The organism is Nocardia carnea, assembly GCF_029869215.1.
GTDB lineage: Bacteria > Actinomycetota > Actinomycetes > Mycobacteriales > Mycobacteriaceae > Nocardia > Nocardia carnea_B.
Map to the genome: position 1 here is coordinate 1 of NZ_JARWPM010000161.1, position 44054 is coordinate 44054.

General features: G+C 68.9%; 41 protein-coding genes. 28 read left to right on the forward strand and 13 right to left on the reverse strand.

Features of this window, described 5'->3' with window-relative positions; translation table 11 throughout:
* Positions 1–149 precede the first annotated feature (149 nt).
* On the reverse strand, positions 150–707 hold the full coding sequence (locus tag QH276_RS10635) for a DoxX family protein (protein ID WP_280400879.1): 558 nt from the start codon (positions 705–707) through the stop codon (positions 150–152).
* A 359-nt stretch (positions 708–1066) separates the two neighbouring features.
* Between QH276_RS10635 and QH276_RS10640 the strand changes: the two genes are divergently transcribed.
* On the forward strand, positions 1067–1561 hold the full coding sequence (locus tag QH276_RS10640; RefSeq protein WP_280400878.1) for a hypothetical protein: 495 nt from the start codon (positions 1067–1069) through the stop codon (positions 1559–1561).
* Positions 1562–1673: 112 nt separating this feature from the next.
* On the opposite strand, the gene QH276_RS10645 is transcribed toward QH276_RS10640, so the two are convergent.
* The 3 genes from QH276_RS10645 to QH276_RS10655 all read right to left on the reverse strand — a co-directional run bounded on the left by QH276_RS10645 (position 1674) and on the right by QH276_RS10655 (position 4620).
* Positions 1674–2189 (reverse strand): DUF4189 domain-containing protein, encoded by a 516-nt coding sequence (locus tag QH276_RS10645; RefSeq protein WP_280400877.1) that lies wholly within the window; start codon positions 2187–2189, stop codon positions 1674–1676.
* Positions 2190–2345: 156 nt separating this feature from the next.
* Complete coding sequence (locus QH276_RS10650; RefSeq protein WP_280400876.1) at positions 2346–3563, reverse strand: RtcB family protein; 1218 nt, start codon at positions 3561–3563, stop codon at positions 2346–2348.
* A 193-nt stretch (positions 3564–3756) separates the two neighbouring features.
* Complete coding sequence (locus QH276_RS10655) at positions 3757–4620, reverse strand: ribokinase (RefSeq protein WP_280400875.1); 864 nt, start codon at positions 4618–4620, stop codon at positions 3757–3759.
* Positions 4621–4684: 64 nt separating this feature from the next.
* Here QH276_RS10655 and QH276_RS10660 point away from each other — a divergent pair, with 64 nt between their 5' ends.
* Positions 4685–5950 carry a glutamate-5-semialdehyde dehydrogenase gene (locus tag QH276_RS10660; RefSeq protein WP_280400874.1) on the forward strand — a complete coding sequence of 422 codons (1266 nt, stop codon included), beginning with the start codon at positions 4685–4687 and terminating at the stop codon, positions 5948–5950.
* Positions 5951–6017: 67 nt separating this feature from the next.
* On the opposite strand, the gene QH276_RS10665 is transcribed toward QH276_RS10660, so the two are convergent.
* On the reverse strand, positions 6018–6332 hold the full coding sequence (locus QH276_RS10665) for a hypothetical protein (protein ID WP_280400873.1): 315 nt from the start codon (positions 6330–6332) through the stop codon (positions 6018–6020).
* 432 nt (positions 6333–6764) lie between these two features.
* Between QH276_RS10665 and QH276_RS10670 the strand changes: the two genes are divergently transcribed.
* The 12 genes from QH276_RS10670 (at position 6765) to QH276_RS10725 (ending at position 17546) form a co-directional block, all read left to right on the forward strand.
* Positions 6765–7505, forward strand: coding sequence for a DUF5919 domain-containing protein (locus QH276_RS10670; RefSeq protein ID WP_280400872.1), 741 nt, complete (start codon positions 6765–6767; stop codon positions 7503–7505).
* A gap of 7 nt (positions 7506–7512) precedes the next feature.
* Complete coding sequence (locus QH276_RS10675) at positions 7513–7980, forward strand: NUDIX hydrolase (RefSeq protein ID WP_280400881.1); 468 nt, start codon at positions 7513–7515, stop codon at positions 7978–7980.
* Positions 7981–8256: 276 nt separating this feature from the next.
* Positions 8257–9150, forward strand: a complete 894-nt coding sequence (locus QH276_RS10680) for an AAA family ATPase (protein ID WP_280400871.1) — start codon at positions 8257–8259, stop codon at positions 9148–9150.
* 2 nt (positions 9151–9152) lie between these two features.
* Positions 9153–10559 (forward strand): vWA domain-containing protein, encoded by a 1407-nt coding sequence (locus tag QH276_RS10685; RefSeq protein ID WP_280400870.1) that lies wholly within the window; start codon positions 9153–9155, stop codon positions 10557–10559.
* 39 nt (positions 10560–10598) lie between these two features.
* Positions 10599–11273: a nicotinate-nucleotide adenylyltransferase gene (gene nadD, locus QH276_RS10690; RefSeq protein ID WP_280400869.1), complete on the forward strand. Its 675-nt coding sequence runs from the start codon at positions 10599–10601 to the stop codon at positions 11271–11273.
* Positions 11270–11677 (forward strand): ribosome silencing factor, encoded by a 408-nt coding sequence (rsfS, locus tag QH276_RS10695; protein ID WP_280400868.1) that lies wholly within the window; start codon positions 11270–11272, stop codon positions 11675–11677. Before nadD ends, rsfS begins: the two co-directional genes overlap by 4 nt.
* Positions 11674–12333 carry a histidine phosphatase family protein gene (locus QH276_RS10700; RefSeq protein WP_280400867.1) on the forward strand — a complete coding sequence of 220 codons (660 nt, stop codon included), beginning with the start codon at positions 11674–11676 and terminating at the stop codon, positions 12331–12333. Before rsfS ends, QH276_RS10700 begins: the two co-directional genes overlap by 4 nt.
* On the forward strand, positions 12323–12490 hold the full coding sequence (locus QH276_RS10705; protein WP_280400866.1) for a hypothetical protein: 168 nt from the start codon (positions 12323–12325) through the stop codon (positions 12488–12490). Before QH276_RS10700 ends, QH276_RS10705 begins: the two co-directional genes overlap by 11 nt.
* 330 nt (positions 12491–12820) lie before the next feature.
* Positions 12821–13507 carry a diglucosylglycerate octanoyltransferase gene (gene octT, locus QH276_RS10710; protein WP_280406715.1) on the forward strand — a complete coding sequence of 229 codons (687 nt, stop codon included), beginning with the start codon at positions 12821–12823 and terminating at the stop codon, positions 13505–13507.
* 3 nt (positions 13508–13510) lie between these two features.
* Entirely contained in the window at positions 13511–14353 is an 843-nt protein-coding gene (locus tag QH276_RS10715) for a DegV family protein (RefSeq protein ID WP_280400865.1), read from the forward strand.
* A gap of 168 nt (positions 14354–14521) precedes the next feature.
* Positions 14522–15406, forward strand: a complete 885-nt coding sequence (locus QH276_RS10720; RefSeq protein WP_280397218.1) for a ComEA family DNA-binding protein — start codon at positions 14522–14524, stop codon at positions 15404–15406.
* 523 nt (positions 15407–15929) lie between these two features.
* Positions 15930–17546, forward strand: coding sequence for a ComEC/Rec2 family competence protein (locus QH276_RS10725; RefSeq protein ID WP_280397217.1), 1617 nt, complete (start codon positions 15930–15932; stop codon positions 17544–17546).
* A 72-nt stretch (positions 17547–17618) separates the two neighbouring features.
* On the opposite strand, the gene QH276_RS10730 is transcribed toward QH276_RS10725, so the two are convergent.
* Positions 17619–18278 (reverse strand): GAP family protein, encoded by a 660-nt coding sequence (locus QH276_RS10730; RefSeq protein WP_280397216.1) that lies wholly within the window; start codon positions 18276–18278, stop codon positions 17619–17621.
* Between the two features lie 299 nt (positions 18279–18577).
* Here QH276_RS10730 and holA point away from each other — a divergent pair, with 299 nt between their 5' ends.
* A complete protein-coding gene (gene holA, locus QH276_RS10735) occupies positions 18578–19549 on the forward strand; it encodes a DNA polymerase III subunit delta (RefSeq protein ID WP_280397215.1) in 972 nt (323 codons plus the stop codon).
* 54 nt (positions 19550–19603) lie between these two features.
* Here holA and QH276_RS10740 read toward each other — a convergent pair whose 3' ends face one another.
* Entirely contained in the window at positions 19604–19849 is a 246-nt protein-coding gene (locus QH276_RS10740) for a hypothetical protein (protein ID WP_280397214.1), read from the reverse strand.
* A gap of 224 nt (positions 19850–20073) precedes the next feature.
* Entirely contained in the window at positions 20074–20334 is a 261-nt protein-coding gene (gene rpsT, locus QH276_RS10745; protein ID WP_280397213.1) for a 30S ribosomal protein S20, read from the reverse strand.
* A gap of 387 nt (positions 20335–20721) precedes the next feature.
* Between rpsT and QH276_RS10750 the strand changes: the two genes are divergently transcribed.
* On the forward strand, positions 20722–21519 hold the full coding sequence (locus QH276_RS10750; protein ID WP_280397212.1) for an aquaporin: 798 nt from the start codon (positions 20722–20724) through the stop codon (positions 21517–21519).
* A 17-nt stretch (positions 21520–21536) separates the two neighbouring features.
* Here QH276_RS10750 and QH276_RS10755 read toward each other — a convergent pair whose 3' ends face one another.
* On the reverse strand, positions 21537–22109 hold the full coding sequence (locus QH276_RS10755) for a type II toxin-antitoxin system PemK/MazF family toxin (RefSeq protein ID WP_280397211.1): 573 nt from the start codon (positions 22107–22109) through the stop codon (positions 21537–21539).
* Positions 22110–22194: 85 nt separating this feature from the next.
* Here QH276_RS10755 and lepA point away from each other — a divergent pair, with 85 nt between their 5' ends.
* The 3 genes from lepA (at position 22195) to QH276_RS10770 (ending at position 28689) form a co-directional block, all read left to right on the forward strand.
* Complete coding sequence (lepA, locus tag QH276_RS10760; protein WP_280397210.1) at positions 22195–24099, forward strand: translation elongation factor 4; 1905 nt, start codon at positions 22195–22197, stop codon at positions 24097–24099.
* 215 nt (positions 24100–24314) lie between these two features.
* Positions 24315–26780, forward strand: a complete 2466-nt coding sequence (locus QH276_RS10765; protein ID WP_280397209.1) for a hypothetical protein — start codon at positions 24315–24317, stop codon at positions 26778–26780.
* A 103-nt stretch (positions 26781–26883) separates the two neighbouring features.
* On the forward strand, positions 26884–28689 hold the full coding sequence (locus tag QH276_RS10770) for a hypothetical protein (RefSeq protein ID WP_280397208.1): 1806 nt from the start codon (positions 26884–26886) through the stop codon (positions 28687–28689).
* Positions 28690–28970: 281 nt separating this feature from the next.
* On the opposite strand, the gene QH276_RS10775 is transcribed toward QH276_RS10770, so the two are convergent.
* Both QH276_RS10775 and QH276_RS10780 read right to left on the reverse strand, forming a co-directional pair.
* The gene (locus QH276_RS10775; RefSeq protein ID WP_280397222.1) at positions 28971–30953 is read right to left on the reverse strand and encodes a glycoside hydrolase family 15 protein; all 1983 of its coding nucleotides are present in this window, start codon (positions 30951–30953) and stop codon (positions 28971–28973) included.
* Between the two features lie 79 nt (positions 30954–31032).
* A complete protein-coding gene (locus tag QH276_RS10780; protein ID WP_280397207.1) occupies positions 31033–31695 on the reverse strand; it encodes a class I SAM-dependent methyltransferase in 663 nt (220 codons plus the stop codon).
* A 164-nt stretch (positions 31696–31859) separates the two neighbouring features.
* Here QH276_RS10780 and QH276_RS10785 point away from each other — a divergent pair, with 164 nt between their 5' ends.
* The 8 genes from QH276_RS10785 (at position 31860) to QH276_RS10820 (ending at position 40952) form a co-directional block, all read left to right on the forward strand.
* Positions 31860–32069, forward strand: coding sequence for a hypothetical protein (locus QH276_RS10785; RefSeq protein WP_280397206.1), 210 nt, complete (start codon positions 31860–31862; stop codon positions 32067–32069).
* Positions 32070–32208: 139 nt separating this feature from the next.
* On the forward strand, positions 32209–33237 hold the full coding sequence (locus tag QH276_RS10790) for a sulfate ABC transporter substrate-binding protein (RefSeq protein ID WP_280397205.1): 1029 nt from the start codon (positions 32209–32211) through the stop codon (positions 33235–33237).
* Positions 33238–33321: 84 nt separating this feature from the next.
* Positions 33322–34161 carry a sulfate ABC transporter permease subunit CysT gene (gene cysT, locus QH276_RS10795; protein WP_280397221.1) on the forward strand — a complete coding sequence of 280 codons (840 nt, stop codon included), beginning with the start codon at positions 33322–33324 and terminating at the stop codon, positions 34159–34161.
* The gene (gene cysW, locus QH276_RS10800) at positions 34158–34964 is read left to right on the forward strand and encodes a sulfate ABC transporter permease subunit CysW (RefSeq protein ID WP_280397204.1); all 807 of its coding nucleotides are present in this window, start codon (positions 34158–34160) and stop codon (positions 34962–34964) included. The genes cysT and cysW overlap by 4 nt, the downstream gene beginning before the upstream one ends.
* A gap of 19 nt (positions 34965–34983) precedes the next feature.
* Entirely contained in the window at positions 34984–35979 is a 996-nt protein-coding gene (locus QH276_RS10805; protein WP_280397203.1) for a sulfate/molybdate ABC transporter ATP-binding protein, read from the forward strand.
* A gap of 482 nt (positions 35980–36461) precedes the next feature.
* Positions 36462–37481, forward strand: coding sequence for an AurF N-oxygenase family protein (locus tag QH276_RS10810; protein ID WP_432278561.1), 1020 nt, complete (start codon positions 36462–36464; stop codon positions 37479–37481).
* A gap of 18 nt (positions 37482–37499) precedes the next feature.
* A complete protein-coding gene (locus QH276_RS10815; protein ID WP_280397201.1) occupies positions 37500–39089 on the forward strand; it encodes an FAD-dependent oxidoreductase in 1590 nt (529 codons plus the stop codon).
* Positions 39090–39572: 483 nt separating this feature from the next.
* Positions 39573–40952, forward strand: a complete 1380-nt coding sequence (locus QH276_RS10820; RefSeq protein WP_280401296.1) for a cytochrome P450 — start codon at positions 39573–39575, stop codon at positions 40950–40952.
* A 69-nt stretch (positions 40953–41021) separates the two neighbouring features.
* Here the strand turns inward: QH276_RS10820 and QH276_RS10825 are convergent, their stop codons facing one another.
* Complete coding sequence (locus QH276_RS10825; RefSeq protein ID WP_280401295.1) at positions 41022–41807, reverse strand: tyrosine-protein phosphatase; 786 nt, start codon at positions 41805–41807, stop codon at positions 41022–41024.
* Between the two features lie 172 nt (positions 41808–41979).
* On the opposite strand from QH276_RS10825, the gene QH276_RS10830 reads away from it, so the two are divergent.
* The gene (locus QH276_RS10830; protein WP_280401294.1) at positions 41980–42906 is read left to right on the forward strand and encodes a LysR family transcriptional regulator; all 927 of its coding nucleotides are present in this window, start codon (positions 41980–41982) and stop codon (positions 42904–42906) included.
* Between the two features lie 155 nt (positions 42907–43061).
* Here the strand turns inward: QH276_RS10830 and QH276_RS10835 are convergent, their stop codons facing one another.
* The gene (locus tag QH276_RS10835) at positions 43062–43919 is read right to left on the reverse strand and encodes a metallophosphoesterase family protein (protein ID WP_280401293.1); all 858 of its coding nucleotides are present in this window, start codon (positions 43917–43919) and stop codon (positions 43062–43064) included.
* Positions 43920–44054 lie beyond the last annotated feature (135 nt).

A 44054-nucleotide genomic window follows, 5' to 3' on the forward strand; every position in this document is an offset into this window, starting at 1 on the left:
GCGGGGGGGGGGGTGGGGGGGGGGGCGGGGGGGGGGGGGGAGTGGGGGGGGGCCCGGGGGGGGGGGCGTGGGGGGGGGGGTGCGGGCCGCGGGGCTCCTACACCCCCGGGGGTGGGGCCCCCCCGCACCGTTGTGGCGGCAGCGGGAGTTCAGCGGGCGCCCGGTTGTGCGGCGCGCTCGGTGCCGCCCAGACCTGCGACTGCGGGCGCGCCGGGTTGGACGCGACGGTCGCGAATCGCGTTCCGTACCTGCGCGACCCAGAGCGCGACAGCGACGTACACGATCTGCTCCGGAATCCGGAACCACAGCGGCGTGGGCGGTTCGCCGTTGAGCGGGATGTCCTCGACCGCGGCGTAGATATTCGCCGGGACCATCACGACCAGCAGTACGGCGAGTCCGAGCCCGGCCCAGCGGCGAGTGCCGGCGAAGAGCAGACCCGCGGCTCCGGCCAGCTCCAGTACGCCGGTCGCGTACACGGCGAAGGCCGGGAACGGGATGGCGGTGGGCACCATCGCGACCAGATCGCTGTGGCTGGGCATCACGGTCACCGAATCGGGCATGAAATGCGCCAGCCCGGTCATGGTGAACAAGAACGCCAGCCCGTGGGCGGCGGCGACGCGCCAGGTGGCGAAGCGGCGGACGCCGAAGGCACCGAGCAGGCGCAGGACGAGTGTGGGGGCGACGAAAAGCATCAGGGTGCCGAACATGGCGGTTCCTCGAAGGCTGGCGATCCGTCGGAGCAGAACTCTCGACGGATTGTGGTTATCGACTGATTACAAAAGATACGCATCGGATGATAACTAGTCAAGAGGTCGGTTAGGGGTGCTGCGCCGGAGAGTGGGCGCGATGGCGTGCGGTTCACCGGTGACCGCCCCGGTCGGAGTGCATGGGACGCAGGCGCGCCGGAGACCACGAGTTGGGTGACAATTCCGCCACGAGCGGTGGCGCGTTCGTGCCCTGGCGGGGCGAGGCCGCGAGCCTCGGTATGAAAAGGTTCGGTGCGGCCGTTCCGGCGGCATGACAAGGGCTGCGTGCGTGAGCGCCGAGCGTCCGGAGGGAGTCGTGGATGACCGATCTCGTCGAGCAAACGACGGTGCGCGCGGCGGCGGATACCGCCCGCCGTTTTCCGCGCGGGCTGTGGCGGGTGGCCGTAGTGCTGATCGCGTTGGTGCTCACACCGGTTGCGGTCGGTATTGCCGCGAACGGAGCCGTCCTGGCCGGACGGTGGTGGGACGATGTCGACCGCTGGCTCGCCCCCGCCCAATCGGTGCTCGGGGCGATGCTGCTGTTGCTGGTCGCGTCCCTCGCGGTCTACGTGCCGGCGGCGGCGATGATCGCGGGAGTGGTGTGGGGCGTCGTGCCCGGCGTACTCCACATCGTGGCGCCCGAGAACAGCTACCGGCTGCTCTCCGCGATACCGGGCCTGCCCGCCGACCTGGTTCGCGCGTTGCACAGCTGGCTGTCGGGCGGCGTGATGCTGCTGATCGGGGTGTTGCTGCTCGGCGTGGGTGCTACTGCCGCGGTGCTCCGCCACCGGGGCGCCCCGGCGAGCCGTAGTTAGGCCGGCGCAGTCTTACGCTCCGCTCGACAGCAGCTGAACGCGCCGATCGCCCCCAGGTGCGGGTATGCACGGGGGGCGATCTCGCGAACCGAATGGCCGACCTGTCCGAGGACTAGCCGGCGGCGGTATCGGTGCAGGCGGACAGGATGACCCGGGCCGGCCGCGGCGACGCGCTGCCCAGGTCCGGGAAGGGCGGCGCACTCATCCCGAGCACATCGACCGCCCGGCGCTCGGCACCGGCACGGTTGGCATCCCAGGCCCAGCCGAAACGGTAATCCGCCCCTTGCGCCACCGCCCCGCACGCATTGGCGAAATGCACCACCACCTGGCAGTCGGCAACTCCGCATTCGGCGACGGCGGCGTTATCGGCCGCCGCCGAGCTGCCATAGTTCACGGCCGATGCGACCGTCGCGGTGCTCTGCGAAATGGCCAGCGCGCCATAGAGATTGCCGTCGACCGCCGGGAACCCACCGTCGATCGAGGCGACCTGATATCCCGTGGCCCGGGCGATCGCGACCCCGCTCTCCGCGGCCCCGGCCGGACCGGCCATAACAAAAGTGATTGCGGTAGCGCACGTCATCCCGGCCACCCCGGCCAGCGCGCGCGACAATTGCCGCGGCAAAATCATCGAATCTCCCCGTTTCAGAACCAATCTCCGGGCGATTGTTTCCGACGCCGATCGAAGTGTCCAGAAATTTACGAGAACTCGACTCATACCGGCCGCACCGGGCGACGCGAGTGATCGGAAGCAGTGGCAGGCCGGACCGGCCGGCCTGCCACACGGTCATCCCTTCACACACAACACCTGGCGTAGGGTCGCCACCACATCGACCAGGTCCTGCTGGGCCTCGATCACCTCGTCGATGTTCTTGTAGGCGGCCGGGATCTCGTCCAGGACACCCGCGTCCTTACGCGACTCCACGCCCTCGGTCTGGGCGATCAGATCCGCGACACTGAACTGCCGCTTGGCCGCATTGCGGCTCATCCGCCGGCCCGCGCCGTGCGAGGCGGACTGGAACGACTCCGGGTTGCCCTTACCGCGCACGACATAGGAGCGGGTTCCCATCGACCCCGGGATGAGCGCCATATCGCCCGCCCCGGCGCGGACCGCGCCCTTACGGGTGACCAGCATGGGCACCCCGTCGATCTTCTCCTCCGCCACATAGTTGTGGTGGCATGACACCGGAGTATCGAACCGGACCTCCCGGGTGGGGAACTGCTTGCGCACCGCGTCGCACACCAGCGCCAGCATGACCGCGCGGTTGCGGGCCGCATACTCCTGCGCCCAGGTCAGGTCGTGCCGGTAGGCGGCCATTTCCGGGGTGTTCGCCAGGAACACCGCCAGATCCCGGTCGACCAGATTCTGGTTGTGCGGGAGCTTGCGGGCCACCGCCATATGCCGCTCGGCGATCTCCTTGCCGATATTGCGGCTCCCGGAGTGCAACAGGATCCACACCTGGTCGTCCTGGTCCAGGCAGACTTCGATGAAATGGTTTCCGCCGCCCAGCGACCCCATCTGCTTGTGCGCCTTGGATTCCCGCGGCGCCACTGCGTGATCGAGATCGTTGAACGCCGACCAGAACCGTTCCCAGCCGGTGCGCAAGGTCGCGGTGGCGACACCGGACCGTCCGGGTGCCAGCTTGTTCACCTGCACGGGATGCTGGTGGGCGCCGAAGCCCACCGGGACCGCTGCCTCGATCGCCGACCGCAGGGCGCGCAGGTCGTCGGGCAGATCGGCCGCAGTCAGGTCGGTGCGTACGCTCTCCATACCGCAGCCGATATCGACCCCCACCGCCGCCGGGGCGACCGCATCGCGCATGGCGATCACCGAACCGACCGTGGCGCCCTTCCCGAGGTGCACATCCGGCATGACGCGGACGCCGTGCACCCATTCCAGCCGGGCGATATTGCGCAGCTGTTGCAGCGCCGCCGGCTCGATCTCGCTCTCCTGGGCCCACATCAACGTCCGTGCCCGGGTACCGGACAGCTCGACGGGAAACATTGTCTCGATCCTTCCGTTCACGACGGGCCGTTACCCGCCGCCTCACTTCACGGTAGGCCGCGCGCAGTCGGTAGGGCACCCGATTTTCGCGATGCCGGCCTGCGCGGAACGGCAGGCCGGAGACCGGTGCCGGTGACACCGCCTGGCGCGCAGAGAACCGGAGGGTCGGTGACCTCTCGGCCTGGAAGCGGATTCAGCCGGGAAGGGCCGCCTCGATTTCGGTGCGCCACGGAATCGACGCACTGGCACCGAGCGCGGTGGTGGCCAGTGCTCCCGCGGTGCAGGCGAAGCGCAGTGCGGCGGCAGGTCCCTGTGCCCAGCGCACGGCGAGCGCTCCGGTGAACGTGTCGCCCGCGCCGGTCGTGTCGACGACGTGGACCGCGGGTCCAGTAGCGGTGATTTCCGCGCCGTCGGGTCCGCGATGCCGGGCGCCGTGCGCGCCGAGCGTGACCACCACATGCGGCACCCGGGCGAGCGGCCCGCCCAGGTGTTCGGCCTCGCCCGCGTTCACCACGGCGACGTCCACGTGCTCCCACAACTCATCGGGCAGATGCCGGACCGGCGACGGGTTGAGGATCACGGTGGTGTCGTGCGCGCGAGCATGGCGGGCGGCGGCGGTCACGGTTTCGAGCGGTATCTCGAGCTGGCAGACGAGAAAATCGGCGGCGGCGATGGCGGTGCGGTCCGCGGCGGTCAAACCCGTCACCGCGGTATTGGCGCCGCCGACCACGATGATGCTGTTCTCCCCGGCGTCGTCGACCACGATCGTCGCGATACCGCTCGGACCGTCGACCACTCGCAGCCCCGTGGTGTCCACGCCGGATTCGGTGAGCACGGCGCGCAGCCGCGGGGCGAACACATCGGTACCGATGGCGCCCAGGAACATTGTCTGCCCGCCGGCCCGGCTCGCCGCGATCGCCTGGTTGGCGCCTTTGCCGCCGGGCACCATGGCGAAACCGCGGCCCAGTACCGTCTCGCCCGGTGCAGGGCGGGTCGCGGTGGTGGTCACCAGGTCCATGTTTATGCTGCCGAGGACGGCGATCAGTGGCGTGGTCACCAGGAGAACGTAACGCGCGAACGCCGGTGAAATCCGGTTTTCCCGGTGCGTAGGCTGTATAGCTATGACCGCAGAGACCACCGCTGAGTTCGATATGCGCGAGGCTGTGCACGAGGCCGCGCGCCGGGCGCGGGTCGCGTCCCGGGTGCTCGCCCAGCTCACCACGGCCCAGAAGAACGAAGCCCTGCACGCCGCGGCCGACGCCCTGCTGGCCGCCGCCGATACGGTGCTGGAGGCCAACGGCGAGGATCTCGTCGCCGCGAAATCGGCCGGCACCGAGGATTCGCTGCTGGACCGGCTGCGGCTCACCAAGGACCGGGTCGACGGTATCGCCTCGGGTCTGCGCCAGGTGGCCGCCCTGCCCGACCCGGTGGGTGTGGTGGAACGCGGTTCGACGCTGCCCAACGGGCTCGAGATCCGGCAGGTCCGGGTACCGCTCGGGGTGGTCGGCATGGTGTACGAGGCCCGGCCGAACGTCACCGTGGATGCCTTCGGGCTCGCTCTGAAATCCGGTAACGCGGCGCTGCTGCGCGGGTCGTCGTCGGCGGCCCGATCGAATGCGGCGCTGGTCGCGGTGCTGCGTTCGGCGCTCACCGAGGTCGGCATCCCGGCGGACGCCGTCCAGCTGCTGCCCAGCGAGGACCGCTCCAGCGTGACCCACCTGATCCAGGCCCGCGGCCTGGTCGATGTGGTGATCCCGCGCGGCGGCGCCGGCCTGATCAACGCCGTGGTCCGCGACGCCCAGGTCCCGACCATCGAAACCGGCACCGGCAACTGCCACGTCTACGTACATTCGGGCGCCGACCTGGACATGGCCGAGGAAATCCTGATCAACGCGAAGACCCGCCGGCCCAGCGTGTGCAATGCCGCCGAAACCGTGCTGATCGACGCCGCCATCGCCGAGACCGCCCTCCCGCGGCTGAGCAAGGCGCTGGCCGACAAGGGCGTCACCCTGCACGGCGACCTCGACGGCATGGTGCCGGCCACGGACAAGGACTGGGCCGAGGAGTATCTCACCCTCGATATCGCGGTGAAAATCGTCGATGATCTCGACGCCGCCATCGACCACATCAACACCTGGGGCACCGGCCACACCGAGGCCATCGTCACCGGCGAACTGGCCGCCGCCGACGAGTTCTCCCGCCGGGTGGACGCCGCGGCGGTCATGGTCAACGCCTCCACCGCCTTCACCGACGGCGAGCAGTTCGGCTTCGGCGCCGAAATCGGCATCTCCACCCAGAAGCTGCACGCCCGCGGCCCGATGGGCCTACCGGAACTCACCTCCTCGAAGTGGGTGGTCCGCGGCTCCGGTCAGATCCGGCCCGTGTAGCACCGCGCATTCCTCGCCGACGCGGTTCGGCTCTCGCCGCCGAGCCGCTCCGGCAGGCTGTCATCAATCACGGCCGAACCGAGTCGGTGCTGCCGCCGAGCAGTTCACCGTCGGCCATGACCACATCGACGAGTTCGGCGAGCGCGTGCCACTCCCGGCCGCCCCACGCATCCCGCGCGCATAGGTGAGGCACGATCACTACCTGGGCGTTGTGGTTGAGAACGTGCTCCATGGCGATCAGTACAGCCAACCGCGGCACCGCCGTATCCGTGATCGCGGTGTACAGCACGGTCAGGTTGTGCCGCTGTATCAGGTCCTCGATTTCATCGAGGTCTCCGTTGGACCGGCGGAGCAGGATCGCGCGTCTCGGGTCAGCGGGCACTACGGACCTCTTCGCTTGGAGCCGTCCACAGGTCGGCAATGTTGTTCCCCATATCTCGTCGCAGTCGGGCGATATCGGCTGAGGTCCCCGGGCGGGCGCGGTGACCGACCTCGGGTTCTGCGCGCAGAGCGTCGGCGACTCGTTGCAGTATTGCGAGGTCTACCGGGGTGTTGCCGTCCAAGAGTGGCAATGCCGCCCGGAGATGTTGATGTCGGCGGAAGCGGCCGTGGCCCTGTGGGACGGTAGACGTGGGTTGATTCTCGAACTGGCTACTCATCGCATCCCCTGCTCGATCGGTGGTGGAGCACGGTGGCGGCGAGCCGATGGCCACTCACCCGCCGCGTGCTGCAACAGCGTCTCGTTGTTCCGGGGGACGGCGGAACCTCGTACGTTTTCCATTTCGGGACGTCCCGCAAGGTGTATAACGTCCCTGTGTCGAATGAGCGGTTGCGTGTAGCCATGGCTGCCGGAGGGTGGACCCATGCGAGCCTGGCCGAGGCAACGGGCGTAGATCCGAAATCGGTTGAACGCTGGGTGAACCTCGGCCGGATTCCGCGGCGACGCACCGCAATCCAGGCCGCAGAGCGATTGGGTGAGGACGTTCATGTCTTGTGGCCGGCCTTACGGCAAGCACGGCCGGCACGAGCCGTCAGCCCTGAACTCGTTGCTCTCCACGACCAGCGGGCCGATGTCCCGGCGTCGACGTTCGTCAACCTGTTCGCCGCAGCACGTGAGCGCATCGACGTCCTCGTGTACGCGGCCGTATTCCTCCACGAGGCGTACCCACGGCTCAATGATCTATTGATCGAACGGGCGGAGGCGGGCTGCTCGATACGGTTGGCTGTGGGCGACCCGGACGGCGTCAACGTCCGGCAACGCGGCACAGAAGAGAAGTTCGGACACGGCATCGAATCGCGTTGCCGTCTCGCCCTGATGCATTACCGGGCATTGCAACCGACGGCGGGTATCGAGTTGCGGACACACGACACGACCCTCTACAACAGCATCTACCGTGCCGACGACCAGATGCTGGTCAATGCCCATGTGTGGGGAGTGAATGCGTACGGTGCGCCCGTCTGGCATCTGCGCCGTACCCTCGACGGTGGCCTGTTCGACACCTACACCGAGAGTTTCGACGCGGTCTGGCAAACGGCCCGGCCGGTGGAAGGGTAAGCCGATGGTGCGCACCGAGTTCTACGACGATCCAGCCGCACCACAACCGAACAATCTCGTTGTCGCAGCTTCCGCCGTGGTGTGCAACGACGTGGGTCACATCCTGCTACAGCGACGCGCCGATAGTGGCCTGTGGGCGCTTCCGGGTGGCGGCATGGAGATGACCGACAGTCTCCCCGGCTGCGCTGTGCGTGAGGTAAAGGAAGAAACCGGCCTCGATATCGAGATCACCGGACTTGTCGGCACGTACACCGACCCCCGTCATGTGATCGCCTACAGCGACGGTGAGGTGCGGCGTCAGTTCAACGTATGCTTCCGGGCTCGTGTCACCGGTGGTGACCTCGCTATCTCCGATGAGTCCACCGAACTGCGGTTTGTCGCCCCCGATCAGATCGAAGGCCTCGATATGCACCATACGCAGCGACTCAGGCTGACCCACTACCTGGAGAATCGCCCCACGCCCTACCTCGGGTGAGTTGGGTAGTTCCCAGTGGCGGATCCGCATGCGGCCAACAGTCCAGCTGCCGGGCCGACGCCGCAGCGGTCATGGTCAACGCCTCCACGGCCCTTCACCGACGTGCGGATCGTTGGATCCCCGTCTCGTTGCCTTCGGCGTTGCCGACGGCTCTGGTCAGCGCGGCGAGTGCGGTCGGACGACTCGGTGACCTGGGTCTCTTGGCCGCGGGGGACGAGGCTCGCTGAGCGGGCGCCCGGTAGCGTGGGGTGGGCAGAGTTCGACGGAAGGACGCCCATGGAGCCCGCGAGTTCCCCTATCCCGCCGGTTCAGGAGCCGATCTTCGCGTCGGTCGATGATGTGCAGGCCCGTCTTGCCGAAACCGGGTATCTGGCCGATAAGGCGACCGCTACCTCGGTCTTCCTCGCCGATCGGCTCGGTAAGCCCTTGCTGATCGAGGGGCCGGCGGGTGTTGGCAAGACCGAGCTGGCGCGGGCCGTAGCGCAGACCTCAGGGGCGGAACTGGTGCGGTTGCAGTGCTACGAGGGTGTCGACGAGGCGCGGGCGCTGTACGAGTGGAATCACGCCAAGCAGATCCTGCGTATCCAGGCGGGCGGTGTGAACGACTGGGCCGATACCAAGGCCGATGTGTTCACCGAGGAGTTCCTGCTGTCGCGGCCGCTGCTCACCGCGATCCGGCGGACCGAGCCGACCGTCCTGCTCATCGACGAAACCGATAAAGCCGATGTGGAGATCGAGGGGCTGCTGCTCGAGGTACTCAGCGATTTCGCGGTCACCGTGCCGGAGCTGGGCACCATCACCGCCGCCCGCAAACCCTTCGTGGTGCTGACCTCCAACGCGACCCGTGAGCTGTCGGAGGCGCTGAAGCGGCGCTGCCTGTACCTGCACCTGGATTTCCCGGACGAGGATCTGGAGCGGCGCATCCTGGCCAGCCGGGTGCCCGAACTGCCGCAGGCGGTGGCGGCGCAGCTGGTGCGGGTCGTGCACGTGCTGCGCGGGATGCAGTTGAAGAAACTGCCCTCGGTGGCCGAATCCATCGACTGGGCGCGCACCCTGCTCGCCCTGGGGCATACCGATCTCGACGATGCGACGGTGCGCGAAACCCTCGGGGTCGTGCTCAAACACCGCAGCGACCACCAGCGTGCGCTGGCCGAGCTGAAACCGGCCTGATCATGGCGGTCACCGAAGACCGGCCCCTGGCCCCATACGGCCTGCCCGGACATCTGGTGGGGTTCGTCGAGGCGCTGCGGGCGCGCGGGATCCCGGTGGGTCCCTCGGAAACGGTGGATGCGGGCCGGGTGCTGTCCGTGCTCGATCTCATGGACCGCGAAGCCGTCCGGGAGGGCTTGGCCTGCGCGCTGCTGCGGCGCACCACCCACCGCGCGACCTACGACGGTCTGTTCGACCTCTGGTTCCCGATCGCGATCGGAGCGCGCGACGCCGCCGCGGAGATCGAGCTGCCGTACCGCGAGGACGGCCGCCTCGACGTCCCCGAGCTGCGCCGGATGCTGGCCGAAATGCTCGCCGACGAGAACTCCGGCGCCGCGCAGGCACTGATGGCCGCCCAACTGGTGGAACAGCTCGGGCAGTATCAATCGGCGCGCGGCGCCTCGTTCTCCTCGTATCAGGCACTCAAGGAGATCCAGCCGCAGACCCTGCTCGCGCAGATCCTGGCCGGGATGACCACGCCGGGGATGAGTGATTTCGATACCGAGATCGCGCGGCGGACGGCCCGGGGCCGGATCGATAACTTCCGGCGGACGGTGGAGGCGGAGACCCGGCGGCGGGTGGCCGAGAAGATCGGGCGGGAGCGGGTGGCTTCGTACGGGGTCGCGCGGCAGGCCGAGGACGTGGATTTCCTGCGCGCCTCGCAGGCCGAATTGGCCGAGCTGAAACGCAGCACCCAGCGGCTCGCGCGGATCCTGGCCTCCCGGCTGGCGACCCGCCGGCGGCACGCCAAACGCGGCGAGATCGATCTGCGGAAAACACTGCGCAAATCCATGTCGACCGGCGGTGTCCCGATCGACCTGGTGAACCGCAAGCCGCGGCCCGGGCGGCCGGAGCTGGTACTGCTGTGCGATGTCTCCGGATCGGTCGCCGGGTTCAGCAACTTCACGTTGCTGCTGGTGAGCGCGCTGCGTGAGCAATTCTCGAAGGTCCGCATCTTTGCTTTCGTCGACCACACCGATGAGGTGACGCGGTTCTTCGACCCGCACACCCAGCTCGACGAGGCGATGCAGCGGATCTTCGCCGAGGCCGATATCGTCGGCTTCAACGGCCACTCCGACTACGGCAGCGCGCTCACCAGCTTCGCCGAGGACTTCCCGGACGCGGTCACCAGCCGCAGCGCACTGCTGATCCTCGGCGACGCCCGCACCAACTATCGCGACCCGGAACTGGCCACTCTGTCCGAACTGGTCGCCGTCGCCAAGCATGCGCACTGGCTGAACCCCGAACCACGGCAGAACTGGGGTTCGGGTGATTCGGCGGCCGATCGCTACCAGCAGGTCATCGAGATGCACGAATGCCGGTCGGCGTCCCAGCTCACGGCCGTGGTCTCGCGGCTGCTGCCGGTCTGACCGGGACTCGCCGCGACCACCCCGTTAAGCTCGACACTCATGCGTGGAACAGGCCGGCCCGGACTCAAGCTGGGGGTGATGGGTGGCACCTTCGACCCCATCCACCACGGGCACCTGGTCGCGGCCAGCGAGGTCGCGCACCGGTTCGACCTCGACGAGGTCGTTTTCGTCCCGACCGGCCAGCCCTGGCAGAAATCCGGCCGCCGGGTCAGCCCGGCCGAGGACCGCTACCTGATGACGGTGATCGCCACCGCCTCCAACCCGCGGTTCTCGGTGAGCCGGGCCGACGTCGACCGCAGCAAGGTGACCTACACCGTCGACACCCTGCGCGACCTGCACGCCCAGCATCCGGGCGCCGAACTCTACTTCATCACCGGGGCGGACGCGCTGGCCAGCATCCTCACCTGGCAGGATTGGGCGGAACTGTTCGAGCTGGCGAAATTCGTGGGCGTCAGCCGGCCGGGGTACGAGCTGAATATCGATCATCTCGCCGAGCATTTGCGGGGGATGCCCGACGACGCGGTCACGATGATCGAGATCCCCGCGCTGGCCATCTCGTCGAGCGAATGCCGCCGGCGCGCGGCCGAGGGCCGGCCCGTGTGGTACCTGGTGCCGGACGGGGTCGTGCAATACATATCGAAACGGCACCTGTACGTGCCGGCGCAAGCGGAAGGTAATGGAAGCGTGAACCAGGCATCAGGGGGTACCGCATGACTGCGACAGCGGAGGCTGTGCAGATGGCGACCGTCGCCGCGTTGGCCGCGGACGAGAAACTGGCCGCCGATGTGGTGGTGCTCGACGTCTCCGAGCAGCTGGTGATCACCGACTGCTTCGTGATCGCTTCGGCGCCGAACGAGCGCCAGGTGAACGCCATCGTCGATAATGTCGAAGAGAAACTGCGCGCGGCCGGGCACAAACCGGTTCGCCGGGAAGGAACCCGCGAGGGCCGCTGGGCGCTCTTGGACTATGTCGATGTGGTGGTGCATATCCAGCACAACGACGAACGTAATTTCTATGCGCTGGAACGGCTGTGGAAAGACTGCCCTGTTGTTCCGGTCGAGGGGATCGGTCCGCCGGAATCGGCTGCCGATGAGGAAAGTGCTGGAGATACCGAGTGACACGAAATACCGGTGTGCGCACCCTGATCCTGTTGCGCCACGGGCAAACCGAATGGAACGCCAACGACCGGATGCAGGGGCAGATCGATACCGATCTCACCGATCTGGGCCGGCGGCAGGCCAAAGAGGCCGCGCGGGAACTGGTGTCCCACAAGGCGATCGGCCTCATCTCCTCCGATCTCAAACGCGCCTACGAAACCGCGCAGGCGCTGGCGGAACATTCCGGCCTGGAAGTGGTCCGGGAGCCGCGGCTGCGGGAAACCCACCTCGGTGACTGGCAGGGGATGGGCGACGTCGAGGTCGATTCGCTGTACCCGGGCGCGCGCCTGGAATGGCGGATGGACGCCACCTACACCCCGCCGGGTGGCGAATCCAAGCTCGAGGTCGGTGCCCGGGCGCTGCCCGTGGTGCAGGAATTGTTCACCGAGCGGCGGGATTGGCCGGGCGCCACTATGATTCTCGTGGCGCACGGCGGGCTGATCGCCGCGCTCACGGCCGCACTGCTCGATCTGCCGCCCCGGAACTGGCCTGCCCTCGGTGGTCTGGCCAACGCCAGCTGGGTGCAGCTGAGCAGCCACGGTCCGAGCATCGAGAAGCCCGGCTGGCGTCTCGATGTGTGGAACGCAGCGGCGAAAGTAGCACCCGATGTCATCTGAAGATCTGAACCGGCAGATTCCGGACGAACTGTTCCAGCGGGTATCCGCGAAACCGGAACGCGCGCTACCCGATGCGCTGTTCGGTCCCGCGACCCCGCCGGCGCGGGACGAGAACGCCGACGACACCGACGGCGACGAGATGCGGAAGGCAGTCTGATCATCAGGAGGGTTGCGCAGTGACAGCCAGGCCGGAGGATAGTGAGCCGGATTCGGCCGGGCCGGTCGCCGGTCCGGCCGCGCCGGATCGTTGGCCGGGCGCCGGCCCCCGCCCCGGGCACCACCCCCGCCCGGGCGGGGCCCCCCCCCCCCCCCCCCCCGGGTCCTCCCGCCCCGGCCGCGGGGGGGCCGGGCCCCGGCGCCCCCCGCGCGGGCGGGGGGGCGGGCCGCCGCCCCGCCCACGGAGCTCACCGCCGGCTCGGCCGTAGCCCTCCCGCTCGATACGCCCGGGGCCGTCGATCCGGCGGCTCCCCGGCGGCCGGTACTGCTGGTGATCGCCGATTCGCTGTCCTATTTCGGGCCCAAAGGCGGTCTACCGGCCGATCATCCGCGGATCTGGCCGAATCTGGTGGGGTCCGAGCTGGACTGGGACGTCGAGCTCGTCGCCCGGATCGGCTGGACCTGCCGGGACGCCTATTGGGCGTTGATCGGCGACCCCCGGGTCTGGGCGGCCGTACCGCATGCGGGTGCGGTGGTCTTCGCGGTGGGCGGCATGGATTCCCTGCCCTCACCACTACCCACCGCGCTTCGTGAATTGATCCGCTATGTCCGCCCGGCCGGCTTGCGACGGGTGGTGCGCACCGCCTACCAGTGGCTCCAGCCCAGGGCGGCGAAACTCGGCCGCCGGGTGGCGCTGCCGCCGGAAGTCAGCGTCGACTATCTGGAACAGTGCCGGACCGCGCTGAGCCAATTGCGGCCGGAACTGCCGATGGTGGCGGTACTGCCGTCGGTGCACGATTGCGCGGCCTACGGCCGGGTACACCGCGGGCGGGAGCCGGCGGTGCGGGCGCTCGAAGGCTGGTCGGCGCGCACCGGGGTCCCGTTGGTGGATCTGAAGGCGGCCGTGCACGACAACATCTACTCCGGCGACGCCAACCCCGACGGGATCCACTGGGGCTGGGACGGGCATACGGAGGTGGCCAAAGCGATGGTGAAAACACTGCGCGAGGTGGGATGAGACGTGGCGGTCGTGGTGGTCACCGATTCGTCCGCCAGTCTGCCCGCGGACCTGATCGGCGAACTGGGTATCGCGGTGGTGCCCTTGCATGTGCTGGTGGGTGATACGGCGCTGCGCGAAGGGGTCGACGACCTCGATATCGACTATGCCGCGGATTCGGTCAGCACCTCCGCGCCGTCCCCGGGAGAACTGCGTGGCGCCTACGCCGAAGCCTTGGCGCGCAGTGGCGGTGACGGGGTGGTGGCGGTGCACCTGTCCCGGCAACTGTCGGCCACCTGGGAGGCCGGTCGGCAGGCGGTGCGGGATATGGGCGCCGAAGCGTCGGTGCGACTGGTGGATTCGCTCGGCGCGGGCCTGGCCACGGGATTGCCGGCGCTGGCCGCCGCCCGCTGTGCGGCCACCGGCGCGCCCCTGGACGCGGTGCACTCCGCCGCGGTGACCGCGGCGGAGAATTCGCATACGTTCATCGTGGTCAACCGCACCGAACAGCTGCGGCGTGGTGGCCGGCTCAGCACGGCTGCGGGGTTCTTCGCCAGTGAGCTGGTGAGCAAACCGATCCTGCAACTGGTGCAGGGCCGGCTGGAGTTGCGGGAAAAGGTGCGCACGCGGTCGAAGGCGGTCGCGAAACTGGTCGCGGCGGCGGTGGCGGCTGCCGGACCGGGGGAGGCGGCGCTGGGGGTGCAGCATCTGGACGCGGCCGACGCCGCGGAAATGGTGACGACCCAGCTGCGCGAACGGCTTCCGAACGTCCGGGAGATTCTCACCGCGGAGTTCGGGCCCGCGCTCGGGGTGCACCTCGGCGTGGGTGCGGTCGGGGTGCTGGTGCTGCCCGGCGGGTGCGGTTGATTCCCGGCTCTGCTTCGCCGGTGCTCGCCGTCTCGTGGAGGGCGGTTCCGGTAAGGATGCGATTGTCCGGATGGAGTGGTTGTCCACAGGCTTGCGTTCTCCACAGAGTTGTTGAAGTACCTGGTCGACGCGGTGGTTGGATGTGCTCGCGCGCCTAGCGTCGCGAGCATGGCACGACAAGACGAGCGGGAACGAGTACGCAAACAGCTGGGCGGGTTCTTCGACGGCACACGCGAGGAACTCGATACCGACGCACCGCGGCCGGATACCGCATTCACCGACGACGACGATTCGGTACGTACGCCCCGCTGGCTCGCCGAGCCGGCACCGCTCACCTGGCGAGAACGCCTGCTACCCCCGCGATTCCAGGGCGCGCGACTGGATCCGGGGCGCCGCGGCGTGGTGACCATGGCGGGGATCGGCGTGGTCGCCTTCCTGGTGACGCTGGTGGTGGTGTTCTGGGAACGCCCTGTCGCTCAGCCGGTTCCCCCGCTACCGGCCGCGCTTCCGGCATCGTTGCCCGCAGGGCACACCGCGCCCGGGAACCCACCTGCCGCGCCCGAAACCGCACCCGCCCAGCCACCACCGGCCGAATTGGTGGTGAGTGTGGTCGGCTTGGTGCACAAGGCCGGTCTCGTGCGATTGCCGCCCGGTGCGCGGGTCGCCGATGCGCTGGACGCGGCCGGGGGAGCGCTGCCGGGCGCCGACGTCACCGGGCTCAACCTGGCTCAGCGTCTCGCCGACGGCGACCAGATCCGGGTCGGTGCCGGCGATACGGCCGTCCCGCCGGCCGGCAGTGCGACGGTGAGCGGCGGCGGGCCGGGGGTTCCAGCGGCCGAGGGCGCGGCACCCACCGCCGGAACCCCGGTGAACCTGAACACCGCCACCGAGGCGGATCTCGACGCTCTACCGGGCGTCGGCCCGGTCACGGCGAAGGCGATCATCGCCTGGCGGGAGACGAACGGGCGGTTCAGCGATGTGGAGCAGCTGGCCGAGGTCGACGGAATAGGACCCGCCCGGCTCGCCCGCCTGAAAGAACTGGTGACGCTGTGAACGGCGTGCCGGCAACAGCTACCGGAACCCGGGATACCGGGGGCCGCGGTCACCTCGTCCGATACCTGACTCATATCTCTGGCCTCGTCGGCGCTCGGGTCGGTATTGCGCGAGCCGAGGATCGCGGTCCTGTGTCGGCCCACGTCGGATCCGCAGCGGTGCGATTGCCTTCCCGTTCCACGGCTCGCCACTGCGGTGCGCATCCGACGCGGACCGCGGCCTGGCCATCGCCGACCGGATCGCATCGGGCAAGGTCGTCGAGGGGCAGCGCATCGGGCCGCTCGACGCCCTGGCCGACTGCGGTCCCGCAGGTCGCGCGGCAGCATATCGGCCTCGAGGCATCGCACCCGGCAGTGGAGGCAAACGCGGCAACGGACCAGCAGGGTCCAGCGGCCGGTGCGCGGCTCGGAGTCGTTTCGAGAGCGTTGGCCGACGATTTCACCGGGTTTCCCTCGTCGGTCTGCGGGCCCACTCGTCGCGGCATCTGGTGGGTCGTGCGGACGGTGACCGTCCGTCTTCGCCGGTGAAGGGGCCAGGTGGGGGCGAGCGGTCGCCGGACGAGACCGGCAATGACCGGCAGGTACTGGATGCGCGGCTGCTCCCGGGGGCTCTCGTCTGCTGGCTGGTGACGATTTCGGCGGTCGGCTCGGGATGGGTCGCCGGGGCCGGCGCGGCGGCCGGCCTGGCGGTGGTGGCGCTGGTGTCGTGGGTACTGCTGTGGCTGGGGGTCGCGCCGCGCGGCGAGCGATACCGCGTAGTCGTGACGACGGTTCTCGGCGCGGCCGTACTGGGCGCGGGTTTCGGGCTCGCCGGGGCCTGGCGCGAATACCAGGTGAGCACCCATCCGCTGCGGGCTGTGCCCGGCGAAGCGACAGTGCACGTCGTGATCACCCCGGCCGACGATCCGAAACCTGTGCGCGGCAGCGGTTCCGGGCGGGGACGGCTGTGGGTGATTCGCGCCGAACTGCGGGAGTTCCGCTACCGCGACAGCGTGGTCCGCACGGGCGGTGCCGTTGTCGTGCTGGCCGCCGGACCACGCTGGGGTGAATTGCTTCCCGGACAGCCGATCGAATTCCGCGCCCGCACTGCGCCCCCGCGGCAACACGATCTCACCGTCGCCACCCTGCGGCCGGTCGGTGTGCCGGCTCCGGCCGGGCCGTTGCCGTGGTGGCAGACGCTGGCCGCCGGGGTGCGCTCCGATCTGTCCACGGTGGCGCAGGCCGCGCTCGCGCCCGATGCGGCAGGTCTGCTACCCGCGCTGGTCGTGGGGGATACCTCGGGTCTGTCCGATCGGCTGCACGAGGATTTCGTGGCTTCCGGGTTGCAGCACCTGTGCGTTGTCAGCGGCGCAAATTTTTCCGTGCTCCTGACCGCTGTGCTCGCGTTGACCCGGTTGCTCACCTGTGGACCCCGGCTGTCCTTCGTCGTGACCGGTGCCGCGCTGGTGTTCTTCGTGGTCATCGCCCGGCCCGATCCGAGTGTGCTGCGGGCCGCGGCCATGGGGTCGGTGACTCTGCTCGCACTGCTCACCGGCCGCCGGAAGCAAGCCCTGCCGGCGCTCTGTGCGGCGGTGATCGGGCTGCTGGCGATGTGGCCCGCCCTCGCGGTCCACGCCGGTTTCGCGCTCTCGGTCCTGGCTACCGGTGCGCTGTTGCTGCTGGCGCCGAGCTGGGCCGACTATCTGCGGGATCGGGGCTGGTGGCGGTTGCCCGCCGAACTGGTCGCGGTGGCCGCGGCGGCCTTCGTCGTCACCACGCCGATCACCGTCGCTCTGTCCGGGCAGCTCAGCCTGGTGGCCGTCGCCGCGAACGTCCTGGTGGCTCCGGTGATAGCCCCGATCACCGTGATCGGGGCTACCGCAGCGGTCGTGGCCACCTGCTGGTATCCGCTCGCGGAGCTGATCCTGCGCGCCACCGGCCCACCGCTGTGGTGGCTGCTCACCGTCGCTACCGAGGCGGCCACCGTACCGGGTGCGGTGATCGCTGTCCCGGGTGGCGGGGCCGGAGGCTTGTTCGCTGCTCTGCTCGTCGCCGGCGGGATACCTGCGCTGCGGCTGCCCCGGGTCCGGCGATTCGTGCTCGCCGTAGCCCTCGGCGCCTTCGCCGCTTACCTGCTGCGCATCCAGTGGTTCCCGGGATGAGTACGCGGCCTCCGGTCACACCGCGAGTGGCGGGGTGGTGCCGGTGACGCGATACCGGGCGAGGTCGGGCGCTCAGAGCCCGCCGATTCCTTTTCCGAGTACCACCGTGCCCATGAGCACCAGCACGATCGCCAAGACGATGTGGTTGTTGTCCTGCAGCATCGTGCGCAGCCGCTCGAGCGGGGTGCGTAACCGGTCGGCGGCCAGTGTGTATCCGAGAATCACCGCCAATACGCTGGACGCGGCGAGGACGGTGAATACCACGATCGCGACGATCTGGCCGCCGACGGCGGTGCCGCTGGAACCGATCACCACACCCGCGGACAGGCACAGCAGCAGATTCTTCGGATTCACCGCCGACAGCACCGCGCCCAACTCGGCGGCCCGGCCGACTGTGAGCTCGTCGACGGCGCGCATCCATCCGGGGATCTCTGTGTCGTGGCGCTCCCGCCATTGCACCGCGGCCAAGATCAGCAGCAGTATCCCGAGCAGAATTTTCAGCCATGCCCCGGCCGCCGAGGGTTCTCGATTCGCCGACCCGCCCAGCGGCCCCGCGAGCAGTGTCACGACCACCGTCACCGCGGCGATACCGGCCACCCACCCGGCCGCGAACCCGAGACCGGCGCTACGCGCCCGCGCCGACAGGATCATCAGAATCGCCGCCACGACCGGAATGGGGGAGATCGCCACACCCACCGCGAGCGGAAGCAGATCGCCCAGGACATCGCCCATGCCCTGGACGGTAGAACAGACAACCCGCCCCGCCCCTGGTTCACGGGGCAAGCCCCTGTGTCGTAGCCCCATTGTGACCGCGCCGTGCCTGCACCCGATTCGCCCGGTCAGCAGGTCGTGCCCGTCCAGGGCCCTGCGGACGACAGGAACAGGCCGACCGAGGCGATGCCGGGCAGCGGTTGTCATGCAGGGCGGTGAGCTCGGTGTGCACAATGCGCGCCGGGACGTGTGCCTGCGACGTCCCCGCCGGGTGAGGCCGATCCCGGTGATTGTGGGGGTTCGGCCGTACGATCGGTGCCGTGAGCGAGCGAGCGGCGGCGGTACATCTGGTGCTGGGGGAAGAAGAGCTGCTTATCCAGCGGGCGGTGGCGGGGGTGGTCGCGCAGGTGCGGGCGGGCGTGCCCGATCCGGACGGCGTGCCCGTCGACCGGCTGCGGGCCGGTGATGCCAGTAGTGCGGAGCTGGCCGAACTGCTGAGCCCATCGCTGTTCGCCGAGGATCGGGTGATCATCCTCGAGGCGGCCGACCAGGCGGGTAAGGACGCCGTGGCCGTGATCTCCGATGCCGTATCCGCGCCGCCGGAGGGGGTGGTGCTGATGGTGGTGCATTCCGGTGGCGGGCGGGCCAAAGCGCTGGTGCCGGCGCTGCGCAAGGCCGGCGCGGTGGTGCACGAGTGCGCGAAACTCACCAAGGCCTCGGAGCGGGCCGAGTTCGTACGTGCGGAGTTCCGGGCGGCCGGGGCGCGGGTGTCCGGTGAGGTGGTCGCGGCGGTGCTGGATGCCGTCGGGTCGGAGTTGCGGGAACTGGCGGCGGCGTGCTCGCAGCTGGTCGCCGATACCGGCGGGAAGCTCGACCTCGCCGCGGTGCGGCGGTACTACTCCGGCAAGGCGGAGGTGTCGGGTTTCGAGGTCGCGGATTTCACCGTGGCGGGGAACCGGGCGGGGGCGGTGGAGGCCCTGCGCTGGGCACAGGACCGCGGTGTACCGCATGTGGTGCTGGCGGACGCCTTGGCGGATTCGGTGCACACCATCGCGAAGGTCGGTTCGGCGGGCCGTGGGGATCCGTTCAAACTGGCCGGGCCACTGGGACTGCCGCCGTGGAAGGTGAAGAAAGCGCAGGCTCAGGCGCGCGGCTGGACGCCGGCCGCGATCGGCTCCGCGCTACAGGTCGTGGCGACACTGAACGCCGATGTGAAGGGTGGTGCCGCGGATTCCGGCTTCGCCCTCGAGGACGCTGTTCTGAAACTGCTGGCCCTGCACGGACGCGACTGAACGACCACCGGGCCGGTCCGGTCGTGCGCGGCTCGAGGGGTGCGCCGGGGTGGGTTAATCAACCGCGCTGAGTTCCAGCGCTTCCTCCGCGGCTTCCTCGAACCGCCCCTCCCACTCTTCGTAGACGGGGGTCTCCTCGTCGCGGGTGACCATCCAGACGACGACCTGACTGCCGTCGTCATCGGCGGGTACCAGCACGTTCTCGATTTTCACGCCGATGCCGAGTACCTCGGCGGCGCGGATGACGCCGGGCAGATCCTCGGCTTGGACGACCGATTGGTTCGCATACAACATGACCATGCGCCGCATGCTACGACAGGCGCCGGACCGCCGGGCGCGCGCCATCCGGTACTGCCTCGGAAAACATGCGCTGACCGCGCCGGGGCTGTAACTGATGTGCCTGAGCGAGGGGCGCTTGCGTGGTCACGCTCCGCTACCGACTCCGGGCTCGCCTCGCTCAGGCATACCAAAAGCCGCCGTGGTCATCGACGCCGCGGCGGCTTTGTGTTAAAGAGAACGAACGATCAGAGCTTGTTCAGCGCCAGCGCCATGGCCGACTTCTTGTTGGCGGCCTGGTTGGCGTGGATGACGCCCTTGGAGGCGGCCTTGTCGAGCTTGCGGCTCACGAACTGCAGGCGCGCGGTGGCGGCTTCCTTGTCGCCGGACGCGGCAGCCGCCCGGAAGGCGCGGATATGGGTGCGCAGCTCGGATTTCACCGACTGATTGCGCTGGCGCCGCGCCTCGTTGGTGCGGATCCGCTTGATCTGGGACTTGATATTGGCCACGCCGGTATCCTCTGGTTCCTGTCTGGTTCGGTCGGGAAAGTCTGTATGCGCGTACCGGCCCTGGATTCAGCCAAGCCTGGATTTCTCCGGGCACGGGGTACGGCAACGCCGAGTGGCCAGATTACCAGCATGTGGCGGGGCCGCGAAATCGCGGGTGCATTGACACACCGCGACCTGCGCCGATGCCGTTGAGAAGATCGTTTGTGCGGCGTAAGGTCCCAAGAAATCTCCGCAGGGGCGAGTCGGGCCCGGCGGTGACGGCGCAGCGTGACCGCGTAGAGCCCCTGCCCATGTGGAATGGGCGCAGCACAAGTTTTCCCAGCAGGACCAGGAATGTATCCGGTGTGCGCCCACGGCGGCGCAGTGATCCTCTCGGAAGGCGGTTTCATGTCGTCCAATGCGCAGGAACAGCAGGTCGTCCAGGCCAGTCACGAAGCCACCAACGTGCAGCCCGACAGTAAGAAATGGGCGGCCGAGGCGGTGGGCACATTCGTTCTCGTCATGGGGGGCGTGGGTACGGCAGTGATTGCCGGGGACCAGGTGGGGCCGCTGGGTGTGGCGCTGGCCTTCGGTTTGAGTCTGCTGCTGCTGGTGTACGCGATCGGCCCGATTTCCGGGTGTCACGTGAATCCGGCCGTCACTCTCGGGCAGTTGCTGCTGGGCCGGTTGTCGCCGGTCAGCGCGGCGGGCTACATGGTGGCGCAGGTGGTGGGCGGTCTGGTCGCCGGTCTGGTGTTGTTCGCCGTGGCCAGGAACCTGCCCTCCTACGATCGCGCGGTGTCGGGGCTGGGTGCCAACGGGTGGGGTGAGCACAGTCCGTCCGCGGTGACCGGTCCGGCCGGCAATATCGTGCTCCAGGAGGGGTACGGGATGGCCGCGATGATCATCATCGAGGTGATGCTGACCGCGCTGCTGGTCTTCGTGGTCCTCGCCTCCACCGATCAGCTCTCCGACGCTCCCCAGGCCGGTCTGGCGATCGGTTTCACGCTGGCGGTCATCCACCTGATCTCGATTCCGGTCGACAACACCTCGGTGAACCCGGCCCGCAGCCTGGCGGTGGCGCCCTACCAGGGCGGGGCGATGGCCCAGTTGTGGGCGTTCATCGTGTTCCCGCTGATCGGCGGCGTACTCGGTGCGTTGCTGTACGGGCTGTTGTTCGGCCGGTCGCGGGACCTGAAGGCCTGACCGGACCGGGTCGCGCGTCAGCTCCAGTGGTATTCGCGGACCAGCCGGTGCGCGACCCGGTCGAAGAGTTTGCGCGGCAGGATCGCGCCCTCGCGGCGGATACCGTCCTCGGGAACGTCGAGCACCCGGTCCAGCCGGACCCAGCTGGGCCGGCCCTGGTGATCCCACGTGCCGGCGCCGATGCCGACCCAGTCGGGGTGATGTTCGCGGTCGGGATTCGAACTGAGCATCAGGCCCAGCAGCGTGTGCCCGTCACGCCCCACCACCAGCACCGGGCGGTCTTTCCCGTTGGCCGGGTCGTCCTCGTAGCGGACCCAGGTCCATACGATTTCGCCGGGGTCGGCGCGGCCGTCGAGTTGCGGTGCGTAGACGACCCGCCGGGCCCGCTGGGCGGTGGGGACGGGTGTGGAGGCCGCGGGCCGGACCGGGATGCCCTTGGGGCCGGTGACCGCGCGCGGCGCGCGGCGGGCGGTGCCGCGGTCGAACAGTGCTTCCACCAATCGCGGTGCCTGCCGGCGGACGAGTTTCGGGCCCTGCTGGATCGCGATCGCGGTGAGCTGCTTGCCGAGACTGTTCCAACTGCGGGCCATCTCAGGAGAATAACGGCACACCCGCCCGGCGGAATATCACCGCGGCGGGACCTGGGGGACCGGGGGCGGCGCGCACCATGGGACGATGGTGGTCAGTACGCCCGATACCCCCATGAGGAGTGGAGTGCCCGCCAGCTTCGCCGATACGACGTTCACCGATCCGTCGCGGATCCGGAACTTCTGCATCATCGCGCATATCGATCACGGCAAGTCGACGCTGGCCGACCGGATGCTGCAGCTCACCGGGGTCGTCGAGGAACGGCAGATGCGTGCGCAGTACCTGGACCGGATGGATATCGAACGGGAACGCGGTATCACCATCAAGGCCCAGAACGTCCGGCTGCCGTGGACGCCCGAATCCGGCGCGCACAAGGGTGAGGATTTCGTCCTGCACCTGATCGATACGCCGGGGCACGTCGACTTCACCTATGAGGTCTCGCGGGCGCTGGAAGCCTGTGAAGGCGCGATCCTGCTGGTGGACGCCGCGCAGGGGATCGAGGCACAGACGCTGGCGAACCTGTACCTGGCGCTGGACAAGGACCTCGAGATCATCCCGGTCCTGAACAAGATCGACCTACCGGCCGCAGATCCCGAACGCTATGCGGCCGAGCTGGCCCATATCGTCGGCTGCGAACCCGGGGACGTGCTGCGGGTGTCCGGGAAAACCGGTGTGGGCGTGACCGAACTGCTCGACCGGGTGATCGAGCGGGTGCCGGCGCCGGTAGGTGATGCCGACGCACCGGCCCGGGCGATGATCTTCGATTCGGTCTACGACACCTACCGCGGCGTGGTCACCTACGTCCGTGTGGTGGACGGCAAGCTGACCCCGCGCGAGAAGATCAAGATGATGTCCACCGGCGCCACCCATGAGCTGCTGGAGATCGGGATCGTCTCGCCGGAGCCCAAACCCACGCAGGGCCTCGGGGTCGGCGAGGTCGGTTACCTGATCACCGGCGTGAAGGATGTCCGGCAGTCGAAGGTCGGCGATACCGTCACCTCCGCGCGCAACGGTGCCACCGAACCGCTCACCGGGTATCGAGAACCGCGCCCCATGGTCTATTCGGGCCTCTATCCCGTGGACGGCTCCGACTACCCGGATCTCCGGGACGCGCTGGACAAACTGCAGCTCAACGATGCCGCGCTCACCTACGAACCGGAGACCTCGGTGGCGCTGGGCTTCGGCTTCCGCTGCGGGTTCCTGGGCCTGCTGCATATGGAGATCACCCGCGAACGCCTGCAACGCGAATTCGGCCTGGATCTGATCTCCACCGCGCCGAACGTGGTGTACCGCGTGGTGATGGAGGACGGCGCGGAACATATCGTGACGAATCCGTCGTACTGGCCGGAAGGCAAGGTGCGCGCGGTATTCGAACCGGTGGTCAAGGTGACCATCATCGCGCCCAGCGAATTCATCGGCGCCATCATGGAACTGTGCCAGTCGCGGCGCGGCGACCTGGGCGGGATGGACTACCTGTCGGAGACCCGGGTCGAGCTGCGCTACACCCTGCCGCTGGCCGAGATCATCTTCGACTTCTTCGATTCGCTGAAATCGCGCACCCGCGGCTACGCCTCGCTGGACTACGAGGAAGCGGGCGAACGGGAGTCGCAGCTGGTGAAGGTCGATATCCTGCTGCAGGGTGAGGCCGTGGACGCGTTCAGCGCGATCGTGCACCGTGACGCGGCGCAGGCCTACGGGCACAAGATGACCACGAAACTGCGCGAGCTGATCCCGCGGCAGCAGTTCGAGGTGCCGATCCAGGCGGCCATCGGGTCGAAGATCATCGCCCGGGAGAACATTCGCGCCATCCGCAAGGATGTGCTGGCCAAATGCTACGGCGGCGATATCAGCCGGAAGCGCAAACTGCTGGAGAAGCAGAAGGAAGGCAAGAAGCGGATGAAGACCATCGGCCGGGTGGATGTTCCGCAGGAGGCCTTCGTGGCCGCGCTGTCCTCCGATGCCCAATCCGATAAGCCGAAGGACAAGAAGTAGTCACCCGGCCCGGGTAGTATCCGCCTGCCGTACCCGCGGGATGGTGGCTGTGCGGTAACCCGTTGCGCCACCGTCCTCGCCGGCGCCCGCCCGTTCCCGGATATCGGCTGATAACGAAAATGTGACAGTCGTAGATGTCGACAATAGGCTGGTAACAGATCCGGGCCGGGTCACGAAGGTGCGGTCGCTGGTGAACGCGAGAGTGGAGTTATGGAATGGCGCGTGATCTGCCGTTCGACGGCGAAGAAGAGGTCGCCGAACGGGGCGGTGACACCGCCTATCGAATTGCCAGCGGCACTGCCCGCGTCGCGCGCGGCGGCGCGTATGTGACCGGTGGCGCGCTGATTGCCGCCAACGGTGGCGAGGTTCCGGCGCCGCCCGGCGAACTGGACAGCCGCAACGCGGGGTGGGCGCGCAATGTCGACCCGGATCCCGATGTGCCGAGCCCGGTGGTCACCTTCCCGGACCCGGAACCGGTTGCGCCGGAAGATATGCCGTTCGGCTCCCAGGGCGACGCGAGTGTCACCATGCCGTTGCCGCACGGCACCCTCGATATCCAGGTCGGGAGCCCGGAGGATTTCGACGACGCGGCGCCCTTCGCGCCCCGGTCGATGGACGAGGTCCCGGGGCTGTCGCTGGTGCCCGGCGGCCCGGACGGCGGGGCACCCGGGAACGAATTCGGGCCGGGTACCGGAGTACCCGAGCCGGGATTCCCCGGTGTCCCGGAGCTCGGTCCACCCGCCCAGGGGCTCCCGGGCCTCGATATTCCGGGGCTCGGCGCGGACGGCACCGGTCCGGCCGATGGTGGCTTCCCCTTCCCCGGTGCGGGTGATTTTCCCGTACCGGGCACCGAAGGGTTCGGCGTGCCGGGCGGTTTCGATCTGCCGGCACCCGGTGACGCGTTCCGGACCGATATCTTCGACCTGTCCGGATTCGATCCGGCTACCGCCGGGCAGCCGCAACCGGTGGCGCGGACCATGGATTCCGACGCGAGCGGCGGGGATTTCGGACTGCCCGATTTCCTGGGCGGTGCGCGTACGGCCGGGGCGGAGGGTTCCGCCGAGACGGCCGATGCCGATTGGTTCGAGTACTCCCTCGACCTGCACACCGGCGGCATGGCGGGCTTCGCGCTCGGTGGGGTCGGTGGGTCCGTCACCGTCGATTCGGATTTCACCGTCGATATCGCCGTGGGCCCGGACGGTTTCCGCGCCGACAGCGACTGGGACTTCGAGATCACGACACAGGACGGCTTCGCGCTCGACGAACAACTCGATCAGTACATGGATTGGGCGCAGTCGAACCCCGGCGTCCCGGAATCGGCTTCCGGCGTACAGCCGGATCCGGCAGCCCCGGCCGCCGCACCGGTCCTGGACGGCACGCCGGAGCGCGCTGATTCCGCGGTCCCGGCCGGCGGAGCCGGAACGAGTCCGGTGGTAGGCCAGAGCGCGGCCGCAGGTTCCGGCGCGGCCGCGGTACCGGGGGCTTCCGCCGCGCCCGGCCTCTCCGGTGCCCCGGCCCCGATGGCCGGCGCTCCGGCGCCGATACCGACCCCGGCGATGGCGCCCGCCCCGGCGATCGCGCCCGCCCCGGCGATCGCGCCCGCTCCGATGGCGCCCCCCGCGCCCGTGGTTGCGGTCCCGGTCCCACCGTCCGTGGCGCCTGCCGCCGTGGCGCCGGCCGTGCAGCCGGTGGCGGCGACACCGTTGCAGACCACCGTCCAGCCCGATGCGGCGACCACCCCGGTAGCGCACGTTTTCCAGCCGCCGGCCGGGCAGTCCCCCTTGACGGCCCCGGCCGCGCAGTTGCCGGATCTGTTCCACCGGCTGCCGCAGCCGCCGAAGCCCGAACCGCAGTCGCCGGCCGACCCCGAACTGCCGGGAGAGTCGACTCTCGTGCTGCCGACCACGACGGCGCCGGTCACCACGTCCGACGGTGTCACCACGGCACCGGATGTCACCACCACCGGCCCCGACGGCTCGACCACCACCGGCCCGGACGGTTCCACGACCACCGGTCTCGGCGGCTCCACCACCACCGGCCCGGGCGGCACGACGACCTGGCCCGGGGGAACGACCACGACGGACCCCGGCTCGGGTACCACCACGCCGGACGGTGGTGGCACCACCACACCCGGCGGTTCCACCACCACCTCCGAACTCACCGAAACCGACGGATCGTCGCCGACCGGCGATCCGGGTGAGTCGACCACCGGCGAATCCGGTGGCGTCACCACCACCGTTCCCACTCCGTCCACCGGCGATGCGGGTGGAACCACCACCGAACCCATCGGCGGCGGCACCGGCGGCCAGACCTCCGGCGCGACCCCGTCCACGGTCGACGTGCCGACTCAGCAGGTGCCGACCGCCGACCAGCCGGTCACGCCGGTACCCACGGTCAGCGTGCCCGTTCAACCGAGCGTGCCGGACGCCCAGGTGCCGACCGTGCCGCAGCCGATGCCGACACCGTTGCCCGCGCCACAGGTGAAGCCCGTCGCCGATCACGGTGCCGTCGTGGTTCCGTACGATGGTTCCGGTCTCGCCGCCGGTCCCTACACCGATCACACCGTGCTCGGGTTCGGCGGTGGCGGGCTCACCGGTGACCTGTCGGCCGGATTGCTGCCGCATACCACCGCGGTGGCCGATGATTCGGTTGCCGACCCGGCTTTCTGGGTATATTTCTGACAGTTCACGGCCGATCCCGGATTCGTCCGGTCGGGTGGGCGGGGAGGATATCGGCCGGATTCCGGCCGACGACGTGTTGTGAGCGAGAGCGAAGGAGCAGGGCTTGTCTGCCGTAGCCGGATCGCGGGCCGCCACGGTGAAGAATCCGGATGTGATGGCCCCGCTCATCCAGATCATCGACGAGTTGCGGGATGTTTCCCGCACCGCCAGCCGTAACGATCTGCGGGGCCGGCTCGGTATGGTCCGGGCGCGGGTCGCCGATACCCGGGTGCGGCTGGTGGTGGCCGGTCCGCCGAAGAGCGGGATGAGCACCCTGGTGAACACCCTGGCGGGGGCGCCGATCAGTGCCACCGATACCCCGATCAGTGTGCCGGCGATCGTGGAGTACGGCCCCGAGCCGACGGCCACGCTGATCCGCCGGGAAGGTGGCGGCCGCGTCCGCCGCCAGCCGGTCGATCCGCTGAACCCGGCTCCGGCGTTGGCCGCTCAGGGCGTGATCCGCGCCGATTTCACTCAGCCGAGCCCGTTGCTGGCCGAGGGGATCGTGCTGATGGACGCGCCCGGGGCCGCGCTCCAGGATCGCACCACCTGGTCGATGATCGCCGCCGCCGACGCGGTGCTGTACGTCAGCGACGCCGGTGCCGAGTACACCCGCGACCAGATCGCGCATCTGCGGCAGATCGGGCAGGTCTGCCCGACGGTCATCTGTGTGCTCAACAAGATCGACCGCAACCCCCAGTGGATGCAGGTACAGGACCGCAATCGAGAACTGCTCGACGCCGCCGGGCTGGGCTACGCGGTGGCCCCGGTATCGGCCCAGCTGCACCATCAGGCGCAGCAATCCGGTAACCAGCAGCGGGCGATCGAATCCGGGCTGCCGCAGCTGATCGAACATCTACGCGAGTATGTGGTGGGCCATGCCGATGCGATGGCCGTGAAATCCGCGGTGCGCGATATTCAGCTCGTCGGTGATCATCTCGGCGTGGTGCTGCGCACCGAGGCCGACGCGCTGCGTGATCCGCGCCGGCGCGCGCATGTCACCCAGCAGCTGGCCACCGCCCGCGACCAGGCCGACCAGCTGCGACAGCGCACCGCGACCTGGCAGATCACCCTGGCCGACGGCAGTACCGAACTGATGGCCGATATCGAACACGATCTGCGGCACCGGCTGCGGATGCTGATGCGCGACGCGGAGGCCGAGATCTCCGGCACCGATCCCGCCACCCGCTGGAAACGGTTCGGTAGCGAGCTCGAGGGCCGGATCGCCGCGGCTGTGGCGGAGAATTTCGAGATCGCGAACTATCGGGCGGAGGAACTCGGCGAACAGGTCGCCGCGCGTTTCCCCGCCGATCACCGGCGCCCCGAACTCCCCGATATCCGTCCGCAGTACGCCTCGGACCTGCTCGAGGACGTGGCGCCACTGGAACCGTTGCAGAGTGCGAAAGCCGGTGTCACCGAACAGTTCCTGTCGGCGCTGCGCGGTTCCTACGGCGGTATCCTGATGGTCGGCCTGGCCACCAGCCTGCTCGGGATGTCACTGGTGAACTGGTATTCGGCCGGGGCCGGTATTCTGCTCGGCCTGCACGCCCTGTGGGAAGACCGGCGGGCCCGCCGGTTGCGCCGCCAGGCCGAGGCGAAGGTCGCGGTATCGCGGCTGATGGACGATGTGGTCTTCCAGGTGGGTAAGGAATCGCGGACCCGGCTGCGCGAGGTACAGCGCGTCCTGCGTGACCATTTCACCGATATCGCCACCGATGCGCTGCGCGCGGCGGACGAGGCGCTACGAGTCGCGGAGGAGGCCGGGGCGCAGTACGGCGACAGGGGAGCGGAACGGCTGGCCCGGCTCGATACCGATCTGGGCAAACTGCGCGACCTCCGCCAGCAGGCCGACAGTATCGCCGCCGCCTGAGCGCGTCAGGCCCGGAGGCGGTAGCGCAGCGTCACCACGGAGGGCCCGCGCTCGGGCGCAATCGGGCACAGCCTGAGCGCGTCAGGCCCGGAGGCGGTAGCGCAGCGTCACCACGGAGGGCCCGCGCTCGGGCGCAATCGGGCACAGCCTGAGCGCGTCAGGCCCGGAGGCGGTAGCGCAGCGTCACCGCGCAGGGCCCGCGCTCGGGCGCAATCGGGCACAGCCTGAGCGCGTCAGGCCCGGAGGCGGTAGCGCAGCGTCACCACGCAGGGCCCGCGCACTCAGCGAATGCCGCCGGTACCGCGGGGCCGGCTACGCCACGGGGTGGCGCTACCGGTTTGGTGATGCGCGGGACGGAAGGTTCCGGCCGGTTCCGCGTCCTCTGCACGGATGAGGTGGGTCACGGCATTGATCAGCGCCAAGTGGGTGAATGCCTGCGGGAAATTGCCGAGGTGGCGACCGGTGTAGGGGTCGATCTCCTCCGCGTAGAGCTTCAACGGGCTGGCATGGGTGAGCAGCCGTTCGCAGAGCACCCGGGCGCGGTCGATCTCGCCGATTTCCACCAGCGCAGATACCAGCCAGAACGAGCAGATGGTGAAGGTGCCCTCGACGCCGGACAATCCGTCGTCGGTGGATTCGGTGCGGTAGCGCAGGACCAGCCCGTTTTCGGTGAGCTCGTCGGCGATCCCGAGCACGGTGGCGCGCACCCGCGGATCGTCGGCCGGTAGGAAGCGGGTCAGCACCACGAGCAGCAGCGAGGCGTCCAGTGTCGTACCGCCGTAGACCTGGGTGAACCGGCCGCGCTCGTCGACCCCGTTGGCCAGGACGTCGGCGTGGATCTCCGCGGCGATCTCGTGCCATTTCCGGGCGATGGTGGCCTGCCCGTGCAGTTCGGCCAGTTTCGCGCCGCGGTCCAGAGCCACCCAGCACATCACTTTCGAGCAGGTGAAATGCTGCGGTTCGCCGCGTACTTCCCAGAGGCCGCGGTCGGGTTCGCGCCAGTTCGCGATGGCGGCGTCGACCTGCCGTTTCAGCATGGGCCACAACGTTTCCGGGAAGTGCTGCCGCGATTTGACGTGCAGGTACACCGCGTCCAGCATGGTGCCCCAGATATCGTGTTGTTGCTGCTGATAGGCATCGTTGCCGATGCGTACGGGACGTGCGTGGCCGTAGCCGGACAGATGGTCGAGGCTGGATTCGGGTAGTTCGCGCTCCCCGCCGATCCCGTACATGACCTGCAGCGGAACCGGTTCGCCGTCGGGCCCGGTGGTGGCGTCGTGCAGGAACGCGAAGAAATCATCGGCCTCACGGTCGAGGCCGAGGGTGTAGCCGCCCCACAGGGCGAAACTGGAATCGCGCACCCACGAATAGCGGTAATCCCAGTTACGTTCCCCGCCGGGTGTTTCCGGTAGTGAGGTGGTACCCGCCGCCATCAGCGCACCGGTCGGCGCGTAGGTGAGGCCCTTCAGCGTGAGCGCGCTGCGTTGCAGGTAGCGGCGCCAGGGATGGTCCGGGAAGTTGCCGAGAGTGATCCATTGCCGCCAGCATTCGATCGTGGTCCACATCTTGGCGGCGGCCTCGTCGAAGGTGCGCGGGGCGGTGGTTTCCGACCAGGTGAGTGCGACGTAGGCGTTGTCGCCCTCGCTCATCCGGGTGCGCGCACGGGCTTCCCGGCCCTCCAGGCCCAGGCGCAGATCGGTGGTGAGTATCAGGGTGGGGCCGGCGGTGGGGTCGGCGGCGCAGACCGCCGTCGCCTCCTCGTACACCTTGCCGGTGTATTCCCAGCAGGCCATGGCCCGGTGATAGTCGAAGGACGGTTCGCAACTCAACTCGAGTTCGACGGTGCCGCTCACACATTTCACCGTGCGCAGCAGCATATGCTCGGCATCCCAATCGGTCGGGGTTCGGCGATGCGTGCGGCTGCGCTGCTCGGTGTTGTGCCACGGGCCCAGCACCAGCGCGTCGCGCACGACCAGCCAGCCCGTGGGGGTCTGCCAGGTCGTCTCCAGGATCATGCCGCCCGGCAGGTACCGGCGGGCCGCCGGAACCGATTGCCCGTACGGTCCCAGCCGGAAATGGCCGGCACTGCGATCGAGCAGTGCCCCGAAAACACTCGGCGAATCGGGCCGGGGTACACACATCCACTCGACCGCCCCACTGCTGGCGATCAGGCAGGTGGTCTCACAGTCGGACAGGAACGCGTAATCGTCGATTGCCGGAAAGTTGTTCTGGCGGCGTGGCGCCGCCGGAGGGGAGCCCGGCATCCCGCCGGTCGGTGGTGCGTGCTCGGGACTCGGCATAGCACCCATGATGTGTCGCCGAGCCCGAGTCGTCCACCACGGCTCACTCCACGCGCCTGATCCGGGCCAGCCACGCGGCGAGCTCCACTTTGCCCGATGCGTCGACCACCAGGTCGCCGATCTGGTCGGCATTCGCGCGGGTGACCCGGCCGTAGTACCGGTCCGGCCGGAGGTCCTCGATTTCCCAGCCCGGCCCGGCGAAGGATTCGCGGATCAGGCCGGCGCCGATGCGGGGCCCGAATCCCGGTTCGGTATCGGAGAGCGCGAGGACGTGTACGTACGCTCCGGGGTTGGCCAGCCGGTGCAGGGCACGAACGTAGGCGGCGCGGGCCTCGGCATCGGCCAGGAACACGTGGAACAGGGCACTGTCGACGAGGGTGTCGAAGGTGCCCAGCGGGTTGTCCGGCGAATCGGCGAGGGCGACCATATCGGCCACCTCGAACCGGGCGGCGGGTACGTCCTTGGCCGCGGCATTGCGGCGGGCGTAGGCGACGGCGCTGGGGGAGAGGTCCACTCCGAGCACGTCGTAGCCCAGGGCGGTCAGGGCGATCGTGTGTTCACCGGCGCCGGCGCCGGGGTCGAGGACGCGACCGCGGATCCGTCCGGAGCGTTCCAGGGCGACGATCGCCGGTTGCGGTTCGCCGATGATCCACGGTGCGGTGTCGTCGTCGTAGGCGGAGTTCCATACCTCGGTGGCCTGAGTCATGGCTTCAGGTTGCAACCTCGAGTCCGCTCGAGGTCAAGCCGCGCCGGCAGGGGTGGTGCGTTCCTTGGCCTGGCACTCCCGGCGGCACTACGGGCAGCGATCGCACGGCCGCCGCTCGTGCCGGGTGGACGGCACCCCCAACGGGGTGTTCTACGCTGGTCGCCGTGGAGCGTATTGCCGGCTGGTGGGACGGGTTCGAGTTGTGGGTGGCGGGGTTGCCGTTCATCCCGCAGTTCCTCGTGGTGCTGGTGGGTATGGTGCCGATCAGTTTCGGGATCGCCTACCTCATCGACCGGGCCCTGCACCTGGCCGACCGCGCACTGGGCCGGGACGAGACCGGGAACGGCCGCGAGACCGGAAGCGAGGTCGGCTGATGCCGCGCTCGCGGGTACAGCTGGCGCTGGTGGCGCTGCTGGTGCTGGTGGTCATCGCCTGGTTGTTCACCCTGTGAACGGCATCGGTGGCGCCGCGTCCGTACGAGACCGGCGCGGATCGCGTGCGGAAAGGTCCTCGATGTCACGTACCGGTAGCCCGGCTCGCCGGCTGCTCGCCGCCCTGGTGGCGTTGCCGGTATTGCTGAGCGCGTGCGCGGGCGGTTCCAGTGACGAGGTCGGGGGCGGTGGCGCCGACGGTAGCGGCGGCACGGTCGACCTGTACGCCTACGCGATCCCCAAACCCGGGTACGACCTGGTCGTACCGGCCTTCAACGAGACCGAGGCAGGCGAGGGTGTGGAGGTGCGCCAGTCCTACGGCGCCTCCGCCGATCAGTCCCGCAAGATCGCGCGCGGCGCCCCCGCCGATATCGTGAGCTTCTCCCTCGAACCCGATATCACGCGGCTGGTGGATGCCGGTCTGGTGGATCCGGACTGGAACGCGGACGCCACCCGCGGGATCCCGTTCGGTTCGGTGGTCACCCTGGTGGTGCGGGCCGGGAATCCGAAGAATATCCGGGGCTGGGACGATCTGCTGCGACCGGATGTCGAGGTGGTCACCCCCAACCCGTTCAGTTCCGGTTCGGCGAAATGGAACCTGCTGGCACCGTACGCCGCGGCGAGCGAAGGGGGCCGTAACCCGCAGGCCGGGATCGACTACCTGAACCAGATGCTCACCCACGTGCGGGTCCAGCCGAAATCCGGCCGGGAGGCCACCGAGACCTTCCTGCAGGGCACCGGCGATGTGCTGATCAGCTACGAGAACGAGGCGATCTTCGCGCAGCGGCACGGCGACCCGGTGGAACATATCGTCCCGGAGACCACCTTCAAGATCGAGAATCCGGTCGCGGTGCTCGAACACGCGCAGCATCCGGAGCAGGCGCTGGCGTTCCGCGATTTCCTCTACACCCCGGCCGCGCAGCGTGCCTGGGCCGAGGCCGGCTTCCGTCCGGTGGATCCCGGGGTGGCCGCCGAGTTCGCCGCCGAGTTCCCGCAACCGGCCACGCTCTACACGATCGCCGACCTCGGCGGGTGGGAGACGGTGGAGGCCGACCTGTTCGCCCCCGACGACGGTTCGATCGCCGTGGCCTACAACAACGCGACCGAGTAGCCGGGTGACCCCGGACACACGCGATACTCGATACTCGTGACCGAACGCAGCCCCGACACCGCACCCGCGCCCGGCGCGGCCCCGGTGCGCGACGCACCCACCCGCCGGCCGCTGGGGTCCTGGTTGCGGTTCACCGGTTCGGTGGGCCCGCTCGGCATCGCCACCGCGATGTTGTGGCTGAGCGTGATCGTGCTGCTGCCGCTGGCCGCCCTCACCTTCAGCGCCTTCGACGACGGCTGGCCGGGTTTCTGGGGTGCGATCACCGATCCGCTGGCACTGGCCTCGCTGCGGGTGACGGTGCTCGTCTCCGTCGTGGTCGCCCTGGCGAACGTGGTCATGGGCACGCTGATCGCCTGGGTGCTGGTCCGCGACGACTTCCCCGGCAAGGGCCTGGTCAACGCGCTGATCGATCTGCCGTTCGCGCTACCGACCATCGTCGCCAGTATCGTGCTGCTCGCGCTGTACGGCCCCAAGAGTCCGATCGATATCCATCTGAACGCCACCCAGCCGGGGTTGGTGGTCGCGCTGGCGTTCGTGACCCTGCCTTTCGTCGTGCGCTCGGTGCAGCCGGTGCTGATCGAGGCCGACCGCGAGGTCGAGCAGGCGGCGCTGTCGCTGGGTGCCGACAACTGGACCACCTTCCGGCGGATCGTGCTGCCCACGCTGGCGCCCGCGATCATCAGCGGCGGCGGCCTGGCTTTCGCCCGGGCGATCGGCGAATTCGGGTCGGTGGTGCTGATCGGCGGCAATATCCCGCGCGATACCCAGGTGGCCTCGCAGTACATCCAGCAGCAGATCGAGATCGACCGGCCGGTGAACGCGGCGGCTGTTTCGGTGGCACTACTGGTGATCGCGTTCGTCGTGCTGCTGGTGTTGCGGGTGTTCGCCGAACGCTCGGCGCGCAAGGAACGCGAGGCCCGATGAAACTGTCCGCACCCGGCCGGGTGACCCTGCGGGTGCTCGCGCTCGGCTATCTGTTCGTGCTGCTGGTGCTGCCGCTGGGCATCATCCTGTACCGGGCGTTCGAGCACGGTATCGGCGCGTTCGTCGACCAGATCAGCACGCCGGCCGCCATCTCCGCCTTCAATCTGTCCATGATCATCCTGATCATCGTGGTGCCGGTGAACGTGATCCTGGGGGTGGTGATCGCGCTGGCGCTGGTGCGCGGCAACTTCCCCGGCCGGCGGTTGCTGCAGGGGGTTGTGGACCTCCCGTTCGCGGTGTCCCCGGTGGTGGTCGGTGTCGCGCTGATCATGCTGTGGGGTGTGGGCGGCTGGTTCGGCGTCGTCACCGAATGGGGTTTCCGGGTGATCTTCGCGCTCCCCGGCATGGTGCTGGCGACCATTTTCGTCACCATGCCGTTCGTGGTGCGCGAGGTGGAGCCGGTGCTGCACGAGATCGGTGACGATCAGGAGCAGGCGGCCGCGACCCTCGGCGCTTCCCGCTGGCAGACCTTCTGGCGGATCACCGTCCCGGCCATCCGCTGGGGCCTGACCTACGGTGTGGTGCTCACCGTGGCCCGCGCGCTGGGCGAATTCGGTGCCGTGATCATGGTGTCGTCCGGCTTCCCGGGCGTCTCGCAGACCCTCACCCTGCTGGTGCACGAACGCTATATCAACGATCACAACGATTTCGGCGCCTACTGCGCCGCCACCCTGCTGATGGGCCTCGCGCTCATCACCCTGCTCTTGATGACGCTCCTGGAACGGAAGCGGGACGCGTCTTGATCGTCGCCGGAGGCCGCCCATGATCACCGTGACCAACGCGCGCAAGAACTACGGTTCTTTCGCCGCGCTCGACGATGTCAGCCTGGAGATACCCTCCGGTGAGCTGACGGCGCTGCTCGGGCCCTCCGGGTCGGGTAAGTCGACGCTGCTGCGCTCGATCGCCGGACTGGAGAACCTGGATTCGGGTGTGGTGACCATCGCGGGCCGCGATGTGACCCGGGTGCCGCCGCAGAAACGCGATATCGGTTTCGTCTTCCAGCACTACGCGGCCTTCAAACATATGACCGTCCGCGACAACGTCGCCTTCGGCCTGACCATCCGCAAACGGCCGAAGAACGAGATCGCCACGCGAGTGGACGAACTGCTGGGCATCGTCGGTCTCGACGGTTTCCAGCACCGCTATCCGGCGCAGCTCTCCGGCGGCCAGCGCCAGCGGATGGCGCTGGCCCGTGCCCTGGCCGTCGATCCGCAGGTGCTGCTGCTCGACGAACCGTTCGGCGCGCTGGATGCCAAGGTGCGCGCCGATCTGCGCACCTGGCTGCGCCGGCTGCACGAAGAGGTCCATGTGACCACCGTGCTGGTGACCCACGACCAGGAGGAAGCCCTCGACGTCGCCGACCGGATCGCCGTGATGAACGCGGGGCGGATCGAACAGGTCGGCAGCCCCGAGGATGTCTACGACCGGCCGGCCAGCGAATTCGTCATGACCTTCCTCGGCGCCGTGGCCCGGCTCAACGGCCATCTGGTGCGGCCGCACGATATCCGGGTCGGCCGCGACCCCAGTATGGCGCTGGCCGCCTACGAGGGGACGGCGGAATCGGCCGGGGTCACCCGGGCGACCATCGAGCGGGTGGTCCGGCTCGGATTCGAGGTCCGGGTGGAAATGCGCAATGCCGCCACCGGCGACCTGTTCGTCGCCCAGGTGACCCGCGGTGACGCCGAGGCGCTGCGGCTGGCGGAAGGCGAAACCGTCTACGCCCGCGCTACCCGTATCCCGGATCTACCGGTGGTATAGCGCGTACCTTCGCCTCGGCGCCGGGCCGGGTGCCTCACGACGAGCCCACCGCCCGCGTCGCGGGCCGGTTATCCGCCGCGGTGCCCATATCGCCCGGCCCACTCGCAGCGCGCCGGGGACCCACCGCCAAGTTTCGGCCGGGCGTGCGCGACACCCCATCGGCCGGCCCCCTCCCGTGATCCGCGACGTAGCCGGGGGTTCGCTCCGGCTGCCGCGTCCCGGCGGCGAATCCGGGCGGTATGGGTGGGTGAGGGCGGGTATATACCTGTTACCTGATGTATCGCGTAGGCAGTATGGAGGGCTCGTGTTCCGTTGGCAGGGCGATCCGCCGGTGCTGGGCCGGCTCTCGAAAAATGCGCTTTCAGCTGGGGTGATGTTCGCTATCGATCGGTGTGACCCGGCTGGGCCGGTGCCTGTGTTGACGTACCCCGCCATAGCTGTAACTATGGGATACAGTTAAGCCGGAATCATTGACGAGAGGCATGACGATGACGTCTTCAGCCACCACGGTCTCCGACGACCAGCTGGTCGCGCAGGCCCAGGAGTACGCCGAAAAGCTGCTGCTGCTGTCGGAAGGCTCGGTCAACCGGCATTTCGACCCGTTCGAAGATATCGACTGGGATCACCCGGACTTCGACGTGAACGCCCGGCCGGAACGCTGGATCCTGCCCGTCTCCGCCGACACTCTCGGCCGCCACCCCTGGTATCAGGCGCTGTCGCAGGAGCAGCAGATCGAACTCGGCAAGTACCGGCAGGCCAATGTCGCCAAGGTCGGCCTGCAGTTCGAGGCCATCCTGATCAGCGGCATGATGCAGCATGTTTTCGGCCTGCCCAACGGCGATCCGGAGTTCCGCTACTGCTCCCACGAGATGATCGAGGAGCACAACCACACTCTGATGTTCCAGGAGATGGTGAACCGGATCGGTGTGGACGTACCCGGAATGGGCCCACTGGTCCGGCAGCTGCGCCACCTGGCGGTGCCGGTCGCGGTCGCCTTTCCGAACCTGTTCTTCATGGCCGTGCTGGCCGGTGAGGAGCCGATCGACCATATCCAGAAGGACATCCTGCGCTCGGGCGAGGAAGTGCACCCGATCATGCGCGGCGTGATGGCCATCCACGTGGCCGAGGAAGCCCGTCACATCTCGTTCGCGCACGAGTTCCTCAAACAGCACGTGCCGGAGTCCTCGCGCCGCAACAAGTTCGTGTTGTCGCTGGCCATGCCGCTCATCATGTGGATTCTGGGCCGCGCCATCGCGACCCCGCCCAAAACCTTCTTCGAGGAGTTCGATATCCCGAAGAGCGTGCGCAAGGAGCTGTTCTACGGTTCCGCCGAAGCCAAGCAGACCTTCAGCGACTACTTCGGTGACGTCCGCGCGCTGGCCGAGGAGATCGGCCTGATGAACCCGGTCGCCAAGCGGGTCTGGAAGCTGCTGGGGATCGCCGGCCACACCACCCGGTACCGGTCCGAACCGCTGCGCGCCGTGCCCGGCGCCGCTGCCTGAGCGGCGGGTACCGACTCGATGCCCTACGTCGTCACCCAGTCGTGCTGTAGCGACGCCTCCTGCGTCTACGCCTGCCCGGTCAACTGCATCCACCCGACCCCGGACGAACCGGATTTCCGGACCGCGGACATGCTCTACGTCGATCCCGCGGCCTGCGTGGATTGCGGTGCCTGCGCGTCGGCCTGTCCGGTGGACGCCATCACCTCGTCGAAGAAACTGACCGACGAGCAGAAGCCGTTCATCGAGATCAATGCCGATTTCTACCGGCAGGCGCGGCCGCGGCCGATCCTCGCCAAGCCGGTGCCCGCGCCGGCGATCGATACCGCCGGTCGCGGCCCGCTGCGGGTCGCCGTGGTCGGTTCCGGGCCCTCGGCCATGTACGCCGCCGACGAACTGCTCACCCAGCCGGATGTGCGGGTGACCGTCTTCGACCGGCTTCCGGTTCCCTACGGCCTGGCCCGCTACGGTGTGGCGCCGGACCACGGGAAGACGCGTAAGGTCGCCGACCTCTTCGATGTGATGTCGCGGCAGCCCGGTTTCGGGTCGTACTTCGATGTCGAGATCGGCAAGCATGTCTCGCACGAGGAATTGCTCGCGTATCACCATGCCGTCGTGTACGCGGTCGGTGCGTCGTCCGACCGTAAGCTCGGGATCCCCGGTGAGGGCCTGGCCGGAAATGTCTCGGCCACCGATTTCGTGGCCTGGTACAACGGCCATCCCGATCATCAGCACCACGATTTCGATCTGTCCCGGCGCCGGGTGGTCGTCGTGGGCAACGGCAATGTCGCCCTCGACGTCGCCCGGATCCTCACCACCGATCCCGAAGAGCTCGCGGGCAGCGATATCTCGCCGATCGCGCTCGACGCCTTGCGGCACAGCGCGGTGCGTGAGGTCGTGGTGCTGGGCCGGCGCGGTCCCGCCGAATCGGCCTTCACCGTCCCGGAATTCGTCGGGCTGCTCGGCGCCGATGTGGATATCGCGATCGAGGGCGAGCTGCCCCCGCTCACCGGCGATCTGCCGTATCAGGTGGAACAGAAGCTGAAACTGCTGCACCGGGTGGCCGACCGGCCGTCCGGGCAGCGCCGCCGGATCGTGTTCCGCTACCTGAGTGCGCCGAATCGGATCCTGGGTCCCGACGCGGTGACCGGTATCGAGGTGGAGCGGACCGAACTGGTGCCGGGAGACGACGGCCGGATCCGGGCGGTCGGCACGGGCGATACCGAGTTGCTGGAAACCGGACTCGTGCTCACCTCGGTCGGCTATCGGGGTGTGCCCACGCCCGGACTGCCGTTCGACGAACAGCGTGGCGTCATCCCCAACCGCTCCGGTCGCGTTCTGGAAGCTCCCGAGGGGGCAGTACTTCCGGGCGCCTATGTGACCGGGTGGATCAAGCGCGGCCCCACCGGATTCATCGGGACCAACAAGTCCTGTGCCCAGGAGACCGTGCAGCAGCTGGCCGATGACTTCAACGCCGGCCGGCTGGCCGAACCCGCGGGCAGTGCCGAGGCGTTCGACCGGCTGCTGCGGCAGCGGCGCCCGCAGGCACGCGCCGCCGGCGCGGTGACCCGTACCGGTAAACCGGCCCGCCGCTTGTTCAGCCGTATCTGAGGCAACCCTTCGGCTTGGGGCCCCCCCGGGTGGGGCGCCGGGGGGGGGGGGGGGCCGGCCCCCTTGCACCACCCCCCCCCCGCCGACCCCCCCCCGCCCCGGCGCCGGCGCCCCCCCCCCGGCCGCCTCGGCGGCCCGCCGGCTGATGTCCTCGATCTCGGCCGCGATCTGGTCCAGCACGGCCTCGAGCGCCGCGTCGAGCCCGGTGAAGCTCTCGTAGAAGTACCGCTCGCTGAGTCCGGCCGCGGCGCAGATCGCGGTCATGGTGGTGCGGGTGTCCGGGTCGGCCCAGACGGTGAGCGCCGCCTCGAGCAGTTTGGTCCGGCGTTCGGCGGCACGATCGGCCGCACTGACACCCCGGTAGACCCCCGATTGCACGGCCACGGTCCCAGCATGCCACAGCGGATTCCCGGCAAAGGTTGACAGGACGTCCTTCCTGAATCAGGCTGGACGTGACAAACGCCACACGATATGAGGTGAGCCATGACGGCCGAGGCCCTGGGACCCAGCGAGGACACGGCGGTGCGGGAGCCCGTGACCCCGCGCCCGATCCCGGTCCAGCATCGCGATGACCGGGGCCTGCCCCTCATCGGTCAGGTCTTCGAATACGCGAAGGATCCGGTCGCGCTGTGCCGCGGTCGCTGGGAGCGGTACGGTCCGGTGGCTCCGTTCCGGGCCCTGGGCAAGCACGCGGTGATGCTGCTCGGGGCCGACGCCTGCGGCGAGGCGTTCCAGAACAAGGACAAGGCGCTGGCCAACGGTCCGGCCTGGTCGGAGCTGGTCGGCCCGTTCTTCACGCGCGGTCTCATGCTCATCGATTTCGAGGAACACCACGGGCACCGGCGGATCATGCAGCAGGCGTTCACCCGGCCGCGGCTCGAGGCCTACACCCGCCGCCTGCATCCCGCCGTCGAACAGGGCGTGGCGGGCTGGGAACCGGGCAAGGAGTTTCCGTCGTACTGGAAACTCAAGCAGCTCACCCTCGATATCGCGGCCGACCTGTTCATGGGTGGCGCCCAGGACACCAGCCAGGCCGAAATGGACCGGATCAACAAGGCCTTCATCGCCTGCGTCCAGGCCGCCGCCGGGATCGTGCGCGCCAATGTGCCGTTCACCCGGTGGGGCCGGGCCTACCGCGGGCGCAAGGTGCTCGAGGATTTCCTGCGCCACTACCTGCCGGCCAAACGCGCCGAGCAGACCGACGATATCTTCTCGGTGCTCTGCCATGTCGAAACCGAGGATGGCGAACGGTTCTCCGACGACGACGTGGTGAACCATATGATCTTCCTCATGATGGCGGCGCACGACACCTCCACCATCACCACCTCGACCATCCTGCAGTATCTCGGCCAGCACCCGGAGTGGCAGCAGCGCTGCCGCGAGGAGTCGCTGGCACTGGGCCCCGAACCGTCGATGGCGGAACTGGAGAGCCTGGTCTCCATCGACCTGGTGATGCGCGAGGCGCTGCGGCTGCGGGCCCCGGTACCGGTGCTGGTGCGGTACGCGGTGAAGGACACCGTGATCCAGGGCGTGCGCATTCCGGCCGGTACCGATGTGATCGTGGGCGTCCAGTTCACTCAGCTCATGGAGGACTACTGGACCGACCCGCTGACCTTCGACCCCGACCGCTTCGGCCCCGAGCGCCGCGAGGACAAATCACACCGGTTCGCCTGGGAGCCGTTCGGCGGCGGCGTGCACAAATGCATCGGACTGTATTTCGGCGGCCTCGAGGTGAAGGCGATCATGCACCGCCTGCTGCGCGACTACCACTGGACCCTCGACCCCGCCTATGTGCCGCCGATGGACTACCACTCGCTGCCGTTCCCGAAGGACGGCCTGCCGATCACCTTGCTGGAGAACTGAGCGGCGGACCGGCGGTCGGCCGGGATCTCGCGGTACCGGTCCCGGCCGCGCGGCCCGGCCGTGCCGGTCTCATGGGGTGTCCGGTGGCCCGAGAAGATTCGCGGTCAGCCGTTCCTGGGCGCCGGCATCCAGGCCCGCCGCCCGCGCCCATGCCGGGATACCGCCGTATTCGGCCGTCATATGGTCGAGAAACCCGTGCATCGTCGATGCTTTCGCGGTGAACACCCAGGCGGGTATACCCGCGACATCCACGCCGCGGGTGAGAACCGAGCGGGTGCGCCCGGCGCGTTCGCGCAGGCGTTCGGCATTGGCGGCGGATACGGCGTAATCGGCGACGATCTCCTCGGCGCGGACGCCGATGACGCCGAGCAGCAGCGCGATCACCACCCCGGTACGGTCCTTACCCGCCGCGCAGTGCACGAGGGCCGGCAGGGCGGTGGCTCCGGCGAGCAGTTCGAGCACTTCGACGATCGCGGCGGAGCTGTGCTCGAGGTAGCCCAGATAATGCGCGAGCATGGTGTCCTCGGCGGTCACCTCCGCCAGGTCGAGCCGGAGCCTGCTCCCTCCGGTGACGTGGATATGCCGGTACACCGCAACGCTGTCCGGTGCGGCGCCGCGTCCGTCCACCCGGATCTCGTCGGCCGCACGCAGGTCGACGATCGTGGCGAGCCCGCAGCGGTCGAGCAGGAACGACACATCGTCCGTACTGAGATCGTGCAGGCTGTCGGAGCGGATCACCCGCAACGGCCGCACCACCCGGCCGTCGTCCGTGGACAGCCCGCCGAGATCACGGGCGTTGACCGCGCCGTGCAAGGGGAGCGATCGGGTACAGGCCGGTACTTCACTGGCGGTCATGCGACTCCTCGGATATCCGATACGGCCAATCTATCGCCCGCGCCGCGGCGATGTCGCCGGGCCGGAGAGTTCATCGGCAGGTCACGGACAGGGCGACCGGGATGCGGGCGCGGTTCATCCCCGGTTATCCGGTCCCGTTAGCCTGGCGGCGACGCGAAAAGGAGCCGGCGCCATGGAGTTCCGACACCTGATCTCATTCATCGCCCTCACCGAAGAGCTGCATTTCGGCCGCGCGGCGCAGCGTTTGCACCTCACCCAGCCCGGTCTCAGTGCCCAATTGCAGAAACTGGAGAAATCGCTGGGCGTGCAGCTGGTCGCGCGTACTTCGCACGAGGTGAAGCTGACCGCCGCGGGCCGGGAATTCGAGAGCCAGGCCCGGATGGTGGTCGCCCAGGTGGAGCGGGCCGCGCAGGCCGCCAGGGCGGCCGCCGCGGGTCGCAGCGGAACGCTCGATATCGGTTACAACCTGCCGGCCAGCCGGCATGTGCTGCCCGCCGCGCTGGCCACGATGACCGAACGGCATCCGGATATCGCGGTGTCGCTGTGGGAGAAGCGGACCGGGCCCCAGCTGGCCGGTCTCGCCGACGGTTCGCTCGATATCGCCATGGTCTACGGGCATCCCGGCACGACCGGCTACCGCTACCGGCGGCTGCTGCACCGTATTCCGCTGGTCGCGGTGGTCGGGCGGAGTCATCGGTGGGCCGATCGCCCGGGTGTCCCGTTCGCCGAACTGGACGGTCAGGACTGTGTGCTGTTCACCCGGGAACAATGCCCGGCCATGTACGACGCCGTCTTCCGCGCCGCCGCGGAATCCCGGATCGCGCTGACGGTTACCCATGCGGCGGACGACCCGGGTGCCACGGCCCATCTGGTGTCGGTGCGGCCGCTGGTCGGGTTCGCCTCGTTGCCCCGGGCGACATCCATGGGTATGGGCACCCGCGATACCGGGCCGGTCGCGGTGAAACTGTTCGACCCCGTCCCGACTCTGGACCTGTACGCGGTGTGGCGCGCCGAGGATACGAACCCCGCCGTCCCGCTTTTCCTGGACTGTGTGGAATCCGCGTCGGACAGCGAGATCGAGCGTGCGATACCGGCCTGACGAGGCCCGGCCGGTCATTTCAGGCCCGACCGGCGCCGGCAGCACGATGAGCAACTGCGCCGCCGCCGAGAGGATGGCGACGACGAAGGTGTTCGCGATCAGACCGGCGATATCGACCTTCGCGGTGGGTGGCGGTGTGTCGAGGACGAACACGGTTATCCGGCTCCGGCGGAGAGTGCGGCCAGCCGGTCGAGCACGTCCTGCTCGCCGCGGTCGTAGACGGCGGCGGCCGGGGTGGCCTCGACGGCGGTGGCCACCAGAGTCCCGCCGAGCAGATCGACGCGGCTGAACCCGAATCCCGCGAGACCGCGATGACGTCCCACCGGCGCGATCGGGTCGATCCGGTACGACAGTGCCGGGCCGATCCACACCGGGATCCCCGCCAGCGCGGCGGCCCCGGTGAGATGGCTGTGCCCGCAGACGATCAGCCGCACATCGGTACCGCGCACCACCGCTGCCAGCGCCTCGGGGTTGCGCAGCCGCAGGTACTCGGTGGTGGCGACCGGGGACGGGATCGGCGGATGATGCAGGACGAGCAGGGTGCCGTGCGGTGCTGGCGCACGCAGCTGCTCGGCGAGCCAGTTCAGCTGGGCCGGTGTCAGGTGCCCGTCGTGCCGTCCGGGCGTGCTGCTGTCCAACGCGACGACGCGCACGCCGCCGATCTCGGCCACCGAGTCATGGGTGAGCTCCGGGTCGGCGCGGGCCGCGTCGCTGCCGAGTAGTTCGGTGCCGAACATGGCCCGGTCGTCGTGATTTCCCATGACATACACCGTCTGCGCGCCCAGTTCGGCGGCTGCGGGTTCCACCGCGTCCCGCAACCGGCGGTAGGCCTCGGCGGATCCGTTGTCGGTCAGGTCGCCGGAGAGCACGAGGCCGTCGATGCGCCGGCCCGCGTCCCGGAGCTGCCGCAACACCGCGGTGAGATTGTCGTAGGTGTCGACGGTGCCGTGCACGCGTTCGCCCGCGGCACGGATATGGGTATCGGTGAGCTGGATGATCGTCACCTGATTCATGAAATCCCCTGTCCGGCCGCGCGCGGCCGGGTGATCGGTGGGGGGGTGGGCGGCGCGCATCGGGCCGGCATCAGTTAGGCCGCCGCGGCCCGAGCGGCGGTGAGGGTGGCCTGCGGATGGTACGCCCTAACGACG

What these genes read in the sequence shown, in the direction of transcription:
- QH276_RS10635 (WP_280400879.1), bottom strand. Translation starts at nt 707, where the DNA reads ATGTTCGGCACCCTGATGCTTTTCGTCGCCCCCACACTCGTCCTGCGC.
- QH276_RS10640 (WP_280400878.1), top strand. Translation starts at nt 1,067, where the DNA reads ATGACCGATCTCGTCGAGCAAACGACGGTGCGCGCGGCGGCGGATACC.
- QH276_RS10645 (WP_280400877.1), bottom strand. Translation starts at nt 2,189, where the DNA reads ATGATTTTGCCGCGGCAATTGTCGCGCGCGCTGGCCGGGGTGGCCGGG.
- QH276_RS10650 (WP_280400876.1), bottom strand. Translation starts at nt 3,563, where the DNA reads ATGTTTCCCGTCGAGCTGTCCGGTACCCGGGCACGGACGTTGATGTGG.
- QH276_RS10660 (WP_280400874.1), top strand. Translation starts at nt 4,685, where the DNA reads ATGACCGCAGAGACCACCGCTGAGTTCGATATGCGCGAGGCTGTGCAC.
- QH276_RS10680 (WP_280400871.1), top strand. Translation starts at nt 8,257, where the DNA reads ATGGAGCCCGCGAGTTCCCCTATCCCGCCGGTTCAGGAGCCGATCTTC.
- QH276_RS10685 (WP_280400870.1), top strand. Translation starts at nt 9,153, where the DNA reads ATGGCGGTCACCGAAGACCGGCCCCTGGCCCCATACGGCCTGCCCGGA.
- nadD (WP_280400869.1), top strand. Translation starts at nt 10,599, where the DNA reads ATGCGTGGAACAGGCCGGCCCGGACTCAAGCTGGGGGTGATGGGTGGC.
- rsfS (WP_280400868.1), top strand. Translation starts at nt 11,270, where the DNA reads ATGACTGCGACAGCGGAGGCTGTGCAGATGGCGACCGTCGCCGCGTTG.
- QH276_RS10705 (WP_280400866.1), top strand. Translation starts at nt 12,323, where the DNA reads ATGTCATCTGAAGATCTGAACCGGCAGATTCCGGACGAACTGTTCCAG.
- QH276_RS10720 (WP_280397218.1), top strand. Translation starts at nt 14,522, where the DNA reads ATGGCACGACAAGACGAGCGGGAACGAGTACGCAAACAGCTGGGCGGG.
- QH276_RS10730 (WP_280397216.1), bottom strand. Translation starts at nt 18,278, where the DNA reads ATGGGCGATGTCCTGGGCGATCTGCTTCCGCTCGCGGTGGGTGTGGCG.
- QH276_RS10740 (WP_280397214.1), bottom strand. Translation starts at nt 19,849, where the DNA reads ATGGTCATGTTGTATGCGAACCAATCGGTCGTCCAAGCCGAGGATCTG.
- QH276_RS10750 (WP_280397212.1), top strand. Translation starts at nt 20,722, where the DNA reads ATGTCGTCCAATGCGCAGGAACAGCAGGTCGTCCAGGCCAGTCACGAA.
- QH276_RS10755 (WP_280397211.1), bottom strand. Translation starts at nt 22,109, where the DNA reads ATGGCCCGCAGTTGGAACAGTCTCGGCAAGCAGCTCACCGCGATCGCG.
- lepA (WP_280397210.1), top strand. Translation starts at nt 22,195, where the DNA reads ATGGTGGTCAGTACGCCCGATACCCCCATGAGGAGTGGAGTGCCCGCC.
- QH276_RS10765 (WP_280397209.1), top strand. Translation starts at nt 24,315, where the DNA reads ATGGCGCGTGATCTGCCGTTCGACGGCGAAGAAGAGGTCGCCGAACGG.
- QH276_RS10775 (WP_280397222.1), bottom strand. Translation starts at nt 30,953, where the DNA reads ATGCCGGGCTCCCCTCCGGCGGCGCCACGCCGCCAGAACAACTTTCCG.
- QH276_RS10780 (WP_280397207.1), bottom strand. Translation starts at nt 31,695, where the DNA reads ATGACTCAGGCCACCGAGGTATGGAACTCCGCCTACGACGACGACACC.
- QH276_RS10790 (WP_280397205.1), top strand. Translation starts at nt 32,209, where the DNA reads ATGTCACGTACCGGTAGCCCGGCTCGCCGGCTGCTCGCCGCCCTGGTG.
- cysW (WP_280397204.1), top strand. Translation starts at nt 34,158, where the DNA reads ATGAAACTGTCCGCACCCGGCCGGGTGACCCTGCGGGTGCTCGCGCTC.
- QH276_RS10805 (WP_280397203.1), top strand. Translation starts at nt 34,984, where the DNA reads ATGATCACCGTGACCAACGCGCGCAAGAACTACGGTTCTTTCGCCGCG.
- QH276_RS10810 (WP_432278561.1), top strand. Translation starts at nt 36,462, where the DNA reads ATGACGATGACGTCTTCAGCCACCACGGTCTCCGACGACCAGCTGGTC.
- QH276_RS10815 (WP_280397201.1), top strand. Translation starts at nt 37,500, where the DNA reads ATGCCCTACGTCGTCACCCAGTCGTGCTGTAGCGACGCCTCCTGCGTC.
- QH276_RS10820 (WP_280401296.1), top strand. Translation starts at nt 39,573, where the DNA reads ATGACGGCCGAGGCCCTGGGACCCAGCGAGGACACGGCGGTGCGGGAG.
- QH276_RS10825 (WP_280401295.1), bottom strand. Translation starts at nt 41,807, where the DNA reads ATGACCGCCAGTGAAGTACCGGCCTGTACCCGATCGCTCCCCTTGCAC.
- QH276_RS10830 (WP_280401294.1), top strand. Translation starts at nt 41,980, where the DNA reads ATGGAGTTCCGACACCTGATCTCATTCATCGCCCTCACCGAAGAGCTG.
- QH276_RS10835 (WP_280401293.1), bottom strand. Translation starts at nt 43,919, where the DNA reads ATGAATCAGGTGACGATCATCCAGCTCACCGATACCCATATCCGTGCC.